48 protein-coding genes and 3 tRNA genes (2 of these 51 running past the window's edge) are annotated in these 56,199 nt (G+C 67.0%); 21 read left to right on the forward strand and 30 right to left on the reverse strand.

Going from position 1 to position 56,199, the window contains the following annotated elements:
• The 3 genes in view from CR156_RS04250 to CR156_RS04260 are tightly spaced (at most 7 nt apart) and all read right to left on the reverse strand, a layout consistent with a single transcriptional unit that may run on beyond the window.
• Positions 1–498 carry the beginning of a fimbria/pilus outer membrane usher protein gene (locus CR156_RS04250; protein WP_100552019.1) on the reverse strand. Its footprint begins 1,845 nt before the window's first position, so the window shows 498 of its 2,343 coding nt (coding positions 1–498); the start codon lies at positions 496–498; its stop codon lies beyond the left edge, outside the window.
• 7 nt (positions 499–505) lie between these two features.
• Positions 506–1,258 (reverse strand): fimbrial biogenesis chaperone, encoded by a 753-nt coding sequence (locus tag CR156_RS04255; RefSeq protein WP_100552020.1) that lies wholly within the window; start codon positions 1,256–1,258, stop codon positions 506–508.
• Positions 1,258–1,785, reverse strand: a complete 528-nt coding sequence (locus CR156_RS04260) for a Csu type fimbrial protein (protein WP_100552021.1) — start codon at positions 1,783–1,785, stop codon at positions 1,258–1,260. The genes CR156_RS04255 and CR156_RS04260 overlap by 1 nt, the downstream gene beginning before the upstream one ends.
• A gap of 173 nt (positions 1,786–1,958) precedes the next feature.
• Between CR156_RS04260 and map the strand changes: the two genes are divergently transcribed.
• The 5 genes from map to dapE are packed head-to-tail and all read left to right on the forward strand — an operon-like array spanning position 1,959 to position 7,980.
• On the forward strand, positions 1,959–2,801 hold the full coding sequence (gene map / locus CR156_RS04265) for a type I methionyl aminopeptidase (protein WP_089239865.1): 843 nt from the start codon (positions 1,959–1,961) through the stop codon (positions 2,799–2,801).
• Between the two features lie 20 nt (positions 2,802–2,821).
• Entirely contained in the window at positions 2,822–5,431 is a 2,610-nt protein-coding gene (locus CR156_RS04270; RefSeq protein WP_457852736.1) for a [protein-PII] uridylyltransferase, read from the forward strand.
• Positions 5,431–6,477, forward strand: a complete 1,047-nt coding sequence (gene dapD, locus CR156_RS04275) for a 2,3,4,5-tetrahydropyridine-2,6-dicarboxylate N-succinyltransferase (RefSeq protein WP_100552023.1) — start codon at positions 5,431–5,433, stop codon at positions 6,475–6,477. Before CR156_RS04270 ends, dapD begins: the two co-directional genes overlap by 1 nt.
• A 13-nt stretch (positions 6,478–6,490) precedes the next feature.
• Positions 6,491–6,856, forward strand: a complete 366-nt coding sequence (locus tag CR156_RS04280) for an arsenate reductase (RefSeq protein ID WP_025877641.1) — start codon at positions 6,491–6,493, stop codon at positions 6,854–6,856.
• Positions 6,853–7,980 (forward strand): succinyl-diaminopimelate desuccinylase, encoded by a 1,128-nt coding sequence (gene dapE / locus CR156_RS04285; protein ID WP_100552024.1) that lies wholly within the window; start codon positions 6,853–6,855, stop codon positions 7,978–7,980. Before CR156_RS04280 ends, dapE begins: the two co-directional genes overlap by 4 nt.
• Before the next feature lie 46 nt (positions 7,981–8,026).
• On the opposite strand, the gene CR156_RS04290 is transcribed toward dapE, so the two are convergent.
• Entirely contained in the window at positions 8,027–8,920 is an 894-nt protein-coding gene (locus tag CR156_RS04290; RefSeq protein ID WP_100552025.1) for a tetratricopeptide repeat protein, read from the reverse strand.
• A 358-nt stretch (positions 8,921–9,278) separates the two neighbouring features.
• On the opposite strand from CR156_RS04290, the gene asnB reads away from it, so the two are divergent.
• Together asnB and CR156_RS04300 are read left to right on the forward strand one after the other, a co-directional pair.
• On the forward strand, positions 9,279–10,970 hold the full coding sequence (gene asnB / locus CR156_RS04295; RefSeq protein ID WP_100552026.1) for an asparagine synthase B: 1,692 nt from the start codon (positions 9,279–9,281) through the stop codon (positions 10,968–10,970).
• A 106-nt stretch (positions 10,971–11,076) separates the two neighbouring features.
• Positions 11,077–12,465, forward strand: a complete 1,389-nt coding sequence (locus tag CR156_RS04300; RefSeq protein WP_100552027.1) for a cation:proton antiporter domain-containing protein — start codon at positions 11,077–11,079, stop codon at positions 12,463–12,465.
• 123 nt (positions 12,466–12,588) lie between these two features.
• On the opposite strand, the gene CR156_RS04305 is transcribed toward CR156_RS04300, so the two are convergent.
• Positions 12,589–14,919 carry a penicillin acylase family protein gene (locus CR156_RS04305; protein WP_100552028.1) on the reverse strand — a complete coding sequence of 777 codons (2,331 nt, stop codon included), beginning with the start codon at positions 14,917–14,919 and terminating at the stop codon, positions 12,589–12,591.
• A 125-nt stretch (positions 14,920–15,044) separates the two neighbouring features.
• On the opposite strand from CR156_RS04305, the gene bfr reads away from it, so the two are divergent.
• The gene (gene bfr / locus CR156_RS04310) at positions 15,045–15,533 is read left to right on the forward strand and encodes a bacterioferritin (RefSeq protein WP_025877631.1); all 489 of its coding nucleotides are present in this window, start codon (positions 15,045–15,047) and stop codon (positions 15,531–15,533) included.
• 379 nt (positions 15,534–15,912) lie between these two features.
• Here bfr and parC read toward each other — a convergent pair whose 3' ends face one another.
• Entirely contained in the window at positions 15,913–18,156 is a 2,244-nt protein-coding gene (gene parC / locus CR156_RS04315; RefSeq protein ID WP_100552029.1) for a DNA topoisomerase IV subunit A, read from the reverse strand.
• Positions 18,157–18,215: 59 nt separating this feature from the next.
• Complete coding sequence (locus CR156_RS04320; RefSeq protein ID WP_100552030.1) at positions 18,216–19,124, reverse strand: AraC family transcriptional regulator; 909 nt, start codon at positions 19,122–19,124, stop codon at positions 18,216–18,218.
• A gap of 145 nt (positions 19,125–19,269) precedes the next feature.
• Here CR156_RS04320 and emrR point away from each other — a divergent pair, with 145 nt between their 5' ends.
• From emrR to emrB, 4 genes are read left to right on the forward strand one after another with little or no spacing between them, the layout of a single operon-like run.
• The gene (gene emrR / locus CR156_RS04325; protein ID WP_089239884.1) at positions 19,270–19,713 is read left to right on the forward strand and encodes a multidrug efflux system transcriptional regulator EmrR; all 444 of its coding nucleotides are present in this window, start codon (positions 19,270–19,272) and stop codon (positions 19,711–19,713) included.
• Entirely contained in the window at positions 19,710–21,203 is a 1,494-nt protein-coding gene (emrC, locus tag CR156_RS04330; RefSeq protein ID WP_100552031.1) for a multidrug efflux transporter outer membrane subunit EmrC, read from the forward strand. The genes emrR and emrC overlap by 4 nt, the downstream gene beginning before the upstream one ends.
• An 11-nt stretch (positions 21,204–21,214) precedes the next feature.
• Complete coding sequence (emrA, locus tag CR156_RS04335) at positions 21,215–22,393, forward strand: multidrug efflux MFS transporter periplasmic adaptor subunit EmrA (RefSeq protein ID WP_089239888.1); 1,179 nt, start codon at positions 21,215–21,217, stop codon at positions 22,391–22,393.
• An 8-nt stretch (positions 22,394–22,401) separates the two neighbouring features.
• Positions 22,402–23,988, forward strand: a complete 1,587-nt coding sequence (gene emrB, locus CR156_RS04340) for a multidrug efflux MFS transporter permease subunit EmrB (RefSeq protein ID WP_100552032.1) — start codon at positions 22,402–22,404, stop codon at positions 23,986–23,988.
• A gap of 161 nt (positions 23,989–24,149) precedes the next feature.
• Here emrB and CR156_RS04345 read toward each other — a convergent pair.
• Positions 24,150–24,236: transfer RNA gene (locus CR156_RS04345), tRNA-Leu, on the reverse strand.
• Positions 24,237–24,286: 50 nt separating this feature from the next.
• The gene (locus tag CR156_RS04350) at positions 24,287–25,198 is read right to left on the reverse strand and encodes a LysR substrate-binding domain-containing protein (RefSeq protein ID WP_100552033.1); all 912 of its coding nucleotides are present in this window, start codon (positions 25,196–25,198) and stop codon (positions 24,287–24,289) included.
• Positions 25,199–25,297: 99 nt separating this feature from the next.
• On the opposite strand from CR156_RS04350, the gene CR156_RS04355 reads away from it, so the two are divergent.
• The gene (locus CR156_RS04355) at positions 25,298–26,044 is read left to right on the forward strand and encodes a sulfite exporter TauE/SafE family protein (RefSeq protein WP_100552034.1); all 747 of its coding nucleotides are present in this window, start codon (positions 25,298–25,300) and stop codon (positions 26,042–26,044) included.
• A gap of 60 nt (positions 26,045–26,104) precedes the next feature.
• On the opposite strand, the gene CR156_RS04360 is transcribed toward CR156_RS04355, so the two are convergent.
• Both CR156_RS04360 and CR156_RS04365 read right to left on the reverse strand, forming a co-directional pair.
• Positions 26,105–26,191, reverse strand: a tRNA-Leu gene (locus CR156_RS04360).
• Positions 26,192–26,350: 159 nt separating this feature from the next.
• Positions 26,351–26,435 (reverse strand) — tRNA-Leu (locus CR156_RS04365).
• 23 nt (positions 26,436–26,458) lie between these two features.
• Here CR156_RS04365 and rnr point away from each other — a divergent pair.
• The 3 genes from rnr to rlmB all read left to right on the forward strand — a co-directional run bounded on the left by rnr (position 26,459) and on the right by rlmB (position 30,513).
• Positions 26,459–29,023, forward strand: coding sequence for a ribonuclease R (gene rnr, locus CR156_RS04370; protein ID WP_409349540.1), 2,565 nt, complete (start codon positions 26,459–26,461; stop codon positions 29,021–29,023).
• Between the two features lie 159 nt (positions 29,024–29,182).
• On the forward strand, positions 29,183–29,677 hold the full coding sequence (locus tag CR156_RS04375; RefSeq protein ID WP_100552036.1) for a GFA family protein: 495 nt from the start codon (positions 29,183–29,185) through the stop codon (positions 29,675–29,677).
• Between the two features lie 92 nt (positions 29,678–29,769).
• The gene (rlmB, locus tag CR156_RS04380; RefSeq protein WP_089239900.1) at positions 29,770–30,513 is read left to right on the forward strand and encodes a 23S rRNA (guanosine(2251)-2'-O)-methyltransferase RlmB; all 744 of its coding nucleotides are present in this window, start codon (positions 29,770–29,772) and stop codon (positions 30,511–30,513) included.
• Between the two features lie 113 nt (positions 30,514–30,626).
• On the opposite strand, the gene CR156_RS04385 is transcribed toward rlmB, so the two are convergent.
• Genes CR156_RS04385 through CR156_RS04395 form a run of 3 tightly spaced genes read right to left on the reverse strand, consistent with a single transcriptional unit; the run spans position 30,627 to position 35,256 of the window.
• Positions 30,627–32,066 carry a TolC family protein gene (locus tag CR156_RS04385; RefSeq protein ID WP_100552037.1) on the reverse strand — a complete coding sequence of 480 codons (1,440 nt, stop codon included), beginning with the start codon at positions 32,064–32,066 and terminating at the stop codon, positions 30,627–30,629.
• A complete protein-coding gene (locus CR156_RS04390) occupies positions 32,063–34,021 on the reverse strand; it encodes a MacB family efflux pump subunit (protein ID WP_100552038.1) in 1,959 nt (652 codons plus the stop codon). Before CR156_RS04390 ends, CR156_RS04385 begins: the two co-directional genes overlap by 4 nt.
• Positions 34,018–35,256: an efflux RND transporter periplasmic adaptor subunit gene (locus CR156_RS04395; RefSeq protein ID WP_089239906.1), complete on the reverse strand. Its 1,239-nt coding sequence runs from the start codon at positions 35,254–35,256 to the stop codon at positions 34,018–34,020. Before CR156_RS04395 ends, CR156_RS04390 begins: the two co-directional genes overlap by 4 nt.
• A gap of 205 nt (positions 35,257–35,461) precedes the next feature.
• On the opposite strand from CR156_RS04395, the gene CR156_RS04400 reads away from it, so the two are divergent.
• The 3 genes from CR156_RS04400 (at position 35,462) to CR156_RS04410 (ending at position 40,818) form a co-directional block, all read left to right on the forward strand.
• Positions 35,462–36,190 (forward strand): response regulator, encoded by a 729-nt coding sequence (locus CR156_RS04400; protein ID WP_025875399.1) that lies wholly within the window; start codon positions 35,462–35,464, stop codon positions 36,188–36,190.
• A 6-nt stretch (positions 36,191–36,196) separates the two neighbouring features.
• On the forward strand, positions 36,197–37,588 hold the full coding sequence (locus CR156_RS04405; protein WP_100552039.1) for an ATP-binding protein: 1,392 nt from the start codon (positions 36,197–36,199) through the stop codon (positions 37,586–37,588).
• Positions 37,589–37,797: 209 nt separating this feature from the next.
• Positions 37,798–40,818 (forward strand): ligand-binding sensor domain-containing diguanylate cyclase, encoded by a 3,021-nt coding sequence (locus CR156_RS04410; protein ID WP_100552040.1) that lies wholly within the window; start codon positions 37,798–37,800, stop codon positions 40,816–40,818.
• A 288-nt stretch (positions 40,819–41,106) separates the two neighbouring features.
• Here CR156_RS04410 and rnt read toward each other — a convergent pair whose 3' ends face one another.
• The 16 genes from rnt to CR156_RS04490 all read right to left on the reverse strand — a co-directional run bounded on the left by rnt (position 41,107) and on the right by CR156_RS04490 (position 54,948).
• On the reverse strand, positions 41,107–41,691 hold the full coding sequence (gene rnt, locus CR156_RS04415) for a ribonuclease T (RefSeq protein ID WP_032951815.1): 585 nt from the start codon (positions 41,689–41,691) through the stop codon (positions 41,107–41,109).
• A gap of 157 nt (positions 41,692–41,848) precedes the next feature.
• Positions 41,849–42,370, reverse strand: a complete 522-nt coding sequence (locus tag CR156_RS04420; protein WP_100552041.1) for an HvfX family Cu-binding RiPP maturation protein — start codon at positions 42,368–42,370, stop codon at positions 41,849–41,851.
• 23 nt (positions 42,371–42,393) lie between these two features.
• Positions 42,394–43,149, reverse strand: coding sequence for an HvfC family RiPP maturation protein (locus CR156_RS04425; RefSeq protein ID WP_100554075.1), 756 nt, complete (start codon positions 43,147–43,149; stop codon positions 42,394–42,396).
• Positions 43,142–44,017, reverse strand: coding sequence for an HvfB family MNIO-type RiPP peptide maturase (locus tag CR156_RS04430; RefSeq protein WP_100552042.1), 876 nt, complete (start codon positions 44,015–44,017; stop codon positions 43,142–43,144). The genes CR156_RS04425 and CR156_RS04430 overlap by 8 nt, the downstream gene beginning before the upstream one ends.
• Complete coding sequence (locus tag CR156_RS04435; protein ID WP_100552043.1) at positions 44,004–44,354, reverse strand: HvfA family oxazolone/thioamide-modified RiPP metallophore; 351 nt, start codon at positions 44,352–44,354, stop codon at positions 44,004–44,006. The genes CR156_RS04430 and CR156_RS04435 overlap by 14 nt, the downstream gene beginning before the upstream one ends.
• A gap of 180 nt (positions 44,355–44,534) precedes the next feature.
• The gene (gene phoU / locus CR156_RS04440; protein WP_100552044.1) at positions 44,535–45,242 is read right to left on the reverse strand and encodes a phosphate signaling complex protein PhoU; all 708 of its coding nucleotides are present in this window, start codon (positions 45,240–45,242) and stop codon (positions 44,535–44,537) included.
• A gap of 65 nt (positions 45,243–45,307) precedes the next feature.
• On the reverse strand, positions 45,308–46,138 hold the full coding sequence (gene pstB / locus CR156_RS04445) for a phosphate ABC transporter ATP-binding protein PstB (protein ID WP_025875381.1): 831 nt from the start codon (positions 46,136–46,138) through the stop codon (positions 45,308–45,310).
• Between the two features lie 19 nt (positions 46,139–46,157).
• Complete coding sequence (gene pstA, locus CR156_RS04450) at positions 46,158–47,021, reverse strand: phosphate ABC transporter permease PstA (protein ID WP_089239920.1); 864 nt, start codon at positions 47,019–47,021, stop codon at positions 46,158–46,160.
• A complete protein-coding gene (pstC, locus tag CR156_RS04455) occupies positions 47,021–47,989 on the reverse strand; it encodes a phosphate ABC transporter permease subunit PstC (protein WP_033830733.1) in 969 nt (322 codons plus the stop codon). Before pstC ends, pstA begins: the two co-directional genes overlap by 1 nt.
• A gap of 82 nt (positions 47,990–48,071) precedes the next feature.
• A complete protein-coding gene (gene pstS / locus CR156_RS04460; protein ID WP_099819984.1) occupies positions 48,072–49,160 on the reverse strand; it encodes a phosphate ABC transporter substrate-binding protein PstS in 1,089 nt (362 codons plus the stop codon).
• 460 nt (positions 49,161–49,620) lie between these two features.
• A complete protein-coding gene (gene pstS / locus CR156_RS04465) occupies positions 49,621–50,640 on the reverse strand; it encodes a phosphate ABC transporter substrate-binding protein PstS (protein WP_025875374.1) in 1,020 nt (339 codons plus the stop codon).
• 136 nt (positions 50,641–50,776) lie between these two features.
• Entirely contained in the window at positions 50,777–51,556 is a 780-nt protein-coding gene (locus tag CR156_RS04470; RefSeq protein ID WP_100552045.1) for a PA3715 family protein, read from the reverse strand.
• A gap of 110 nt (positions 51,557–51,666) precedes the next feature.
• Complete coding sequence (locus tag CR156_RS04475; protein WP_100552046.1) at positions 51,667–52,878, reverse strand: OprO/OprP family phosphate-selective porin; 1,212 nt, start codon at positions 52,876–52,878, stop codon at positions 51,667–51,669.
• A gap of 228 nt (positions 52,879–53,106) precedes the next feature.
• The gene (gene nth / locus CR156_RS04480; protein WP_099819987.1) at positions 53,107–53,796 is read right to left on the reverse strand and encodes an endonuclease III; all 690 of its coding nucleotides are present in this window, start codon (positions 53,794–53,796) and stop codon (positions 53,107–53,109) included.
• The gene (locus CR156_RS04485; RefSeq protein ID WP_099819988.1) at positions 53,796–54,149 is read right to left on the reverse strand and encodes a hypothetical protein; all 354 of its coding nucleotides are present in this window, start codon (positions 54,147–54,149) and stop codon (positions 53,796–53,798) included. Before CR156_RS04485 ends, nth begins: the two co-directional genes overlap by 1 nt.
• A gap of 4 nt (positions 54,150–54,153) precedes the next feature.
• The gene (locus CR156_RS04490; RefSeq protein WP_100552047.1) at positions 54,154–54,948 is read right to left on the reverse strand and encodes an enoyl-CoA hydratase/isomerase family protein; all 795 of its coding nucleotides are present in this window, start codon (positions 54,946–54,948) and stop codon (positions 54,154–54,156) included.
• 166 nt (positions 54,949–55,114) lie between these two features.
• Here CR156_RS04490 and CR156_RS04495 point away from each other — a divergent pair, with 166 nt between their 5' ends.
• Together CR156_RS04495 and CR156_RS04500 are read left to right on the forward strand one after the other, a co-directional pair.
• On the forward strand, positions 55,115–55,816 hold the full coding sequence (locus CR156_RS04495) for an FKBP-type peptidyl-prolyl cis-trans isomerase N-terminal domain-containing protein (protein ID WP_089239934.1): 702 nt from the start codon (positions 55,115–55,117) through the stop codon (positions 55,814–55,816).
• Between the two features lie 128 nt (positions 55,817–55,944).
• Positions 55,945–56,199: the 5' end (the start) of a CoA pyrophosphatase gene (locus tag CR156_RS04500; RefSeq protein WP_100552048.1), read on the forward strand. Its footprint extends 549 nt past the window's final position; 255 of the gene's 804 nt are visible here — the first part of the coding sequence; the start codon lies at positions 55,945–55,947; its stop codon lies beyond the right edge, outside the window.

A 56,199-nucleotide genomic window follows, 5' to 3' on the forward strand; every position in this document is an offset into this window, starting at 1 on the left:
GAAGGTGCCGGCACCCACGCCGAACACCCGCAGTTCAGAGCTCAGGGTCAGATTGCCGAGGCGGTCGACGCGGCTGCCATACAGGTCGTAATTGAGCAGGACGCCGGGCGAGGCGCTGCTGCGCGGCGCGCGCGCCTGCGGGCGGCCGAGCACGGTCGTGGGCAGGGTCAACTGGTCCAGTGGCACGTCCAGCGCGAGGGTCTGCAGGTGGGCGTCATAACGCACCACCGCGCCGCTGATCTGGTCCAGATACACGGGAGCATCGCCACTGGCATTGAAACCGAGCTGGCGCAGGATCTCGGGGCTGGCCTGCAGGCGGCCGCGATTGTCGGTGAAGGGCAGCAGGCCGCGTGGCGTGCTGTTGAGGGTCACGTCCAGGTACAGCGTCTGGTTGGCCGTGAGTGGGGTCGGTGGCGGCAGCAGGGCATCGGCGGAGACCCCGGAGACATCGGCTGCATGGGCCGCCGGGGACAGGGCCGCACCGAGCGCTGCGCTCATCAGCGCCTCAGCGAGCCGGTGGTGGCGGCAGCGACGTCTGTTCCGACTCGCCATTGAGCTTGGCCGTGATCTGGTCGTTGTCGCGGTCGATCGCCGTGCGCTCCAGCGGCCAGCGCATGACCTGGCCGGGCAGCACGTAGCCCAGCAGGCCGGGATGGACGATACGCGGCCGCTCCGGGCTGCCCAGGGCGAGGTCGGCGATCTGCGCGTAGCTGTTGCCGGTATTGCCTACTTCCACGCCGTTGCGACCGTCGTCCAGCCGGACCAGGCGGGCGTGCAGCTGCGGTGCCAGCCGGGCGCTGGCGCCGGGTTGCACGAACACCGGGATGGAATAGCGCAGTACGAACTGCATGCCTTCGCTGCGCGTGGCCAGATCGGGCACCTCATCGACGATCAGCCGGTAGTACTGCTGCGCAGCCGGTGCGTCGGCAACGGCACGCATGACCCGCACCAGCTGCTGCTGGCCCGCTGCCAGTTCCTGCATCGGTGGCGTAGCCAGCAGATCCTCGGTGGGCAGCAGTTGCTCCTTCCCGTCCTGCTGTACCCACCGGAACACCCTTACCTGCAGCTTCACCGGCGAGGTGCCGCTGTTGGTCAACCACAGTTCGCCAGCGCGCTGGCGTGCTTCCAGCTGCAGGCTGGTGGGGGCGACCTGCAAGCTGGTCGCCGAGACCTCGTTGACCCCAAGCAGGCTGAAGACGAGCAGCGCCAAGCCGGTGGCGCGCCACGGGCGGGATCCGGCCATGCGGGCGTGCTCCATCAATAGGTGATCGTGGCGGTAACGGTATCCAGGTAGTTGCCGGTAGCAGCGTTGGCCGTGCTCAGGTTGAGGATCTGGCCGTAGACGATGTAGGGCACCGCCAGCCCGGTGCCGATGCCGGCCTGGGTGTTGGTGCCGGTAGTGGCGCCCCAGACCAGGGTGTGTGCGGCATCCTGGTAGAGCTGGTAGCCCACGTAGTTGTTCGCGGTCACTGCGGCGTTGGTGTTCTTCATCCGCCGCGTGGTGACGTCATTGGCCGTGCCGGCATTGGCACCGGCATTCAGCGCGATGGTGTACGGGGTCAGCGCCGAACACTGCGCGGTCACAGTGCCCTGGCCCAGGGTCGGGGTGGCGGTGGTGGAAGCGGCGGTGCCGAAGTCGACGTTGGTGGCTGCGGCCGCAGTAATGGTGCAGGCCTTGGTGACCACCAGGGTGACGTTGAACGTGGTGGTATCAGCGGCGGCGGCCGGGCCTGCCACCAGCAGGGCCAGGGCCCAGGCCAAAGGGGAACGAGCTGCGGATCGCATGGACAACCTCCCTGACCCGAAGGTCCGTTGAACAGGGCGAAAACGGCACATTCAGCGCCGTTTTGACGACAGTGACCCCAGCGTAGGCACCGTAAGTGTCTGTATTGCGTGAGAATCAGGGATTCGAAAGGGTGTGGGCCATCACGCTTTCACCTTCCTTGCCGGATCCGTGCATGGCCCGGATCGCCAGTTGGGTGGCGTTCGTTCAGATTGCGGCCGGATCGGCGATAATGGGAGCCATGAGCGTGAATATCAAAACCCCGCAGGAAATCGAGATGATGCGCATCGCCGGCCGCCTGGCCAGCGAAGTGCTCGACATCGTCACCCCCCACGTCAAGCCCGGTGTCACGACCGAGGAACTGGACCGCATCTGCCACGACCATGTCGTGAACGTGCAGGGCGCCATTCCGGCCAACGTCGGCTACCGCGGCTTCCCAAAGACCGTGTGCACCTCGGTCAACAATGTCATCTGCCACGGCATTCCCAGCGAAGGGAAGGTCCTCAAGGATGGCGACATCATCAATATCGACGTCACCGTCATCAAGGACGGCTGGCATGGCGACACCAGCCGCATGTACTTCGTCGGCACCCCGTCGGTGATGGCCAAGCGCCTGGTCGACGCCACCTATGAGGCCATGTGGCGCGGCATCCGCGCGGTGCGTCCGGGCGCAACCCTGGGCGACGTCGGCCATGCGATCCAGAGCTATGCCGAAGGCGAGCGTTTCAGCGTGGTGCGCGAGTACTGCGGTCACGGCATCGGCAAGGTCTACCACGATGAACCGCAGGTGGTGCACTACGGCCGTCCGGGCCAGGGCCTGGTGCTGCAGCCGGGCATGACCTTCACCATCGAGCCGATGATCAACGAGGGCACCCGCTACAACAAGGTGCTGCCCGATGGCTGGACCGTAGTGACCAAGGACCGCAAGCTGTCGGCGCAGTGGGAGCACATGATCGCGGTCACCGAGACCGGCGTGGACGTGCTGACCCTGTCGCCGGGCGAGTCGCAGGTCTCCTGACGATGCTGCCGGCGAGTTCGCTGCTGGACACGCCGGCCGCGTCGCTCAACGACCCGGATTGGGCTGCTGCCGCGCGCGATGCGCTGCAGCAGGCCGATACGCGCCTGTACCGCCGCTTCGACCAGGGCGACAACATCGAGCGCCTGCTGGCGTTGCGCGCGCGCGCGGCCGATCACCTGATCCGCCATGCATGGCAGCGCTGCCTGCCGGCCGACAGTGGCCTGTCGCTGTTCGCAGTAGGTGGCTATGGGCGTGGTGAACTGTTCCCGCGCTCGGACATCGACCTGCTGGTGTTCGGCGATCCGCTCGCGCAGCTGGCCCACGAGGACGCGCTCGCGCGGCTGTTCGCGCTGCTGTGGGATTGCGGCCTGGCGGTGAGTCACGCGGTGCGTTCGGCCGCGCAATGCAGCGAGGCCGCTGCTGACCAGACCGTGCTGACGGCATTGATCGAAGCGCGTCCGCTGATGGCTGATGAGGCAGCGCGGCGTGCGCTGCGTGCGGCGGTGGATGACCGCGAACTGTGGCCACCGCGTGCGTTTTTCCTGGCCAAGCTCGAGGAACTGCGCAACCGTCACCAGCGCTTCGGTGACACTGCCGACAACCTGGAGCCGGACCTGAAGGATGGCCCCGGCGGCCTGCGTGATCTCAATACGCTGGGCTGGATGGCGCTGCGTGCGTTTGGTGTGCGCGGTCTGGAAGCGCTGGTCGGCCTGGGCCATCTGGGCGCTGACGAGGCCGCTGCGCTGAAGCGCGAACGCGCGGTGCTGGCACGACTTCGCTTCGGCCTGCATCTGGTGGCGCGACGCCCGGAAGAGCGCCTGCGCTTCGATTACCAGAAGACCCTGGCCGCGCGCCTGGGCTTTGAAGACGACGCCGAAAGCCTGGGCGTCGAGAAGATGATGCAGGGCTTCTACCGCGCCGCGTCGGTGGTGCGGCGGATCAGCGATCGTCTGCTGCAGCGCTTCGAGGAACAGTTCGATGGCGAGGCGCAGCCCGAGCCGCTGACCGTGGGGTTCGCCCTGCGCCGTGGCTATCTGGCGGCCAACGATGCCGACTGGCCGAACGCGGACATCGGCCAGGTCTTCGCGCTGTTCGCCAGCTGGGCGAACAATCCGCAGATCCGCGGCCTGCATTCGTTGACCGCGCGCGCGCTGGCCGAATCGCTGCCGCTGCTGCCTGCCTATGACCAGGCAGACCCTGACGCGCGCGAACAGTTCATGGCCCTGCTGCGTGGCCAGCGCCCGGTCGACACGCTTTCGCGCATGGCGCGGCTGGGCGTGCTCGGGCAGTGGATTCCCGCGTTCGCCCAGGTCAGCGGGCGCATGCAGTTCGACCTGTTCCACGTCTACACCGTCGACCAGCACACGCTGATGGTCCTGCGCAACATGGGGCTGTTCGCCAGCAGTCGCGCCGACGAACGTTTCTCGATCGCCCATGAAGTCTGGCCGCGCCTGCGCAAGCCCGAACTGCTGCTGCTGGCCGGCCTGTTCCACGACATCGCCAAGGGGCGCGGCGGCGATCATTCCGAACTGGGCGCGGTCGATGCACGGGCCTTCTGCCACGCGCAGGGGCTGAGCGGTTCGGATACCGAGCTGGTGGCCTGGCTGGTCGAACAGCACCTGCGGATGTCGGTGACCGCGCAGAAGCAGGACATCGCCGATGCGGACGTGATCCATCGTTTCGCGACCCTGGTCGGCAGCCGCGACCGCCTCGATTACCTCTATCTGCTGACCTGCGCCGACATCGCCGGCACCAGCCCGAAACTGTGGAACGCGTGGAAGGACCGGCTGCTGGCCGATCTGTACTTCGCGACCCGGCGCGCGCTGCGCGAGGGCCTGGAGCATCCGGTGCCGGCCGCCGAGCGCGTGGCCGAAGCGCGCGACAGTGTGCGTGCGCTGGTGCGCGAGCAGGGCTACGACGATGCCACCATCGACCGCCAGTTCGCGGTGATGCCCGACGAAGGCTTCATCCGCCTGCGCCCGGAACAGCTGGCCTGGCAGGCCGCCGCGCTGGTACCGATCAAGCAGGGCCAGACGCTGGTGAAGGTACGTCGGATCAGCGTCGACGACCCAGCACTGGAAGTGTTCGTGCACTCGCCGGACCGTGACGGCCTGTTCGCCGCGATCGTGATGACGTTGGACCGCAAGGGCTACGGCATCCACCGCGCGCGCGTGCTGGATGGTCCTGCCGACACGATTTTCGATAATTTTGAAGTGAGCCCGGCCGATACGTTTGCCGATGGCAGCAGCGCCAATCTGGAAGCGGCCCTGCGCGAGGCGCTCAGTGGCGATTTGACGCGGCTGCGTCCCTCGCGCCGGGTGGTGCCACGCCAGCTTCGCCACTTCCGTTTTGCCCCGCGCATCGAGTTCCGCGATGAACCCGGCGCGACCCGTTTCGCCCTGGTCGCACCCGACCGCCCCGGCCTGCTGGCCGACGTGGCGTTCGTGCTGCGCAACCAGGGACTGCGCGTGCAGGACGCGCGCATTGCCACATTCGGCGAACGCGCCGAAGACACCTTCGTGATCAGTGACGAACACGACCTCCCCCTGACTGAATCCGCCCGGCAGCAGCTGCATGACGCAATGCTGGCCTGCCTGGACCCTGATCGAAACGCTGGAGACCCCGCCTGATGGCCACCAAGCCTGTAAAGAAGACTGTCGCGACCGCCAAGAGCGCAGCAGCCAAAAAGACCGCTGCCGCTGAGCCGGTTGCGAAGAAGACTGCCGCGCCGAAGAAGGCTGCGGTGAAGAAGGCACCAGCGAAGAAGGCCCCGGCCAAGACCGCCGAAGCCGCGCGCGCCGAGAACATCGCACGCAAGTCGCTGCGCAAGCCGGCCGGCCCGGGCGTGGAAGAACTGAAGTTCGGCATCGAAAGCGCTTTCGAGCGCCGCGCCACGCTGACCCTGCACGAACTGGAAGGCTCGACCCGTCCGCTGGTCAACCGCGTGATCGATGGCCTGGAAAGCGGCGAATTCCGCGTCGCCGAGCCGGACGGCCATGGTGGCTGGAAGGTCAACGAATGGCTGAAGAAGGCCGTGCTGCTGTATTTCCGCGTCAACGACATGGCCGTGGTCGATGCACGCCCGGCACCGTTCTGGGACAAGGTCGAATCGCGCTTTGCCGGCTATGACGAGGCGAAATTCCGCCGCGGCGGCGTGCGCGTGGTGCCGGGTGCGATCGCCCGTCGCGGCACGTACTTCGGCAAGGACGTGGTGCTGATGCCGAGCTTCACCAACATCGGTGCGTACGTCGGCGAAGGCACCATGGTCGACACCTGGGCCACCGTCGGTTCCTGCGCGCAGATCGGCCAGCACTGCCACCTGTCCGGTGGTGCCGGCATCGGCGGCGTGCTCGAACCGCTGCAGGCCAGCCCGACCATCATCGAAGACCATTGCTTCATCGGTGCGCGTTCGGAAGTGGTGGAAGGCGTGGTCGTCGGCCATCACAGCGTGATCGGCATGGGCGTGTTCCTCAGCCAGAGCACCCGCATCTACAACCGCGCCACCGGCGAAATCAGCTACGGCTACATCCCGCCGTACAGCGTGGTGGTGTCCGGCTCGCTGCCGAGCAAGGACGGTACCCACTCGCTGTACTGCGCGGTGATCGTCAAGCAGGTCGATGCCCGCACCCGCAGCAAGACCAGCGTCAACGACCTGCTGCGCGGCCTGGCCGACTGACGGAGCCGCACGCATGAGCACCACCGTCTACGGTCTGAAGAACTGCGATACCTGCAAGAAGGCGACCAAGTGGCTGGACCGCTTCGGCGTGCCGTACACCTTCGTCGACTACCGCGACAACAAGCCCAGCCCGGAAACGCTGCTGGAATGGGCCGCCCAGCTGGGTGGCCTGGCGGCGATGGTCAACAGGTCCTCCACCACCTGGCGGCAGTTGCCGGACAACCGCAAGGCCGCCGATTCGGAAGCGGAGTGGAAGCTGCTGCTGCGCGAATACCCGCAGCTGATCAAGCGCCCGCTGGTGGTGACTGCCGACGGCAAGGTCAGCCAGGGTTTCAGCGACAACGGCTTCAAGGCGCGCTTCGGCGTGGGCGGCGCGTGAGCGCCGTCCTCGACCTGGCCTGCGATCTGATTGCACGGCCGTCGGTGACCCCGGACGATGCCGGTTGCCAGCTGCTGATCGGTGAACGTCTGCAGGCGGCCGGTTTCACCTGCGAGCACCTGCGGCTGGGCGAGGTCGACAACCTGTGGGCCACTCACGGCAGCGGCGCACCGGTGCTGGTCCTGCTGGGCCACACCGACGTGGTGCCGCCGGGCCCGCGCGAGGCATGGCAGAGCGATCCGTTCGCACCGCAGATCCGCGATGGCGTGCTGTACGGTCGTGGTACCGCGGACATGAAGGGCAGCGTGGCTGCGTTCGTGGTCGCTGCCGAACAGTTCGTTGCGGCCCATCCGCAGCACACCGGCACGCTGGCGGTGCTGTTGACCAGTGACGAAGAAGGCGATGCCATCGACGGCGTGCGCCATGTCGCGCGGCTGTTCGCCGAGCGCGGCCAGCGCATCGACTGGTGCATCACCGGCGAGCCGTCGTCCACCGCCACGCTGGGTGACCTGCTGCGCGTGGGACGGCGTGGCAGCCTGTCGGCCAAGCTGCGCGTGCAGGGTGTGCAGGGCCACGTGGCCTACCCGGACAAGGCGCGCAACCCCATCCATCTTGCCGCGCCGATGCTGGCCGAACTGAGCGCACGGCGCTGGGACGAGGGCTATGAGAGCTTCCCGGCGACCAGCCTGCAGATCTCCAACATCCATGCCGGTACCGGCGCCAACAACGTGATTCCCGGTGAGCTGGAGGTGGATTTCAACATCCGCTACAACCCGCATTGGGATGCAGCGAAGCTGGAAGCGGAGATCACCACGCTGCTGGACCGTCATGGCCTGCAGTACACGCTGAAGTGGCACCGCAGCGGCGAACCGTTCTACACGCCCGAAGGGACGTTGCGCGCAGCGGCGCGCGCCGTGTTGGCTGAGCACACCGGTCGCGCGCCGGAAGAGAGCACCGGTGGTGGCACCTCCGATGCGCGCTTCATCGCACCCCTGGGTGCGCAGTGCATCGAAGTCGGCCCGGTCAACGCAAGCATCCACCAGGTGGATGAAAACGTGCGCGTGGACGAGCTGGAAGCGCTGCCGGGGCTGTACCAGCGACTGGTTGAACGCCTGCTGGTGTAGCGCTCGTCCAGCAGGTTGCTGTGGATACGCCGGGCATCGCCCGGCGCTATTCCGAGAACTGGAAGAACGGCGGTTTGATCGCTTCGCGCCAGTACGACTCGTCGGCCATGTAGAAGTCCTGCGCGTGTGCCTTGGCGAACCACGCCGCCGCGGCATCTACGTTCTTCTGCAGGCCATCGCCGCCGCGACCGAGAGCCAGTCCGGCCAGGTACTGGCCATACACGTTGCCCTGCGCAGCGGCACGCTCATACCAGCGCAGCGCTTCGGTTTTGTCCTGCACCACGCCGATGCCGGCCTCGTACAGCGTGCCCAGGTCCACCTGCGCTTCGGCATCGCCGCGCGCGGCGCGGCGCTGGATGCGCGCGATCACCGGGTTCGGTGAGGCATCAGCGCTGAGCGGAGTGCCGGGTTTCGCGGACCCGCTGGTGGCATCGCGCAACGGCTGCAGCTTGTACAACTGACGCAGGTAGACCGCGCGGCGCAGGCGCCAGCGCAGTGCGCCCTCCATGTCGCCACGTCGCTCATACCACGTCTCCAGATCGCTCATCGCATACGGCGAGCCGTGATAGGCAGCGCGGTGGTACCAGCGGTAGGCCTTGCGCGCGGAGGGTTTCAGCACCACCGCGTCGGGCTTCTGCGGGGTATCAGCACTGTCCAGCCGGCCGCGTTCCAGGATCGTGCCCAGCTGTTCCTCGGCGCTTGTGGTGCGATGGGTGCGCGGCGAGGTGGCAGCGGCGCGCGCGTACCAGTCCAGCGCGCGCACGTCGTTGCGGTACTGGTACAGCTTGGCCACGCGCAACGCCGAATCGAACTGGCCATCGGCAGCTGCGGCCAGGGCGTCGCGTTCGCTGTCATCGACCGGGCGGGTGGGCGTGGTCGCACAGCCGGCCAGGGCGATCAGGGCCAGGAGGGGCAGCAGGCGACGGCAGCAAGGGTTCATCCATGAATTCCGGAAAGCGGGCAGGGAATTATCGGGGTCGCTACCGGCGTGGCCGCTGAATCGGTTGCCATCGCAACTGTTGCGCCGCGCCGGAAACCCGGTTACGGTCGGATCCATGTCGCTCCGCCTGGCCACCGCCGTCAACAACAGCAACCGCAATAATCTGCGCGCGAATAATCGTGCGCGGCCGATGCGGGACTGCGCCCTGGGTAGATAGACAGCAACATACGCCCGGACACCAGAAAACCCGCATCGGCCGATGCGGGTTTTTTTGTGCCCGGGCGCAGCCCCACCCGGGCCTGGATGGCCGGTCGAACACCTTCCCCCCGTGTACTTCCCCACAACAGGAGTTCCACCCATGTGTTCGATCTTCGGTATTTTCGGCCTGCAGGCCGGTGACGATCTTCCTTCCCTGCGCCGCCATGCGCTGGAGCTGTCGCAGCGCCAGCGCCATCGCGGCCCGGACTGGAGCGGCGTGTACCTGGACGAAGGCGCGCTGCTGGTCCACGAGCGCCTGGCCATCGTCGATCCGGCCGGCGGCTCGCAGCCGCTGCTGTCCGAAGACGGGCAGCTGGCGCTGGCGGTCAACGGCGAGATCTACAACCACCAGCAGCTCAAGGCCGGCCTCGCCGAAGCCTATGCCTTCCAGACCGGCTCGGACTGCGAGGTGATCAACGCGCTGTACCGTCAGGGCGGATCGCCCGCGCAGTGGCTGGAACAGCTCAACGGCATCTTCGCCTTTGCCCTGTGGGACCGTGCAGCCGGCCGTGTGCTGGTGGCGCGCGATCCGGTCGGCGTGGTGCCGCTGTACTGGGGCCATGATGCGCAGGGGCGGCTGCGCGTAGCTTCTGAAATGAAGGCGCTGGTCGATACCTGCGCCGACGTTGCCCAGTTCCCGCCGGGCCATTACTACGACAGTGCCAGCGGCGAACTGGTGCGCTACTACCAGCAGCCGTGGCGCGAGTACGACGAGGTGCAGGGCCGCCAGGCCGATCTCGCCGAGCTGCGCCAGGCCTTTGAACATGCGGTGGAACGCCAGTTGATGAGTGACGTGCCGTATGGCGTGCTGCTGTCGGGCGGGCTGGATTCGTCGCTGGTTGCCGCCGTGGCAGCACGTTATGCGCGGCGTCGCATCGAAGATGGCGGCCAGAGCGAAGCCTGGTGGCCGCGCCTGCATTCGTTCGCCATCGGCCTGAAGGGTTCGCCGGATCTGGCGGCTGCTGCGGTCGCCGCCGAAGCGCTGGGCACCGTGCACCACGGCTTCGAATACACCTTCGAGGAAGGTCTGGATGTGTTGCCGGAGGTGATCCGCCACATTGAAACCTACGACGTCACCACCATCCGCGCCTCCACGCCGATGTTCCTGCTGGCGCGCCGGATCAAGGCGATGGGGGTGAAGATGGTGCTGTCCGGTGAGGGCAGCGACGAGATCTTCGGCGGCTATCTTTACTTCCACAAGGCACCGGACGCGCGCGAATTCCACCAGGAACTGGTGCGCAAGCTCGACGCCCTGCACAACTACGATTGCCTGCGCGCCAACAAGTCGATGATGGCCTGGGGCGTGGAGCCGCGCGTGCCGTTCCTGGACCGCGAGTTCCTCGACGTGGCCATGCGTTTCGATGCCGCGCACAAGATGGTCGGTGCCGGCTTCGGTGGTCGCCGCATCGAGAAGGCAGTGCTGCGCGAGGCCTTCGAGGGCTACCTGCCGGACAGCATCCTGTGGCGGCAGAAGGAGCAGTTCAGCGATGGTGTCGGCTACGGTTGGATCGACGGCCTGAAGGCGCACGCCGAAGCACAGGTCAGCGACCGCGTACTGGCCGCCGCCGACAAGCGCTTCCCGCACAACCCGCCGCAGACCAAGGAGGCGTACTACTACCGCCACCTGTTCGAGCAGTTCTTCCCCAGTCATGCGGCGGCTGAAACCGTGCCGGGCGGGAAGTCGATCGCCTGTTCCTCGCCGGCAGCCATTGCCTGGGACGCCAGCTTCGCCGCAGCCGCCGATCCGTCGGGCCGCGCCATCGCCGGCGTGCACGAGCAGGCTCTGGCCTGACCGGCAGTGCCCGGTCGCCTGACAACGGTAGCGCCGGGCCATGCCCGGCGAGCGCACAGCGCCGGAGCAGGCAAGGACGTATCATCGGCGCCCTGCACATTGGGGAATGTTCATGGACGTACAGACCGGAGGTCCCGTGCGGCCGACGAAGTGGGCGTGGCGTTACCTGGTCTGGGCCGGCGTGCCGCTGCTGGTCGGCCTGCTGCTGGCCCGCTATGCCGGGCCCGGGCTGCCGACGGTGGCCAGCAAGGCCGAAGCCGTGGTCGGCAGCGATTGGGCGCATCACCTGGCCTCGCCGCTGGGCCTGTTCCTGCTGCAGCTGCTGGTGCTGTTGCTGGTCGCCAAGGGCGCGGGCGCACTATTGAAGCGTTTCGGCCAGCCGGCCGTGATCGGCGAGATGGCCGCTGGCCTGATGATGGGGCCGCTGTTGCTGGGCAGTCTGCTGCCACAGGTGCACGGCGCGCTGTTCCCGGCCACTTCGCTGGGGCCGCTGGGCATGCTCAGCCAGCTGGGCGTGCTGATGTTCCTGCTGGTGGCCGGCGCCGAACTGGATCTGGGTGCGCTGCGTGGGCGTCGTCGATTCGCCTTCACCGTCAGCCACGCGGGCATCGCGGTGCCGTTCGTGCTCGGCGTGGCCCTGGCCATCTGGCTGTACCCGCAGCATGGGCCGCAAGGTGTGAGCTTTACCGCGTTCGCGCTGTTCGTCGGCATCTCGATGAGCATCACCGCCTTCCCGGTGCTGCTGCGCATCCTCGCTGATCGCGGCATCACCCACACATCGCTGGGGCAGACCGCCATTGCCTGCGCGGCGTTGGGCGATGCGACCGCGTGGTGTCTGCTGGCGCTGATCGTGGCGGCTGCGCAGGCCACTGGCTGGCTGCCGGCCAGCCTGAACCTGCTGTGCGTGGTGGCGTTCATCGCGCTGATGCTGGGGCTGGTGAAGCCGTGGTTTGCCCGCCAGACCATCGCGCCGGGTCGCGAAGGACGCTGGCTGCTGGGCATCCTGCTGCTGTCATTGGCCAGTGCGTTGGTTACCGAAGTGCTCGGCATCCACGCGCTGTTCGGCGCGTTCGCTGCGGGTGTGGCGGTGTCGTCCAATGCGCAGCTGCGGCAGCTGCTGGTGGCCAGGGTCGAACCGTTCGCGGTGACCCTGCTGCTGCCGCTGTTCTTCGCCATGACCGGCCTGCGCATGCGTGCCGACGCGCTGCGCAGCAGCGACATCCTGCTGTGCGTGGTGGTGATCGCAGTGGCCACGGTGGGCAAGCTGCTGGGCACCTGGAGTGCGGCGCGCAGCACCGGCATGGCCTCGCGCGAAGCGTGGCGACTGGGGGCGCTGATGAACACCCGCGGGTTGATGGAGCTGATCGTGCTCAACCTGGGCTACGAGCTGGGCCTGCTGGGCGACCGCCTGTTCTCGGTGCTGGTGATCATGGCGCTGGTGACCACCGCAATGACCGGGCCGCTGTTGAACCTGATCGAGCGCCGCAGGGCCTGACCCGGTCGCGCCGGGCGGGCATTTTGTAGAGCCGAGCCCATGCTCGGCTCCGCACCAGAAGCAGCCGAGCATGGGCTCGGCTCTACAGCGTGCAGCGCACCCTCGGGCATGTGGGTGCCGCCGTCAGTGCACCGGTACCAGCGTCATCGTGTGCTGTGCCTTGCCGGGCAGGAACGGGGTGGGGCGACCATGCACCCAATCCTCATGGCCCGCGCCCCAGTAAGGCGACAGCGGATGGCCGCTCTGCCCACCCGGCATGTGCACGATGCCGTCGGCCTCGTGGCCGGGCGAGACCACCATCCGCTGCGAGGCACCGAAGGTCGGCGTCTGTACACGCGGCATATCACGGTCGCCGGGCAGCGGATCGGCCGGCATGCACAACCAGCGGCTGGCGAAGGCGGGCAGGGCGCGCGCGACCGGATGGCAGATCGCTGCGGTATTGCGCTCGCCCCAGCTGCGGTGTGCCAGCGGCCCCTGCGTGGACAGCTCCGCTTCGGTGCGACGTGCAGCGTCGGCCAGCAGCGCATCCCAGCTGGTGTACGCGGGCGGCAGCAGGTTGGCGGGTCGCTGTTCCAGCATCGGCCAGGCGACACCTTCCAGCTGCGCCAGACGTGGTGCCAGGAAGTCCTCGCCCAGCTGCGCCCGGGCCGGTGCCAGCAGCGCATCGTTCAGCGTGTCGAGCACCTGTGTACGGAACTCGCGCACCACCCGGTAGCTGGTCGAATTGATCGCGGCGCGCCCGTCCCAATGGCGGCTGACCGTGCCCAACCGCTTCAGTGCCGGATCGTCGCTGTGCTCGATCACCTCCTGCAGCAGCACCCACCAGCGCTGCAGGAACACTGCGCGGTCGTCCAGCTGGATTGCCAGCAGGTCGTGTTCGTCGAAGCGCTCCTGTGTGGCCAGCAGATCACGGATCTGCCGTCCGCGTGCACCGAGGTCGTAGCCGCCGTTGCCGACGGTGGCCAAGGTCGCCTCGTCCACCACGCGGCTGTTGGCGGTCCACAGCCGATGCGCGGGTGGATCGATCAGGCTCGGCGCGGCGTCGCTGCGGATCGGCCAGGGTGCGCAGCCTGGGTTGGCCTGATTGTCATTGAAGCCCAGTGGCGCGCAGCTCGGGCCACGGTCAGGTCGCGCGCCGACCAGGCGCCACGCGATGCGCCCGCTGCGGTCGCCGATGAGCAGGTTCTGTGCGGGAATGCCGGCGTGGTCGGCAATCTGCAGGGCCTGGTCCAGATCGGCGGCGCGTGCCATGTCGGCGAAGTCCATGCGCACCGCGCCCGGCAACTGCGCGACCCAGCGCAGGGCGTCACCGCTGCCATCGGCGTGGGTGTGCAGGATCGGCCCCCACGCGGTTTCGCGTACCGGGAATTGCACGTCGGTGCCGCCGGCCACGACGATCCGTTCCTCATGCACGGTCACCGTGGCGTCGGCGGGCTCGCTGCGGAAGTCGGCGGTGTCGATGTAGCTGTTGGTGAAACCCCAGGCCACGTGGCCGTTGCTGCCGACAATCACCGCCGGCACGCCCGGCAGCGAGAACCCGCTGACGTCGACCTGGCCACCTGCGGCCTGCGGATCGGGGTAGCGCAGGCGCACACGGAACCACAGGCTGGGGGCGCGCAGGCCCAGGTGCATGTCGTCGGCGACGATCGCACGGCCATCGGTGGTCAGCGCGCCGGCAACGGCGAAATTGTTGCTGCCGACCGCGTCGGCATCTTCCGCAGCCTGGCCGGTCGAGGCCTTCAGCGTGCGCAGGTCCAGCTGGTTGGCATCGGGCAGGGGGGCGTTGCCGCGGGGAGCGCCGGCCAGCGGCGCGTCCCATTCGCTGCCGTCATGCGCCAGCAGGGCATACAGGGCCGGCGGCACCACCGCGCGGATGCGCTGCAGGGCCAGTTCGGACTGGTTGCTGGGATCCTGCAGGTCCGCGTACATGGCCAGGCCTGCCAGCACGCTGTCGCTGGCCTGCCACGGTTGCGGCGCCTGCCGCAGCAGCAGGTAGGCCCATGGCCGCACCGCCAGGCTGCCCAGGCCCTGGTTGACCCCGTCCACATAGGCGCGCACGGCCGCAGGGTCGCTGCCCAGCGCATCCTGCAGATGGGCCTCGGTGCGCGCACGCAGGCGGTGTACGCGCATGCGCTTGTCGGCCTCGATCGCCTTCGCCCCGAACAGCGCGGACAGTTCACCGGCGGCACTGCGCCGCATCAGGTCCATTTCGAAATAACGTTCCTGCGCGTGAATACGGCCGAGCGCCCGCAGCGCATCGGCCTTGTTGCCGGCGGTGATGGTGACCACCCCCAGCGCATCGCGCTCCACGGTGACCTTGCCGGCCAGCCCGGGCAAAGGGCGCTCGCCGTCCAGCTCGGCCAAGCTGCCGCGCAGCAGCAACCACAGGACCAGCACCGCGAGCAGCACGATCGCGACCAACGCACCCAGAATCCACCGCCACGTACGACGCATTGCAGGTCCTTCCCGAGCATGTCGGCCGATTGTAGCCGCAGGCGCAACTGCGACTGATTCCGATTAGATCACCGTATTTCCAGATGGGGCACCATGGGCGCCATCGATTCACAGGAGCTCCCCCCATGAAAGGCAACCCGGACGTCATCGCCTGCCTGAAGGAACTGCTGCGCGGCGAACTCGCCGCCCGCGACCAGTACTTCATCCACTCCCGCCGCTACGAGGACCAGGGCCTGTTCGCGCTGTACGAACGCCTGAACCACGAGATGGAAGAAGAGACCCAGCATGCCGACGCGCTGCTGCGCCGGATCCTGTTCCTGGGCGGCGACCCGGACATGCGCCCGCATGCCACCGAGCCGGGCAAGACCGTGGAGGAGATGCTGCGCAAGGACCTGGACACCGAATACGCCGTTCGCAACAACCTCGCCGCCGGCATGAAGCTGTGCGAGGAGAAGGGCGACTACGTGAGCCGCGACATGCTGCTGGCGCAGTTGAAGGACACCGAGGAAGACCACGCGTGGTGGCTGGAGCAGCAGTTGGGCCTGATCAAGCGCATCGGCCTGGAGCTGTACCAGCTGAGCAAGATCGACGGCAGCGGCGCCCCGGCGCACTGATCCAGTACCGCCTTTGTAGAGCCGAGCCATGCTCGATTGCTTTCCGGTAGAGCCGACCGCTGGTCGGCTGCTGTACCTGATGTAGAGCCAAGCCATGCTTGGCTGCATTCCGCGGAAGCACAACGTCCCGTCGCCCGCCAGCACCGGAGCACCGCCAGCCAGCCTTCGCCAGCCAGCTGCTCCACCGCCCGCCAGCCGACAAACAAAAAAGCCGGGGAATGCCCCGGCTTTTTTGTGTCTGGCGTCCGGGGTCGGATCCGTTTTCGAAGAAAACGGCTCTGACCCCATCGGGTGAGGCGTGCCAACCAAGGTTGGCATCTACCAGAGGCGTTGCCTGGGATCGGAGCCCTTTCCGTTGAAAGGAATCCGACCCCGCGCCTCATTCGACCGACAGCCCTTCGACCTTCTGCCAGCCACGCGGCAGCAGGTGGCCGCGGGTGGCGCGGGCGCCCAGATAGGCCTCGAGCTCGTTGAACTTCAGGCCCATCGTGCGCTGGCCACTGCGCACCTGCAGGGTCTGCCCCGGGCTGATCGCCACGATCGCAACCACGCGTTCGGTGGCGAGCTTGGCCTTGGGGATCTCGATGATCTTGTTGCCCTTGCCCTTGTCCAGTTCCGGCAGGTCGCTGGCGGCGATCGCCAGCAGGTTGCCCGAGCTGGTCACCGCGACGATGCGGTCGGTGGCGACGTTGGCCACCACCGACGGCGACAGCACCGACGAGCCCGCCGACAGGTTCAGCATCGCCTTGCCGGCCTTGTTGCGGCCGATCAGGTTCTCGAAGCGGGTGACGAAACCATAGCCGTGGGTCGAGGCCAGCACGAAGCGGGTATCCGGTTCGGCGCTGGCCAGGGTCACGAAGCTGGTGCCCGCGGCCGGCGAGAAGCGGCCGGTCAGCGGTTCACCGTTGCCGCGTGCCGAGGGCAGGGTATGCACCGGCGTGGAGTAGGCGCGGCCTTCGCTGTCGAGGAACGCGACCTGCTGGGTGCTGCGTGCACGCACCGCGCCCTGCAGGGCATCGCCATCGCGGTAGGACAGGGTCGAGGCGTCGATGTCGTGGCCCTTGGCGGCGCGGATCCAGCCCTTCTCGGACATCACCACCGTCATCGGCTCGCTCGGCACCAGCTCGGTCTCGTCGATGGCCTGCGCCGCCTGGCGCTGCACCAGCGGCGAACGGCGCTCGTCACCGAACTTCTTGGCATCGGCCTGCAGCTCGTCGCGGATCAGCTTCTTCAGCTTGGCCTTGCTGTCGAGGATGCTCAGGATCTTGTCGCGCTCCTTGGCCAGCTCGTCCTGCTCGCCACGGATCTTCATCTCTTCCAGGCGGGCCAGCTGCTTCAGCTTGGTTTCCAGGATGTACTCGGCCTGGTCTTCGGACAGGCCGAAGCGCGCGATCAGCGCCGCCTTCGGTTCGTCCTCGGTACGGATGATGTGGATCACCTCGTCCAGGTTGAGGAACGCCACCAGCAGGCCTTCCAACAGGTGCAGGCGGCGCTCGACCTTCTGCAGGCGGTGCTGCAGGCGGCGGGTGACGGTGCTGCTGCGGAATGCCAGCCATTCGCCCAGCAGCGTCTTCAGGTTCTTCACCTGCGGACGGCCGTCCAGCCCGATCACGTTGAGGTTGACGCGGTAGCTGCGCTCCATGTCCGTGGTCGCGAACAGGTGGCCCATCAGCTGCTCGGCGTCGACGCGGTTCGAGCGCGGCACCAGCACCACGCGCACCGGGTTGGCGTGGTCGGATTCATCACGGATGTCTTCCAGCCATGGCAGCTTCTTTGCGCGCATCTGTGCGGCGATCTGCTCGATCACCTTCGACGGCGACACCTGGAACGGCAACGCGGTGACCACCACGTTGTGGGTTTCCTTGATGTAGGTCGCACGCGCACGCACGCTGCCGTTGCCGGTCTCGTACATGTTCCGCAGGTCGTTGGCCGGGGTGATGATCTCGGCGTTGGACGGGTAGTCGGGGCCCTTCACGTGCTCGCACAGGTCGCGCACGCTGGCATCCGGGTCGTCCAGCAGGTGCAGCAGTGCGCTGACGATCTCGTTGAGGTTGTGCGGCGGCACATCGGTGGCCATGCCCACGGCGATGCCGGTGGTGCCGTTCAGCAGCAGATGCGGCAGGCGTGCCGGCATCCAGGTCGGTTCCTGCAGGGTGCCGTCGAAGTTCGGCGCCCAGTCGGTGGTGCCCTGGCCCAGTTCGCCCAGCAGCACTTCGGCGATCGGGGTCAGCTTGGATTCGGTGTAACGCATCGCCGCGAACGACTTCGGGTCATCGCTGGAACCGAAGTTGCCCTGGCCTTCGATCAGCGGATAGCGGTACGAGAACGGCTGCGCCATCAGCACCAGCGCTTCGTAGCACGCGCTGTCGCCATGCGGGTGGTACTTACCGATGACGTCACCGACGGTACGCGCGGACTTCTTCGGCTTGGACGCGGCATTCAGGCCCAGCTCGCTCATCGCATAGATGATGCGGCGCTGCACGGGCTTCAGGCCGTCGCCGAGGAACGGCAGGGCGCGATCCAGGACCACGTACATCGAGTAGTCGAGGTAGGCGCGTTCGGCGTACTCGCGCAGCGGCAGTTGTTCGAAACCGTGGAACACGGGACGGGCAAGATCGGTCATGCGGCGTTGTTACCTATGTCGGGAGGCGGTGACGGCGGTCGCCGCTCTCAATCCAGTGATTATCCGGATGCGGCGGGGGATGCCAAGCCGCGTGCAGGGTCAAGGCCCGGTTCCAGGCCGTGGCCGGCCCGTGCCAGGTAGCGTCCGGGCGGCAACCCGAAGTGTCGCCGGAACACAGTGACGAAGGCGCTGGCGCTGCTGAAGCCCAGTGCGTGGGCGATATCGGCCACGCTGCGGCCCTCGCTGAGCTGCCGCAGCGCTTCGGCCAGCCGCGCCTGCTGCCGCCACTGGGCGAAGCTCAGGGTGGTCTCGTCGCGGAAATGGCGGGTCAGGCTGCGCGGCGACAGGCCGGCCCAATGCGCCCACTGCGCCAGGCCGCGCTCGTCGGCCGGGTCGGCCAGCAGCTGCGAGGCGATCTTCAGCAGGCGTCGGTCGCGTGGCATCGGCAGATGCATGCGCTGGCGCGGCGCGGTGCGGATCTCGTCCAGCAGCACGTTGATGATGTGCTGCCGCTCGGTGGTGCTTTCGTAGTCCTGCGGCCAGTCGCAGATGCGTTCGGCCACCGCCTGCGCCAGCCGCGAGATGCCCAGCACGCAGGGGTCGGCCGGCAGTTCGGCGCACAGCGGTGCGGCCAGCACCATGCCCCAGCCGCGCAGGGGACCATCGATGTGGACCGTATGCGGTTCGGCTGGTGGCATCCAGCCCGCCGAGCCTGGCGCCAGCGACCAGGTGCCATGTGAGGTGCGGGTGGTCAGCAGGCCGCGTTCAACGCAGATCAGCTGCGCGCGGACGTGGTGATGCCAGTCCACTTCGCGGGCCAGCCCCTGCGGGCTGTCGAAGCGGAAGGCGATGACCGGCGGGCCGTCGTTGCGCTCGAACCAGTCCAACGCTTCTTCACGCAGCAGGGTGGCAGGTCCGGGTTCGCCCGCCTTCACGTGGACTGGGGGTGGCTTGAATGTGACATTCATTGGCTGGATTGTACTACCGGGCCAGTTGGGAGCGCCATTAAGGTGGCGCCTTCACCTGATCCAGCCAATTGCTGCAACACAGCATTCGATGCCAGATCGAATATTTCCATTGAGAAATATTTTTTTTGGAAGAGAATGCTCCCCCATGATCTGTCCTGCAACCACTCCCCCCAGCTTCGGTCTGCTGCTGCGCCAGGTGCGCGACGGCCTGGTCCGCCAGCTCGACGCGTCCATGGCCGAAGAAGACCTCGGCATCGGCTTCACCCACTACATCGGGCTGAAGGTGCTCTCGAACATGGCGCCGTGCACGGCCAACGAACTGGCCCAGGCCATCGACCAGGTGCCCAGCGCGGTCACCCGCCTGCTGGACAAGCTGGAAGCGCTCGGTTGCGTGCGCCGCGAGCCGCATGCCCAGGACCGGCGTGCGCTGCAGATCGTATTGACCGAAGAAGGCCGCGCGCTGTGGGCGCGGTTGAAGCTGCGCGGCGACGCGGTGATGGATTACGCCCTGCGCGATCTGTCCGCCGACGAACGCACGCAGCTGCTGTCCCTCCTGACCCGAATCCGCGATTCCCTGACGACCCCATGAACCCGATCCCGCATCCCACTCTCCGCCGGTCCGGGCGCGCGCTGCTGGTTTCAGCGCTGGCCCTGGCCCTGGCCGCCTGCGCCAGCAGCCGCGGCCTCACCCCGCAGGGCCACGTGCTCGACGTGGACAGCCTGCACAGCGAACGCACCTTGTCCGACAGCGACCTGAGCGCCGCCGGTTTTCCCGCCCAGGACTGGTGGAAGGCACTGGGCGATACGCAGCTGGATGCGCTGATCGCCGAAGGCTTGGCCGGCCATCCGAGCCTGGACGCCGCCGACGCCCGCCTGCGCCAGGCACAGTCACAGGTCGGCACCGCGCGCGCCGATCGCCTGCCCAGCCTGTCCGTGTCCGGTGGCTACACCGGTCTGCGCCTGCCCGAATCGATGGCCGGCGATGAAATCGGTGGCCACTACGCCGGCAGCAGCCAGGTTGCCTTCGATTTCAGCTACGGCATCGACCTGTGGGGCGGCAAGCGCGCCGCCTGGGAGGCCGCCGTGGACGGCGCTCATGCCGCTACCGTCGAGGCCCAGGCCGCACGCCTGAACCTGTCCACCGGCATCGCCCAGGCTTATACCGATCTGGCTTACGCCTGGCAGCTCAATGACGTAGCCGAAGAAGAACTGGCGCGCTCGCAGAAGTCGCTGGAACTGACCCGTCAGCGTCGCAGCGCCGGCATCGACAGCGACCTGCAGGTGCGCCAGGCCGAAGCCCGTGTGCCGGCCGCACAGCAGCAGTTGCTGGCGGCGCAGCAGCGCATCGATGCGGGCCGCACTGCGTTGGCCGCGCTGGTCGGCAAGGGCCCGGACCGTGGCCTGTCGATCGAACGCCCGCGCGCGATGAACCCGTTGGCGCTGCAGCTGCCGGGCGTGGTGCCCAGTGAGCTGCTCGGTCGCCGCCCCGACATCGTCGCCGCGCGCTGGCGGGTAGAAGCGGCCGACAAGCAGATCAAGGTCGCCAAGACCAAGTTCTACCCGAGCCTCAACCTGACCGCACTGGCCGGCGTGGTCGCACCCAACGTCGGCGACCTGCTGCAGAGCAGCTCCAGCTTCGCCTACATCGGTCCGGCGCTGAGCATGCCGATCTTCGAAGGCGGCAAGCTGCGCGCGAACCTGGCCAACACCGATGCGCAGTACGACCTGGCCGTAGCGAACTACAACCAGGCGGTGCTCGATGCACTGCGCGACGTCGCCGACCAGGTCAACGCAGTGCGCTCACTGGCGCAGCAGGCGCAGTCGCAGCAGCAGGCGGTGGATACCGCACGCGCCGCGTTCGACCTGGCCCAGCAGCGCTATCGCGCCGGCATCGGCAGCTACCTGGACGTGCTGACCGCGCAGTCCACCCTGCTGCAATCGCAGCAGCAGCTGGCCGGCCTGCAGTCGCAGCAGCTGCAGACCTCGGTGCGCCTGAGCAAGGCGCTCGGCGGTGGTTTCCAGCCCAGTGACGCCGACGCCGCACCGCTTGCTTCCCATTCCGATTCCTCGCATTCCTGAAGACGCCTGCCATGAGCCAGACCCAAGACACTGCGGCCCCCGCCGCCCCCAACCGTCGCGGCAAGCTGCTGCGCGGCCTGTTCGTGATCGTCGTGCTGCTGCTGGCGGCACTGGCGCTGTGGTACTTCATGTTCGGCCGTTGGTTCGAAGAGACCGACGACGCCTACGTGCAGGGCAACCAGGTGCAGATCACCCCGCTGGTGGCCGGCACCGTGGTCGCCATCAATGCCGATGACGGCATGCGCGTGGAGCGCGGCCAGCTGCTGGTGCAGCTGGACCCGGCCGATACTTCGGTGGCCCTGCAGCAGGCTGAAGCCAACCTGGCCAAGACCGTGCGCCAGACCCGCGGCCTGTACCGCAGCGTCGAGGGTGCACAGGCGGATCTGAACGCGCGTCAGGTGACCCTGAAGCGCGTGCGCGACGACTTCGCACGCCGCAAGGGCCTGGCCGCCACCGGCGCCATTTCCAACGAAGAACTGGCCCACGCCGGCGATGAGCTGGCGGCTGCCGAAGCGGCCGTGGCCGGTTCGCGCGAGACCGTCGAGCGCAACCGTGCACTGGTCGATGACACCGTGATCGCCACCCAGCCGGACGTGCAGGCCGCCGCCGCGCAGTTGCGCCAGGCCTTCCTCAACAATGCGCGTTCGGGCATCGTCGCGCCGGTCACCGGCTATGTCGCCCGTCGTTCGGTGCAGGTCGGTCAGCGCGTGCAGCCGGGCAATGCGCTGATGGCGGTGGTGCCGACCGAGCAGATGTGGGTCGAAGCCAACTTCAAGGAAACCCAGCTGCGCCACATGCGCCTGGGGCAGGAAGTGGAGCTGAAGTCGGACCTGTATGCCGGTGACGTGAAGTACAAGGGCCGTATCGACAGCCTCGGCCTGGGCACTGGTTCGGCGTTCTCGCTGCTGCCGGCGCAGAACGCCAGCGGCAACTGGATCAAGATCGTGCAGCGCGTGCCGGTGCGCATCGCCATCGATGCCAAGCAGCTGGCCGAACACCCGCTGCGCATCGGCCTGTCGATGAAGGCCGAAGTGAGCCTGCGCGACCAGAAGGGCGAAGTGCTGCCGAGCGCGGCCGCCAAGGGCACGGTGTTCGACACCGACGTGTACGCCAAGCAGTTGCACGATGCCGATGAGGTGATCCACACGATCATCCAGGGCAACCTGCCGCAGCAGGGCAAGGCGAGCTGAGGCCGGCCATGTCCGCACAAGCTCCAGCTGCGCCCGGCTCTCCGGGCGCACCGGCGGCGCCGGGTGCGGCCGCCGGCTTCCTGCCACCCAGTGTGGCCCTGTGCACCGTGGGCCTGGCGATGGCCTCGTTCATGCAGGTGCTCGACACCACCATCGCCAACGTCTCGTTGCCGACCATCGCCGGTAATCTTGGCGCCAGTTCGCAGCAGGCAACGTGGGTCATCACCTCGTTCGCGGTGAGCACCGCGATCGCGCTGCCGTTGACCGGCTGGCTCAGCCGTCGCTTCGGCGAGCGCAAGCTGTTCGTGTGGGCCACGCTGGCCTTCGTGATCACCTCGCTGCTGTGCGGGCTGGCCCAGAGCATGGGCATGCTGGTGCTGTCGCGCGCGCTGCAGGGCTTCGTCGCCGGCCCGATGTACCCCATCACCCAGTCGCTGCTGGTCTCGATCTATCCACGAGAGAAGCGCGGACAGGCGCTGGCGCTGCTGGCGATGATCACCGTGGTGGCACCAATCTGTGGGCCGATCCTCGGTGGCTGGATCACCGACAACTACAGTTGGGAATGGATCTTCCTGATCAACGTGCCGCTGGGCATCTTCGCAGCGCTGGTGGTGGGTAACCAGTTGAAGGGTCGCCCGGAGCAGGTCGAAAAGCCGAAGATGGACTACGTTGGCCTGGTCACCCTGGTGATCGGCGTGGGCGCCTTGCAGCTGGTGCTCGACCTGGGCAACGACGAGGACTGGTTCTCGTCGATGAAGATCGTGGTGCTGGCCTGCGTGGCCGTGGTGGCGCTGACCGTGTTCCTGATCTGGGAACTGACCGACAAGGATCCGATCGTCGACCTGAAGCTGTTCCGGCACCGCAACTTCCGCGCCGGTACGCTGGCGATGGTGGTGGCCTACGCGGCGTTCTTCAGCGTGGCACTGCTGATTCCGCAGTGGCTGCAGCGCGACATGGGTTACACCGCGATCTGGGCGGGCCTGGCGACGGCGCCGATCGGCATCCTGCCGGTGATCATGACCCCGTTCGTGGGCAAGTACGCATCGCGCTTCGACATGCGCATGCTGGCCACGATCGCGTTCGTGGTGCTGTCGATGACCAGCTTCCTGCGGTCGGGGTTCAACCTGCAGGTGGACTTCCAGCACGTGGCCGGCGTGCAGCTGATCATGGGCATTGGTGTCGCGCTGTTCTTCATGCCGGTGCTGCAGATCCTGCTGTCGGATCTGGATGGTCGTGAGATCGCGGCCGGCTCGGGCCTGGCAACGTTCCTGCGTACGCTGGGCGGCAGCTTCGCCGCGTCGCTGACCACCTGGCTGTGGGCGCGTCGTACGCAGGTGCATCACGCAGACCTGACCGAACACATCTCGGTGTATCAGCCGGGCATGCAGGACCAGGTCGCAGCGATGGGGCAGGGCGACCTGCAACATGGTGCGGCGGTGTTGAACAACATGATCAACCACCAGGCGTCGCAGATGGGCTTCAACGACATCTTCTTCCTGCTGGGCTGGATCTTCCTGGCGATCATCACCTTCCTGTGGCTGGCCAAGCCACCGTTCGGTGCAGGCGCAGGTGCCGCCGCCGGTGGCGGGCACTGATCGATCGTTGTTGTTGAAACGCAGAAACCCCGCCGGAAGGCGGGGTTTTTGTTTGCAGTAGATCCACGCCACGCGTGGATGAACCGCCGCGATAACGATCGCGTTTCAAATTCCGGACATGAAAAAACCCGCTTGCGCGGGTTTGATCATTGTCTGAGTCATGGTGCCCAGGAGAGGACTCGAACCTCCACGAAGTTGCCCCCGCTAGCACCTGAAGCTAGTGCGTCTACCAATTCCGCCACCTGGGCGACTCAGGAGGAGAATTTTGCAGGAAGCTTGGATATGTGTCAACACCATTTCACACATTTTTTTCTGCACCCATTTCCGCGTCCATATCCAGATGCAGCAGCAGGCTGCGCATCGGCGGCGAGAGCTTTTCCCAGTCTGCAAACGCGGCGCACAGTCGGCGCTGTGCCCATGCGTTGCCGAGTGCAACGGCGACGATGCCGGTGGCCCGTCGGTGCTGCCGTGCGATCGTGCGTGGCGCGATGCCCACGCCGATGCCATGGCCCACCATCGTGCACAGGCCTTCGAAGGTCTTCATGCGGATGCGCACGTCGAGCGTGCGTCCGGCCTCTGCCGCCAGTTCTTCGATATAGGTCTGCAGTGCGTTGCCGTCGGCCAGCGCGACGAAGGTCTCGCCCAGCACATCGCTGAAGTCGAGCGAGCGCCGCGCGGCGAAGCGATGGCCGGCCGGCAGCAGCATCATCAGCGGGTCTTCCGCAACCACATGGCGGCGCAGCCCATCGGCGGGGACGGCGTCACTGATGATGCCGGCCTCTGCCTGGCCGGCGCGGATCGCACGCACGACTTCATTGCTGGTGCGTTCGTGCAGTTCCACGCGCAGGCGAGGGCGTTCGGCCAGCCATGGGGCCAGTCGTGCGGGCAGGTAGCTGGTCAATGCCGCAGTGTTGGCATACAGGTGCAGCGTACCGCGCGCGCCGTGGGCGAAGGCCTGCAGTTCGCCGCGCAGCTGTGCCTGCTGCTGAAGGATCAGGCGCGCGTGATGGGCCAGTGCGGCGCCCGCTTCGGTGAGGCTGACGCCGCGCGGGTGACGGGTCAGCAGCGCGGTGCCGGCGTCGGTTTCGATCGCGCGCAGGCGTTCGCTGGCCGAGCCCAGTGCCAGATTCGCCTCTACGGCGCCGGCGGTGATGCTTCCGGCGTCGGCCACCGCCAGGAACAGGCGCAGATCGGCAATGTCCAGACGCATGTCATGACCTCGCATCGTAGTCGTTGCCTTCGGAGCAGCCGAAGGACAGGGCGGGAATGCCGCATTGTGCGCTGAAGTGCCGCCGGCTCCAATGAAGGCATGAACGAAACGATCTACTTCTATGGGTTGCTGGTGGGGGTGTTCCTGTTGGCCGGGCTGGTCAAGGGCGTGACCGGCATGGGCCTGCCGACCGTGGCGATGGGGCTGCTGGGCGGCGCGTTGTCGCCGGTTGCGGCGGCCTCGATGCTGTTCATTCCCACCTTTGTCACCAATGCCTGGCAGCTGCTGTCCGGTCCATCGGTGGGGCAGATCGTGCGGCGGCTGTGGCCGATGATGCTGGCGGTGGTGATCGCTACGCTCGGTGCCGCCGCGTTGCTGGTGCGGGTGGATCGTGATGTGTCGCGTGCCGCGTTGGGCGTGGCGCTGGTGGTCTACGCCGGGTACGCGTTGCTGGCGCCGGTGTTGCGGGTGCCGGCTCGGCGCGAGCGCTGGCTCGGACCACTGGTGGGCGCGATGTCCGGCGTGGTGACCGGCGCAACCGGCGTGTTCGTGATGCCGGCGGTGCCCTACCTGCAGTCGCTGGGGTTGCAGCGCGACGAGCTGGTGCAGGCGCTGGGGCTTGCATTCACGGTGTCCACCATTTCGCTGACCACAGGCTTGGTGCTGCATGGTGCGTTCGGCGTGCAGCAGCTCGGCCTGAGCGCGTTGGCGGTGGTGCCGTCGCTGGCCGGGATGTGGCTGGGGCAAGTGATCCGCCAGCGCATCAGTGCGCGGGTATTCCGTGCCTGCTTCCTCGGCTTCCTGTTGCTGCTTGGCCTGGAGCTGGTGCTGCGTTCGTGCTGGTGATGCCGGCTGGAGGCCAGACAAGAAAAAACCCGCTTTCGCGGGTGTTTTTCATTCTCGACATGGTGCCCAGGAGAGGACTCGAACCTCCACGAAGTTGCCCCCGCTAGCACCTGAAGCTAGTGCGTCTACCAATTCCGCCACCTGGGCGTCGAGGAGGAGAATTATGCGGTGCCGTGACGGAGGTGTCAACACCCTTGTGAAACTCCCGCGTCGGTCGCGCTCTGCATATCCACGCCATGCGTGGATGGGTGCCGAACCCGGATCGCAGGCAAAAAAAATCCCCGCCGAAGCGAGGAGTTTTTTCGTTGGTGCCCAGAAGAGGACTCGAACCTCCACGGTTTTACCCGCTAGTACCTGAAACTAGTGCGTCTACCAATTCCGCCATCTGGGCGTTCCAGAGGCGCAATTGTGAAGATGAACCGGGGGGCTGTCAACGATTTCCCGAAAATTCTTAATGGGGATGCTTCAACCGGTTTGCTGACCCGTTCTGCACGCCCGCAACGGCTACCATGGAGGGCGATGACTACCAAAAAACCAAGCAAGGGCGGGAGCAAGTCCCGCAGTGAAGCCCCCAACAAGGGTGCCAAGGCCGGCCCGGCCCGCAACAACAAGCCAGGCAAGCCGTTGCCGGGCTGGCTCCCCACACTGGCCGAAGGTGGCGCACCGCCGTCTGGTCGAAGCCGCCGCAACGCAGAGGCACCGGCCCCCGCGCCGGGCCGCAAGCTGCCGCCGACGGGCAAGGTGATCGACGATCCCTATGCGTCCCGCGAAGCAGAAAAGTACGAACAACCCATCGCCAGCCGCGAGGCCATCCTGGCCCTGCTGGAGCGCTGCGAAGGGCCGCAGACCGCTGAAGAACTCGGTGCGCGCCTGGGCCTGACCGCACCGGACCGTGCCGAAGCGCTGTCGCGCCGGCTCGGCGCGATGGTCCGCGATGGCCAGCTGGTGCAGAACCGCCGCGGCGGTTTCGCGCCCATCCAGACCTTGAATCTGGTCACCGGCGTGGTGATCGCCAATCCGGAAGGGTTCGGCTTCCTGCGCCCGGTTGAAGGCGGCGACGACCTGTTCCTGCCGCCGTACGAAATGCGCAAGGTGATGCACGGCGACAAGGTGTTGGCCCGTGTCACCGGCATCGATCACCGCGGCCGTCGCGAAGGCAGCATCGCCCGTGTGCTTGAGCGCGGCATGACGCGCCTGATCGGCCGCTTCAGCGTCGAGATGGGCATCAACTACGTGGTGCCCGATGACAAGCGCATCCAGCGCAACGTGCAGGTACCGCCGGACCAGACCGGCGGCGCGCGCGATGGCCAGCTGGTCGTCTGCGAACTGACCCAGGCACCGGACAGCCGCCGCCCGCCGATCGGCCGCATCATCGCCGTGCTCGGCGACAAGCTGACCGCATCGCTGGTGGTGGAGACTGCGATTCACGGCCATGAGCTGCCGTTCGAGTTCCCGCAGGAGGTGCTGGACGAAGCCGCCTCGGTGCCGCTGGTGGTCGAGCCGGCGATGATCGGTGACCGCGTCGACCTGCGCAGCACGCCGCTGGTCACCATCGATGGCGAGGACGCCAAGGACTTCGACGACGCGGTGTACTGCGAGCCGAACGCCGATGGCTTCCGCCTGGTGGTCGCCATTGCCGACGTCTCCAACTATGTCCGTCCCGGCACGCCGCTGGATGATGAAGCGCAGAAGCGCGCCACCTCGGTGTACTTCCCGGGCTTCGTGGTGCCGATGCTGCCGGAAACGCTGTCCAACGGCATCTGCTCGCTGATGCCGAAGGTCGATCGCATGTGCTTTGTCTGCGACATGCAGATCGACCGCGAAGGCGTCGTCACCCACTCGCGCTTCTACGAAGCGGTGATGAATTCGCACGCGCGCCTGACCTACACCCAGGTGTGGCAGGCGGTAGGCGAGGATGATGCCGGTGCGAAGGCGTTCATCGGCGACCTGCTGCCGCAGGTGCAGCGCTTGCACCAACTGTATAAGGTGCTGTCCAAGGCGCGCACCAAGCGTGGCGCGATCGAGTTTGAAAGCAGCGAAGTCCGCTTCGTGCTCGACAATCGCGGCGAAGTCACCCAGGCCGGCATGCTGGTGCGCAACGATGCGCACAAGCTGATCGAAGAATGCATGATCGCGGCCAACGTGGAGGCGGCGAAGTATCTGTTGTCGCGCCATGTGCCGGCGCCTTACCGCGTGCATGAGAAGCCGCCGGAGACCAAGTACGCCGATCTGCTGGAATTCCTCAAGGAGTTCAAGCTGAGCCTGCCGCCGTGGTCGAAGGTGCGCCCGGGCGATTACACCAAGCTGCTGAAGAAGATCCGCGACCGTCCCGATGCCACGCTGCTGGAATCGGTGCTGCTGCGCAGCCAGAGCCTGGCCGTGTACAGCCCCGACAACAATGGTCACTTCGGCCTGGCGCTGGAGGCGTACGCGCACTTCACCTCACCGATCCGTCGTTACCCGGATCTGCTGGTGCATCGTGCGATCAAGCATGCGCTGTCGGGCAAGCCGCTGGACAAGTTCACCTACAACGCCCGCGAGATGGCCGCATTGGCTCTGCAGTGCTCTGAGCGTGAGCGTCGTGCCGATGAAGCCGAGCGCGAGGTGGATGAGCGTTACCGCGCGGCGTGGATGGAAAAGCACGTGGGTGGCCAGTTCGACGGCGTGATCAGCGGCGTGACCAGCTTCGGCCTGTTCGTGGAGCTGGCCGACTCGAAGGTACAGGGCCTGGTGCACGTGACCCAGTTGCCGCAGGACTATTACAAGTTCGACGCGACCCGCAAGACGTTGACCGGCGAGCGCCGTGGCAGCAGTTACCGCCTGGGGGACCAGGTGCGCATCCTAGTGCTGAAGGCCAGCATGGAAGAGCGCAAGATCGACTTCCGTCTGGTCGAGCACAAGGGCGAGGAAGAGGTGGCAAGCCCGGCCCCGTTGCCCGAGCGCGGCAAGCCGGCCAAGCGCACGAAAAAGAAGTATTGAAAGGTGTGCCGACCAACGGTCGGCACCCACCTCGCCCGGTAGGTGCAAACCAACGGTCGGCACCCACCTCGCCCGGTAGGTGCCAGCCAACGGTCGGCACCCACCTCACCCGGTAGGTGCCAACCGTTGGTTGGCACGACGTTTCGGAGGAACGCAGCCATGCAGGGCCAACCCGAATACAGCGGCGGCTGCCAGTGCGGTGCAATCCGCTTCCAGGTGCGTGGCGAGCTGACCGACAGTTCGATCTGCCACTGCCGGATGTGCCAGAAGGCCTTCGGCGCGTACTACGCGCCGCTGGTCTCGGTGCGCGGCGTGCAGTTCAGCTGGACCCGCGGCCAACCGCGTTATTTCCAGTCGTCCAACGTCGTGCGGCGCGGGTTCTGCGCCGACTGCGGCACGCCGTTGACCTACGAAGCACCCGATGGCGTGGCGGTGGCCGCCGGTGCCTTCGATCAGCCTGAGCGCCTGCCGCCGACCATCCAGTATGGCGTCGAGCGCAAGCTGCCCTTCGTTGACGGGCTGGGCAGGCTGCCGGCACGCCGCACCGAGGAAGATGTCGCCGCGCTGGAGTTCCTGGCCACGATCGTGTCCCACCAGCACCCCGACCACGACACCCCGCACTGGCCCCCACGCAGCCGTTCGGCCGAAGGGTGAACGGCAGGTAGCGCCGGGCCATGCCCGGCGAGCGCGAAGCGCGGCCGCCCCTGATGCTCTACCATAGCCACCCCCTTTCCGGTCCTGCCCGCATGAGCAAGAACAGCCAGTGGATCGTCGGCGTCAACGCCGTCGCCTCCTCCATCGAGAACGACGCCGAGAACGTCCGCGAAGTGCTGGTCGAGGCCGGTGCGAAGAACCCGCGCCTGACCGAGATCGAGGAAAACGCCCGCCGCAAGGGCATCGACGTGCGCAAGGTCAACAGCCAGGCGCTGGACGGCGTGGGCGGTTCGGTGCGCCACCAGGGCGTGGCCGCGCGTTATGCCGCCGCCCGCACCTACAACGAGAACGAGCTGGAAGGCCTGGTCACCGCTGCGGAAGGCAAGGCGCTGCTGCTGGTGCTGGACGAGGTGCAGGACCCGCACAACCTCGGCGCCTGCCTGCGCTCGGCCGCTGCGGCCGGTGCCACCGCCGTGATCATCCCCAAGGACAAGTCGGCCACGGTCAACGCCACCGTGCGCAAGACTTCGGCCGGCGCCGCCGACCGCATCCCGGTGGTGGCGGTGACCAACCTGTCGCGCTGCCTGAAGGACCTGCAGAAGCAGGGCGTCTGGATCTACGGCCTGGCCGGTGAGGCCACCGCGTCGCTGTACCAGCTGGACCTGAAGGGCAACATCGCCCTGGTGCTGGGCGGCGAAGCCGATGGCCTGCGCCGCCTGACCCGCGAGAACTGCGACGGTCTGGTCAAGATTCCGATGCCGGGCGAGATCGAGAGCCTGAACGTTTCGGTCGCTGCCGGCGTCAGCCTGTTCGAGGTCGTGCGCCAGCGCGGTTGATCAGGCAACCGTCCCTGTAGAGCCGAGCCCACGCTCGGCTGCCGCGCACCGCGCGGCACCGGCATCGAGACGAAAAGCAGCCGAGCGTGGGCTCGGCTCTACAGAAGAAGAAGTCACCCTGCGCTGCCACCCAGTGCCTTGAACAGCGTCACGTCGTTGTTCAACTGGCTCTGCCGCACCCGCGCCAGTGACAGTTCCGCATCGCGCCGGGTCTGCTGTGCTTCCAGCCAGGTGCGCAGGTCGGTGGCGCCCACGCGATAGCGCACTTCCTGCGCGCGCTCCACTTCCACCGCTTCGTCGTAAGACGCCTGCGAGGCGGTCACCTGGCGCAGCAGCTGCTCACGGGCGGACAGGGCGTTGTCCACCTCCGACAGCGCGGTGTACAGCGTCTTGCGGAAGTTGGTGGCAGCGATCTGGTAGTTGGTACCGGCCACGTCCGTATCCAGCTGCGCGCGCTGCAGGTTGAGGAAAGGCAGCGACAGGCCAGCCCCGAGCGTCGCCACCGGATTGCGCAGTACATCGCCCAGCGAGGTCGCGCTGGAACCCAGGCTGCCGGTAAGACTCAATGCCGGGTAGTACTGGGTAGCGGTCACCCGGATCGTCTTCAGGCTGTTGCGCAGCCGCAGTCCGGCTGCGCGCAGGTCGGGCCGGCGGCCGAGCAGGTCGGCCGGCAGGCCTTCGGCAATGGTCGGGCTCTGCGCCTCCAGCAGGTTCTGCGGTTCGTCCTGCTGCGGCCACGGCGTGCCATCCAGCAGCACGGTCAGCGCATTGCGCACTTCCACCCGCTGTTGCTCCAGCGCGCTCTGCGCCGAACGCTGCGACTGCAGGTTCTGCAGTGCCTGGCGTACTTCCAGCCGCGATACCGCACCGGCATCGAAGCGTGCCTGCACCAGTTCATGCGTGCGTTGCAGCCGCTCGAGGTTGGCCTGGCCGGTGGCGATGGACTGGTTGAGGTAGGCCAGTGCCCAGTACTGGTTGATGACATCGCCGATCACCAGCAGGGCGGTGTTCTGCCGATCTTCTTCGCTGGCGTCTGCCTCCCAACGGGCGATGTCGCGCTGGGTGCGCAGGCGGCCCCACAGGTCTATTTCCCACCCCAGCGACACACCGGTGGAATAGCTGCGGCGCCAGTCGTCGGCCTGGTCGGTGGCGCGGCTGCCACTGCCGCTTACGCCGGACGACGAAGGCTGCGGCCACAGCGCGTTGCTGGCCAGCCCGGCCTGCAGGCGTGCACGCTGCACGGCCAGACCGGCAGCGCCGAGGTCGCTGTTGGCGGTCAATGCCTGCGCGACCAGGCGATCCAGGCGCTCATCGCCGAAGCCGGTCCACCAGCTGTCCTGGCGGATGTCGCGGGCCGGAGTGTCCAAGCCGCTGCGTGGGTCGTCGGCCGGCGCGTTGAGGGTCGCATCGCCACGACCATAGGTCGCGGCAACGCTGGGGTCTTCAACCGGATAGCGGCCTACCGAAGCGCAGGCGGAGAGTGCGAGCAGCACGGCGCCGGCCAGCAGCAGGCGCGAGGGAACGGGAAACGGCAGTCGGGTCATCATCTTCATTCGCGGGCCAGGGCCTCCACCGGGTCGAGCTGGGCGGCACTGCGTGCCGGCAGGAAGCCGAACGCCACACCGATCAGGGTTGAACAGGCGAAGGCGGCAATGATGGAAGCGGTGGAGAACAGCACCTGGAAATCGCTGGCGAAACGGCCGATCAACACACCCATCAGCAGTGCCAGGCCGATGCCGAGCAAGCCGCCGAGCAGGCACACCAGCACCGCTTCGATCAGGAACTGCTGGCGGATGTCGCTCTGCCGCGCCCCCACCGCCATGCGCACGCCGATCTCGCGGGTACGCTCGGTGACCGAGACCAGCATGATGTTCATCACGCCGATGCCACCGACCAGCAGCGCGATGGCGGCAATGGCGCCGATCAGCAGGGTCATCGTGCGCGTGGTCTGTTCGATGGTGTCGCGGATCTCGGCGCTGTTGCTGAGGAAGAAGTCCTCGGTGCCGTGGCGCATGGTCAGCAACCGGGTGATCGCTTCCTGCGCCGCATCCATCGGCGTTTCATCGTTCACCCGCACGGTGATGCTGGAAACGTGGCTCTGCCCGAGCATGCGCGACATCACCGTGGTGTAGGGCACGAACACGCTCAGGCTGGTGCTGCCGCCGAAACCGAAGCTCTGTTTCTTGGCCACGCCGACCACGCGCACCGGCACATTGCCAAGCAGGATCACCTGGCCGATCGGGTCGCTGTCGGGGAAGAACTGGGTCCTGGTGTTCTCATCGATCACCGCCACCTGGCCGAGTCCCTTCACCGCATCGGTGTCGAAGAAGCTGCCGCTGAGCAGGCTCACGCCCTTCACCCGGAAGTACTGCTCGCCGACGCCGCTGATCTGCGCGGTGGCTGACTGGTTGCGGTAGCGCGCGGTGACCGAACTGGACACGCTGGGGGTGGCGCTGTCGACGTAGCTCTGCCGCGACAGGGCATCGGCATCGCTGGCCTTGAGGGTCTGCACCCGCGCCGAGCGCATGTCGCCGAATCCGCGACCGGGGTAGACGTCGATGGTGTTGGTACCCAGTGCGCTGATGTTCTGCAGGATCTGCTGCTGCGAGCCGTTGCCCAGTGCCACCACCGATACCACCGAAGCGATGCCGATGATGATGCCGAGCATGGTCAGGAAGGTGCGCAGGCGGTGGGCGTTCATTGCCAGCAGGGCCATCCGGAACGCTTCGGTGAAGCGGTCGCGGGCAGCCTGCCAGCTGCTGCCGTGGGCGACGCCGGCGCTCGGTTCGCGTTGCGCACGGTAGCTGGGCGCGGCCGGATTGGCGCGGTCGGCGATGATCTCGCCGTCGCGGATCTCGATGATGCGTTGTGCGTGCTCGGCCACGCTCATGTCGTGGGTGACGATGATGATGGTATGGCCTTCGGCATGCAGCTCGCCGAGGATGGCCATCACCTCTTCGCCGGATTTCGTGTCCAGGGCGCCGGTCGGTTCGTCGGCCAGGATCACCTCGCCACCGTTCATCAGCGCACGCGCGATCGACACGCGTTGCTGCTGGCCACCGGACAGCTGCCCGGGCTTGTGGTGCATACGGTCGGCGAGGCCCAGACGCTGCAGCAGCTGCTCGGCACGCGCGGTGCGCACCGGGCCGGGGCTGCCGGCATAGACCGCCGGCACGGCCACATTGCCGCGCGCGTCGAGATCGCCCAGCAGGTGGTAGCGCTGGAAGATGAAACCGAAGTGCTCGCGGCGCAGCTCGGCCAGCTCGTCGGGTGCCATTTTCCCGGTCTCGCGGCCCGCTACCTGGTAGCTGCCACGGGTCGGGCGGTCCAGGCAGCCGAGGATGTTCATCAGCGTGGACTTGCCCGAACCGGACTGGCCGACAATGGCCACCATCTCACCGGCATGGATGTCCAGGTTGACGTCGCGCAACACGGCGATGACGTCTTCGCCGGCCGGGAATTCGCGTCGCAGGTCGCGCAGGCGCAGCAGCGGCGCCGTCGTGCTCATCGGCGCCCCATGCCCGGGCCGCCGACCCGCATCTGCATGCCGCCGCGGTTGCCGCCGCCAGCGGCTGCCGCAGCGCCGCCTTCGCCGACCACCACACGCTCGCCTTCCTTCAGGCCGGACAGGACCTCGACGTTGGCGCCGTTGTTGATGCCGACCTTGACCTTGCGTGGCTGCGGCTGGCCCTTGTCATCGACCACCCGCACGATGCGCTCGCCATCGCGCGACTTCGGACCCAGTGCAACGGCCGGCACCATCAGCACGCCCTTGGCCTGCTTGAGCAGCACCGATACCTGCGCGGTCATGTCGATGCGCAGGGTGCCATCGGGGTTTTCCACATCGAACAACGCGTTGTAGTAGACCGCGCTGCTGGAGCTGGAACTGGACGAGCTGCTGGAACTGGACGAGCTCTCGTTGGCGATCGACGCCGGCGCCGGATTGATCTGCCGCAGCGTGGCGTGGTACTTGCGGTCCGGGTCGCCCAGCGTGGTGAAGTACACCGGCATGCCGGCCTTGATCTTGACCACGTCGGCCTCGGAGACCTCTGCGTTGACGGTCACCACATCCAGCCGTGCCAGCATCACGATGGTCGGCGCAGTCTGGTTGGCGTTAACCGTGCGGCCTTCCTCGGCCACCACCGCCACCACGGTGCCATCCATCGGCGCGACGATGCGGGTGTAGGCCAGGTTGGCACGGGCGGTGCCTAGTTCGGTTTCGCGGCCCTTGATCTGCGCTTCGTAGGATTGCAGCTGCGCACGCGCGGTCTTCAGCTGGGCCTCGGCGGCATCGTATTCCTGGCGCGAGGTGGCTTCGGCCGCCAGCATCTGCTGCTGGCGTGCGAACTCCAGCTCGGCCTGGCGCAGGGTCGCCTGCTGCACCGCGCGCTGGGCGGTCACCTGGTCCAGCGAGGCCTGTGCATTGAGCACCTGGTTCTGCTGAGTGGTGGCGTCGATCTCGGCGATCAGGTCGCCTTCCTTCACCGTATCGCCCAGCTGCACCTTCAGCGATTTGATCTGGCCGGAGGCCTGCGCACCGACGCTGACCAGCTTGTAGGCGTCGATCACGCCGGTAGCCTCTACCGTCTGCTCGATGTCGCCGCGGCTGACCGGGGTGGTCGCCAGGGCCGGTGCGGCCGGCTTGCGCAGCAGCCACCAGGCGGAAACGGCGGCGATCAGGACAAGCAGGGCGATCAACATCAGGCGACCCTTGCGGGTCGCGGGCAACAGGCGGGAGATCACGTGGCGGCTTCACTCTGGGGGCCGCAGTGGCGGCGTTGGTGGGCATTGTGAAGATCGAGCGACGCTGTGCTCAATCCTCGGGGTGTGTCTCTATGTAACACTGTCGCCGAGACTGCGTATCAGCAGGTATCCCGCACTGCGGGGGATACAGTGGTACGTATTGGCCTGGATGCGGTTCAGCTGCCGACACGGGATGATTCGCGACATGGAGACTGAAAACCCGATGCACCGTTTGCTGATCGTCGATGACGACAACGATATCCGCACCCTGCTGGCCGAGCAGCTTGGCCGCGCTGGCTACCAGGTCAGCACCGCCGCCGATGGCACCAGCATGCGCCAGCTGCTGGAACGCGAACACGTGGACCTGATCGTGCTCGACCTCAACCTGCCACGCGAAGATGGCCTGACCCTGTGCCGCGACCTCCGCGCGCGCTCGAACACGCCGGTGATCATGCTCACCGCGCGCGCCGAGCCGATCGACCGCGTGCTCGGCCTGGAAATGGGTGCAGACGACTACCTGGCCAAGCCGTTCGAACCGCGCGAACTGCTGGCACGCATCCGCAACGTGCTGCGTCGTACCGAAGCGCTGCCGGCCAACCTGGAACCGCTGGCGGTGCGCCGTGCGCGTTTCTCGCGCTGGATTTTCGACCTGGAGCATCGCCACCTGGTCGACCCGGACGGGCGCGTGGTGGTGCTGTCCGGCGCCGAGTTCCGCCTGCTGCGGGTGTTCATCGCACATGCCAACAAGGTGCTCTCGCGCGAGCAGCTGGTGGCCCTCAGCAGCGGCCGCAACTATGAAGCGCAGGACCGCGCCATCGACCTGCAGGTCAGCCGGCTGCGCAACAAGCTGGCCGATGACGGTGGCCCCGATGGCCTGATCAAGACCGTGCGCAATGAAGGCTATGTGCTGGCCTCGGCCGTCAACCTGGAATAAGCCGCGATGAATCGCCTGCGCCACTTCCTGTCCTCGATGGTCGGACGGCTGTTCGTGATCCTGCTGCTGGGGATGAGCGTGGCCGCGATCGGCGCGACCATGCTGGCCAGTTCCAAGCGGCAGCAGGAATTCGAGCGGCAGAACCTGAACCGCATTGCCGACCGGCTGCAGGGCTACATCAACCTGCTGGACGGCAACCCGGAACTGCGCGAGCGGCTGTTGGAGATCGGTGGCCCCAGCGTGCGCGCACTGCAGCCCGGCGCGCGCATCGGGCGCGCCGACAAGGCGCTGATGGAAGTGCTGGAGGACCGCCCCGGCCCGGTGTCACGGGCACATGTGCACTTCGCCTCGTTCCGTTCGTGCATTCCCAAGCTGCAGGACCTGCTGCCACCGCCGCCGCCGGGCCACCGCAAGCCGCCACGCGAACGCGATCCCACCTTCATCCCACCCAAGTGCCGGGCGGTGGACGTGGTGCTCAACGACGGCACGCTGCTGAAGCTCGCCCTGGATTCACCGGCGATCGCGCACAACGGCATCCTCGCCGTGGACCCGCTGTTCCTGACCCTGCTGGTGCTGGCCATTGCCGTGCTGGCGTATGTGGTCGCACGCATGGCCAGTGCGCCGCTGCAGGAGCTGGCGGCCGCTGCCGAGGACCTGGGCGATGACCTGCAGCGGGCGCCATTGCCGCTGCGCGGGCCACGCGAGGTGCAGCGCGCCGCCGAGGCCTTCAATGCCATGCAGCATCGGCTGCAGCGTCACCTGGCCGAACGTACGCAGATGCTGGCCGCGATCACCCACGACCTGCAGACGCCGCTGACCCGGCTGCGCCTGCGCCTGGAAAACGTGACCGACGAGACCTTGCGCGAGCGCCTGATCGGCGATCTGGCAGCGATGCAGGCACTGGTACGCGAGGGCCTGGAACTGGCCCGCAGTGCGGAGAGTGCCGAACAGCGCGCCGCGCTGGACCTGGATTCGCTGCTGGAGAGCATCGTCGAGGACACTGCCGAGGACGGTGCCGACGTCGTCTTCGAAGGCCGCAGCGGCGCGGTGCTGATGCTGCGCCCGTTGGCGATGCATCGCTTGTTCTCCAACCTGGTGGACAACGCGGTGATGTACGCGCAACGCGCCCGGGTACGTGTCGAGCGCGGCGAGGGCACGATCACGGTGGTCATCGCCGATGATGGCCCGGGGCTGGCGGATGACCAGCTGGAAGCGGTGTTCGACCCGTTCGTGCGGGTGGAGACCTCACGTTCGCGCGAGACCGGCGGTGCCGGCCTGGGCCTGACCATCGCCCGCGCGCTGGCCGAAAAGGACGGCGGGCGGTTGTGGCTGCGCAACCGCCCCGAAGGCGGGCTGGAAGCAGTGGTGCAGTGGTCGACCAGCGCCGAGGCCCGGTAGCAGCGACGATCCCCGACCCGGTTGCGCCGGGCAGGCCCGGTCGCGGTGACGCCAATGGTGGGGTTTGCCCTATCATCTGCGTACTTCCCCATTCTTCGTCCGATGAGCCTGCCTGTTCCTGCCGGCATGCCGCCCTGCGCGGTGCGGCTGTCCCCGTTCGCGTCTGCTGCCGCCACCGGCATCCGCAGCTGGCCGCCGCCGCTGCGCTGATGGGCGGGCAGGGGGCGGGCAGGCGCCGGGCGGGGCGCCACGCGGAAAGGATCGGTCGCCTGCTGCGACTGGGCGTGCTGTGGCTGCTGCTGGCGATGGCCGCGCCGCTGGCTGCGCAGAGTGGCGCGCCGCCGCTGCGCGACTACGCCATCGACGTGTGGACCTCGCGCAATGGTCTGCCGCACAACTCGCTGCGCGACATCGCGCAGACCCCGGAAGGCCACCTGTGGTTCGCCACCTGGGAAGGCCTGGTGCGCTACAACGGCCTGGATTTCACCGTGTTCGACCGCAGCACGCGGCCGGGGCTGCGCGACAACGGCATCGGCGCGCTGCTGGTCGATCCGCAGGGCGGGCTGTGGATCAGCGACTCGCGGGGCAATGTCAGCCACCGCGGCAGCGATGGCCAGTGGCGGGTCTGGGAGCATCAACCGGATACGCCACAGGTACTGATCCAGTCCATGCAGATGGACAGCCAGGGACGCCTGTGGCTGCTGTATGAAGGCAAGGGCATCGCCTATCTGACCCCGGACAAGGGCATCGTCTACCAGCGTCCACCGCCGGACCTGCCGCTGGCGATGAGTTTCACCAAGATGGCGGTCGACGCACAGGACCGGGTCTGGATCGGCACCCTCGACGGCCTGGTGCTGCGTGACAACGACGGCGTGCTGCAGCGCGCGCCGGCGGCCTGGGGCGTGGACAAGGGGCTGTCGTGGCCCTACCGCGCACCCGATGGTGCGCTCTGGATCGTCGCGGGCGAGCGCCTGTACCGGGTGGAGGATGATCGCCTGGTGCTGGTGCACCGGCTGCCCGGCCAGCTGCACTTGACCGCGATGCTGCAGGACCGCCATGGCGACCTGTGGCTGGGTACCGAGAACCAGGGCCTGCTGCGCATTTCGGCGCATGGCCTGGAGCGCCTGCCGGCCGGTCTGAACCTGCCCGGCGGGCGTGTGGTCAGCCTGCGCGAGGATGCCGAGGGCAGCATCTGGGTGGGTGCCAACGGCGGCCTGTATCGCCTGCGCGAAACCCTGTTCAGCAGCTACACCGAACGCGACGGCCTCAGCGGCGACTACGTGCGCACGGTGCTCGAAGACCGTGATCGCCGCCTGTGGGTGGGCAGTGCCAGCGGCCTGGACCTGCAGACCGCCGACGGTCGATTCCGCGCGATGCCGCTGCACAACCGCGGTGGCAAGGCGCCCTCGGTACTGAGCCTGGCCCAGGATGCCGGCGGCGATCTGTGGGTGGGTACCTTCGGCGACGGCATCTACCGCTTGCACGCCGATGGACGCCTTCGCCACAACTACGCGGCGGCCGATGGCCTGCCCGGCGGCAACATCCGTGCGATCAGCATCGCGCCTGACGGCGTGGTCTGGGCGGGGACGCAGAAGGGCGTGGTCCGTATCGAGGGTGACAAGGTAACCGTGCCCACGATTGCGGGCATGCCGGCAGGCCTGACCACCGCGCTGGAACACGATCACCAGGGAAATCTGTGGATCGGCACCATCGAAGGCGTCCGCGTGCTGCGTGGTGATCGGGTGCAGTCGATCGACCTGGCGCCGCTGGGCGGTGGCCGCAGCGTGTTCGGGTTCCACCAGATCGGCGATGCGATGTGGATCAGCAGTGACCGTGGGCTGTATCGCTGGCAGCGCGGCACGCTGGCGCGCGTGGGCCTGGAGCAGGGCATGCCGGTGGATGCGGTGTTCCAGCTGGTGCCCGACCGACTGGGCAATGTGTGGATCAGCAGCAACCGCGGTGTGCTGCGTACCGATATGGCAACGCTCAACGCCGTGGCCGACGGACGCGCGCCGCGGGTAACCGTGGAGCGTTACAACGAAATCGACGGCATGGCCAATGCGCAGGCCAACGGCAGCTCCGGACCCTCGGCGATCCTGCGCCAGGACAGCACGTTCTGGGTAGTGACTGCCGGTGGCCTGAGCACGGTCGATCCGCAGCGGCTGCAGCGCTTCCGCGAGCGTCCGGCGCCGCCTGCGGCGATCGAGAACGTGCAGGTGGACGGTGCGCCGGTGCACTGGGAAGGCCGCGAGCGCAACCTGATTCCCGGTGGGCGACGGCTTGCGGTGAGCTACGTGGGCCTGAGCTATCTGATGTCCGACCGCATCCGCTACCGCACGCGGCTGGAGGGGCTGGACAACGGCTGGGTGGAGCGTGGCCCGCAGCGCAGCGTGGAGTTCGTCGGCCTGCCGCCGGGCGACTACACGCTGCACGTGGCCGCCTCGCACCCGGGTGGCAGCTGGGGCCATCAGGAAGCGGTGTGGAGCTTCACCGTCGAGCCGTTCTGGTGGCAGCGGCGCAGCGTGCAGGCGCTGACCGGGCTGGTGCTGCTGGCCGCGCTGGTAGCGCTGTACCGTTTCCTGCTGCAGCAGTACAAGGCCAGCAACCTGCGCCTGGCACGGCGCGTGGATGAGGCAACCTTCGACCTGCAGGCGCAGACCGTTCACCTGCAGGCGTTGAACCAGGAAAAGACCGAGCTGGCCGAGCGCCTGGCGCGGCAGGCCGAGGCATTCGAACGACAGGCCCGCGAGGACGCGCTGACCCGGTTGGCCAATCGTCGCGGTTTCGACGAGGCGCTGGCCCGCGACTTCGCCCGCGCCCAGCGCAGCGGCCACCCGCTGTGCCTGGTGGTGCTGGACATCGACCACTTCAAGGACGTCAACGACCAGCACAGCCACAGCATTGGTGATGCGGTACTGGTGGAAGTGGCCCAGGTGATCGCAGCGGCCAGCCGCGATTCGGACCTGCCGGCACGCACCGGCGGCGAAGAATTCGCGCTGCTGCTCAACGACACCCGGCTGGAGGAGGCAGCGCAACTGTGTGCGCGCCTGCGTGGCCTGTTCCATGACCACCCGGACTGGGCTGGCATACCCGGTCTGAGAGTGACCTTCAGTGCCGGCCTGGTGGAACTGGATGGCGACGACCGCACCCCGGCGCTGCTGTACCAGCGCGCCGACCGTGCGCTGTACCGCGCGAAGAGCGACGGCCGCGATCGTACGAGTATCGGTTGATCAAGTGCGAAGCATCCACGCATGGCGTGGATCTACTGGAGTGCCGTACCAACGGTCGGCACCCATCGAGCGCAGCGACCCGCTGTTGCTCCCGTTTTTCTGATCTTTCCGTGGCGCCCAGCAACGTGTCCGTGGCCGGGCGGGTGGGCTGCGCAGGGGCGTGAGCCGCATGGATGCGGCGACCGAGCTTACAGGGACGTACTTGCAGCGTCCCCTGCGCAGTCCACCCGCCCGGCCTTAACCGGAATCGCTGTCAGCCCGCCACGAGGGGCTCCGCCGTTGGTCGTCTTACCGCGGCCAGGCGTTGGCGATCGTGCAGAACAACCGCGCCGTCTGCTCGGTGTCGTACACCGCGCTGTGTGCCTCGTTGGCATCCCAGCCCAGCCCGGCCGCCGTGGCCGCGCGCGCCAGCACGGTCTGACCGTAGGCGATACCCGCCAGGGTGACCGTATCGAACACGCTGAACGGATGGAACGGATTGCGCTTGTGCCCGGTACGGGCGACGGCCGCGTTGACGAAGCCCAGGTCGAAATGGGCGTTGTGGCCGACCAGGATCGCGCGCTGGCAGCCGTACTTCTTCATCGCCGCGCGCACCGGAGTGAAGACGTGATCGAGCGCGGCCTTCTCTTCCTTGGCCAGCCGGAACGGATGGTCGAGGATGATGCCGGTTACTTCCAGCGACTTCGGGTCGATCTCCAGACCCTCGGCAGGCACCACATGGGCGCTGGCGGTCTGGCCGGGGTAGAGCAGGCCGTTCTCGTCCATCTCGATCGGCACGGCAGCGATTTCCAGCAGCGCGTTGCGCTGGCTGTCGAAGCCGCCGGTTTCAACATCCACCACCACCGGCAGGAAGCCGCGGAAGCGTTGTGACATCGCGCGCTGCGCCTGGGGTACGTCGGAAACAGGGGCGGCGGCAGGTGCGGAAGTGGGGTCAGTCATGTGCGGATTCTAGCAGAGCGACCCTGAGCGCCCGGGATCCCGGTAGGTGCCAACCTTGGTTGGCACACTGTGCGCCGAGCAAGGTCGGCGTCTACCGGACCGCGGGCTGCGCCGTGGGGGGCGACGGATACCAGCGTGCCAGCACGGCATCCACGCTCAGGCGCCCGGCGCCGGTGAACAGCAGCGGCAGCAGCATCGCCATGAACAGCAGTGGCAGTTTGAAGTTGCCAAAGCCCTGGTCGCTGATCGCATAGCCCATCGCCAGATCGCCCAGCGAGCTCCATTCGGCCGGCCAGTGCACCGCGTACGTTGCCACGACCGTCAGCACCAGCAGGCTGGCGGCGGCAAAGCGGGTGCCAAAGCCGAACAGCAGGCACGCTGCGCCCACCAGTTCGAACCAGGTGGCCAACTGCCAGTTCAGCGCGGCGGGCAACTGGTCGAAGGGGAACGGGAACGCGCCCTGCAGGTCGGCGAACCAGTTCTCGCCGTGCAGCTTCTCGCGCCCGGATTCGAAGAATTCCCAGGCAAGCAGCAGGCGCAGGCCAAGCGGGGCCAACCACGGGGCGAAACGGTCCAGCTGGCCGCGGGTTGCGGCCAGGATCGGGGTCTTCATCGGTGAATCTCCTGGAAGGGGCGTCAGGGTGAAGCGGAGAGCGGACCGATCACGCCGGCACGCAGGAACTGCTGCAGCAGTTGCGCACCCGGGGCGGCCAGGGTCTCGGGATCGAGGTGGTGCAGGACGGCCAGTTGCTGCAGCTGTTGTTGGCCGGTGGCCCCGGGCGCCTCGCCGATCAGGGTCAGCAGATGCACCGCCAGGCTGGTCAGGGTGGCAAAGCGCACTGCGCCATCGGCATCGCGCCGTACCAGCAGGCCGGTGGGCTCTGCTGGCGGTTGCGACGCTGCATCGTCGCTACCCAGTTGATGCACCGGCCAGCGATACAGCAGCGGCCAGGCCAGTGGCGAGCGCTGCAACGGTACCTGCAACGGATCGATGTCGCCCGGTTCCGGCAGCGGATCAGCCTGCAGCTGGTACAGCGCAGTCTCCACCCACTCGTAATGGGCCAGCTCGGCCAGCGCCGGATGCGGCAGTTCCGGTTGCACCTGCAGCCACTGCACGAACTCGGCAGCCAGCTCGGTGAACAACGGGGTGTGGCAACGGTGGCTGGCGAAATAGTGGCGCACCAGCGCACTCCAGGCCGGTTCGCCCAGCAGGCGCACGCAGACCGGGAAGCCGTTGCTCAACAATCCCAGCAGATTGTTGAACAGCAGGCGTTCGTACACCGCCACCCGGCGCGGGTCCATGCCGGGCGGCGCCGGTACCTGCGCCGGGTCGCGCAGGTGGGCGGTGAACGCGTGCTGCTGCGCGCGCAGTCGTTCGGGGGCATCAGCCATGGGCGGCTCCGGCATGCACGGCCTGCAGGCGGTGGATGGTCTGCAGTTCATCCCGCAGCTCGGCGTAAGGCGGGAAATTGAAGTCGCGCTCGAGCAGCGTAGGGCGCGGGCCGATGCGGGCGTAGGTACGCGCCAGCAGATCCCACACCGGGTCGATTACCGGGCTGCCGTGGGTGTCGATCTTCAGGTCCGGAGTGTCGTCCAGGTGCCCGGCGACGTGCAGGCAGACGATGCGCTGCGCGGGCAGGCCGGCAATGAAGGTATCCGCGTCGTAGCCGTGGTTGCAGGCATTGACGTACACGTTGTTGACGTCCAGCAGCAGATCGCAGTCGGCCTCGGCCAGCACCGCATTGGTGAAGGCCAGTTCGTCCATCATCGGTTCCGGCGCCAGGTAGTACGACACGTTTTCCACGGCGATGCGGCGGCCGAGAATGTCCTGCACGCGGGCGATGCGTGCAGCGGTGTGGCGTACCGCTTCATCGGTGAATGGAATCGGCAACAGGTCGTACAGATGGCCCTCGTCGCTGCAGTAGCTCAGGTGTTCGCTGTACAGCGGCACCCGGTGGCGTTCAAGAAACGTACCCACCTGCGCCAGCAGCTGGGTATCCAGCGCTGCGCTGCCGCCCAGTGACAACGACAGGCCATGGCAGCTCAATGGATGGCGCGCCGCCAGTTCGGCCAGCGCGTCACCGGCGGGGCCACCGACACCGATCCAGTTCTCCGGCGCGCACTCGAGGAAATCGAAATCGCCGGCCGGTGCATCGCGCAGGTCCTGAAGGAGGGCGCGGCGCAGGCCCAGGCCCACGGCCGCCGCGGGAAGCGGCGACCGCGGGTGGACGACGCCGGTGCGGACGTCAGTGCTTGGCACCGCACTTGCCTTCGCCGCACTTGCCTTCGGCCGACTTCTTGTCGCCGCCGGTCTTGGCCTTGGCGTCGGTACCGGCCGCTGCCTTGCCCTTGTCGCCGCCGCACTTGCCCTCAGCGCTCTTGCCGTCGGCGCCACACTTGCCTTCTGCATGCTTGGCCGCGTCGGCGGATTTCGCATCGGCCGCCTTCGCGTCGGTGGCCTTGGCTGCCTGGCCGGCAACCAGATAGCCCTGGGCGAGATCGCTCATGCTCAGGGCCGAGGCGGAGGCGGTCATGCCGAGGCCTGCGGCCAGGGCGGTGGCGGTCAGTAGGGACAGGGTCTTGTTGGAGGTGCTCATCGGTCGTGCTCCTGGGTGGTGGGCGGGTGCCCGTGGTGAAGCGATGGTGCAGCGATCCTACTCAACGAATCCTCGCCGGGAATTCAAATTTTCGTGAGAAGTATTACAACGCCAACAAAAAGGCCGCTGTCGCGAGGACAGCGGCCACCCTGGAGTCGAATCCGGTGTTGCAGTGCAGTATCAGATATCGCCGGCGCTGGACGTCTCATCGCGCTTCTGGCGCGGCGGCAGCGGCTGTTCGCCGTGCACCAGGAACCACACGTTCTCGGCGATGTTGGTGGCGTGGTCACCCACGCGTTCCAGGTTCTTGGCCATGAACAGCAGATGGGTGCACGGGGTGATGTTGCGCGGGTCTTCCATCATGTAGGTCAGCAGCTCGCGGAACAGCGCGGTGTACTGCGCATCCAGGCGAGCGTCGTCCTCGCGCAGTTCAAGCGCGGCATCGGCATCGTTGTCGCGGTACGCGGCGATGGCGCGGCGGACCTGCTGCGCTGCAAGGCGGCCGAGGGAACGCAGGCCCTGGATCTGCGGCAGCGGCGGCACCTTGCCCAGCGCGATGGAGCGCTTGGCGACGTTGGCCGCGTAGTCACCGATGCGTTCGATATCGGCCGGAATGCGCAGGCCGGCAAGAATTTCGCGCAGGTCGCGTGCCATCGGGCCACGCAGCGCCAGGCGCATCACGTCGTGGCTGATCTGCTGTTCCAGCGCGTCGATTGCTTCATCGTTGGCGATGATGCGATGGGCGGCGTTCTCGTCGCGCTTCTCGATGACGTCCATCGACGCCTCCAGCTGGGCGACGGCCATCTCGCCCATGCGCACGATTTCGGCCACCAGGCGCTGCTGCTCTTCGTCGTAGCTTTTGACGATGTGGTCGTTGGGAAGGTTCATGTTCTGCAATCCAGGTAGAGCCAGGCCGCGCCTGGCTGGGACATGTGGCGAAGCGTCAGCGCCGATCAGCCAAAGCGACCGGTGATGTAATCCTCGGTCTGCTGCTTGGACGGCTGCGAGAAGATCACTTCGGTGCGGTCGTGCTCGATCAGGTCGCCCAGGTACATGAAGGCGGTGTAATCGGACACGCGTGCAGCCTGCTGCATGTTGTGGGTGACGATCACGATGGTGTACTCGTGCTTCAGTTCTTCCACCAGCTGTTCGATGCGGCTGGTGGAGATCGGATCCAGCGCCGAGGTCGGCTCGTCCAGCAGCAGCACCGACGGCCGCAGGGCCACGGCACGGGCGATGCACAGACGCTGCTGCTGGCCACCGGACAGGCCCAGCGCGCTCTGGTTGAGCTTGTCCTTCACTTCGTCCCACAGTGCGCCCTGGCGCAGTGCGTGCTCGACACGGTCGGCCATGTCCGCCTTGGACAGCTTCTCGTGGTGGCGGATGCCGTAGGCCACGTTCTCGAAGATGGTCATCGGGAACGGCACCGGCTTCTGGAACACCATGCCGACCTTGCTGCGCAGGCGGTTCATCGGATACTTCGGCGACAGGATGTTCTCGCCGTCGAGGATCACCTCACCGCGCGCTTCCAGCTTCGGGTACAGCGCGTAGATGCGGTTGAAGATGCGTAGCAGGGTCGACTTGCCACAACCGGAGGGACCGATCAGCGCGGTCACGCGCTTTTCCGGGATCTCCAGGTTGATGCCCTTCAGGGCATGGAACTTGTCGTAGTAGAAGTCCAGTCCACGCGCGGCGAGCTTGACCGGTGCCGGAGCGTGCAGGTTCTCGTGCGAGGCCGGCACCACGATGCGCTGCATCGGCACGGCGTTGGAAAGGTCGTTCATGGCGGTATCCACGGAAAGGTCAGTCATGGGAGATACGGTTGCGCAGCAGGAAGCCGCGAGCGGCGAGGCTGACCAGCAACACGAAGACAGTCAGCACCAGGGCACCTGCCCAGGCCAGCACCTGCCAGGATTCGTACGGGCTGCCGGCGAACTGGTTCATCACCACCGGCACCGAGGCCATCGGCTGGAACACGTTGCTGTTCCAGTACTGGTTGCCGAACGCGGTGAACAGCAGCGGTGCGGTCTCGCCGGAAATGCGGGCCAGCGCCAGCAGGATGCCGGTGATGATGCCGGCCGAGGCACTGCGGTACAGCACCTGCACGATCACCTTCCACTGCGGGATGCCCAGCGACAGGGCGGCTTCGCGCATCTGCGAAGGCACCAGGCGCAGCATCTCGTCGGTGGTACGCACCACCACCGGCAGCACGATGAAGGCCAGCGACAGCGCACCTGCGAACGCGGAGAAGCTGCCGCCGGTCTGCATCACGTACAGGGTGTAGACGAACAGGCCCAGCACGATGGACGGCGCCGACAGCAGGATGTCGTTGACGAAGCGGACCACGGTGCCGGCCTTGCGGGCGTTGCCGTACTCGGCCAGCCAGGTGCCGGCCAGCACGCCCAGCGGGGTGCCGATGCCGATCGCCAGTGCACACATCACCGCACTGCCGAAGAAGGCATTGGCAAGACCGCCTTCCTGCATCGGCGGCGGTGTCATCTTGGTGAACAGGTCCAGGTTGATGCCGGCCAGGCCCTTGGAGGCCAGGGTGAACAGGATCCAGCCGAGGAAGAACAGGCCGAACAGCGCAGTGGCGCAGGACATCGCGATGGCGATGACATTGCCGATGCGGCGGCGCAGGTACAGGGAGTCAGCGGTGCTGGACATCAGTTGCCCTCCTTGCGGGACAGGCGCATCAGCATCAGGCGGGCGATGGCGAGCACCACGAAGGTGACGATGAAGAGGACGAAGCCGAGCAGCAGCAGCGCCGAGCGGTAGGTTTCAGTGGCCTCGCCGAAGTCGTTGGCGATCAGCGCGGCGATGGTAGTGCCCGGTTCCAGCAGCGACGGCGACAGGCGCACGCTGTTGCCGATCACGAAGGCCACCGCCATCGTCTCGCCCAGTGCGCGGCCGAGGCCGAGGAACACGCCACCGATCACCGCCGAGCGGGTGTAGGGCAGCACGATGTCCCAGCTCACTTCCCACTTGGTGGAACCCAGCGCGTAGGCCGATTCCTTCAGGCGCGTCGGCACGGTCAGGAACACTTCGCGCATCACCGAGGAGATGAAGGGGATGACCATGATCGCCAGCACGAAGCCGGCGGTGAGCATCCCGATGCCCAGCGGCGGGCCCTGGAAAACCGGACCGATGATCGGCCATTCGCCCAGGGTTTCGTTGAGGAACGGGGTGACGTACTCGGTCATCACCGGCACCAGCACGAACAGGCCCCACATGCCGTAGATGATCGAGGGAATGCCCGCCAGCAGTTCGATGGCGGTACCGACCGGACCCCGCAGCCAGCGCGGTGCCACTTCGGTGAGGAAGAAGGCGATGCCGAAGCTCACCGGCACGGCGATGACCATCGCGATCAGCGCGGTGACCAGGGTGCCGTAGATCGGGGCGAGGGCGCCGAACTTGTTTTCGACCGGATTCCAGTCGGAAGAGAAGAAGAAGCTCAGGCCCTGCACCTGCAGGGCGTGGCGACCACCCCACAGCATCGACAGTGCGGCGCAGGCCAGTGCGATCAGGACGAAGATGACGGTGCCGACCAGCACCCATCGGAACAGTTTGTCGTTGCGGGCATCACGCGTATCACGCGTGGACGGGGCGGCTACAGGCTGGGCGATGGCATTCATGGGGACGGCAGGGCCAGGAAGGGGCGGGGCAGCACGATGTTCAGGAGACGGTGCCCGCACGTGGCGGGCACCGTCGGTTCCATCACTTCAGTTCGGTCGCCCAGTAGGCTTCGATCTGCTTGACCAGCTCGGCCGGCAGCGGCACGTAGTGCAGTTCGTTGGCCTGGGTCTGGCCGCTTTCGAAGGCCCACTTGAAGAAGGCCAGCGCATCCTGGTTGCGCTTGGCATCCTTCGGCTTCTTCTGCATCAGCATGAAGTTGGTGGCAGTGATCGGCCACGCCTGCTCGCCCGGTGCGTTGGTGATGACCAGGTTGAAGTCCTTGGCGCTGGCCCAGTCGGCGCTGGCAGCAGCGGCGGCGAAGGTTTCAGCGTTCGGCTGCACCCAGGTGCCGGCGGCGTTCTGCAGCGAGGCGTACGGCATCGCGTTCTGCAGGGCGTAGGCCAGTTCGACGTAGCCGATGGAACCCTTGATCTGCTTCACGTACGAAGCGACGCCTTCATTGCCCTTGCCACCCACGCCGTCCGGCCACTGCACCGAGGTACCTTCGCCGACCTTGCTCTTCCACTCCGGGTTGACCTTGGACAGGTAGTTGGAGAAGTTGAAGGTGGTGCCGGAACCGTCCGAACGGTGGACGATGGTGATCTTGCCGTCCGGCAGGGTCACGCCCGGGTTGGCGGCGACGATGGCCGGGTCGTTCCAGGTCTTGACCTTGCCCAGGAAGATGTCGGCGAGCAGGGCGCCACTGAGGCGCAGCTTGCCGGCTTCCAGGCCGTCGATGTTGACCACCGGCACCACGCCACCGATGGCCGACGGGAACTGGGCCAGGCCGGCCTGGGCCAGCTCGTCGCTGCTCAGCGGCTTGTCGGACGAACCGAAATCAACGGTGCCGGCCTTGATCTGGGCGATGCCACCACCGGAACCGATCGACTGGTAGTTGATCTTGGCGCCGGTGGCGGTGTTGTAGTCGGCCGACCACTTGGACACCAGCGGGAAGATGAAGGAGGCGCCAGCACCGGAGACCTCAGCGGTCACCTTGTCGCCGGCAGCGGCCGGAGCAGCGGCGCCGTCAGCGGCCGGCTGCTGTGCGGCCTGCTTGTCGCCACCGCAGGCAGACAGGCCCAGGGCGATGGCCAGGGAAAGGGCGGCAAGGCTGGCCGAGTGCAGTTTCATGGTCACTCCATAGCGGGGTAGAGCCGACGGTGTCGGCGGATGCGGCTATGAAATGATGTTTTTGTTACAGCCGTATGACGTCCATGACAGAGGTGTCCTGGATCACGTTCTGGCAAGGGTTTCACAGCGTTGGCCGGCCCCAGGCGGGGTCCCGGAGACCACGGATCTGCGCACCGATATGGCAATGGAGGCAGGGTAGAGCCGAGCCCATGCTCGGCTGCCCGCGAGGCCAGACCAGATGCAGCCGAGCATGGGCTCGGCTCTACAGATGCTCCTGCATGACCCCATCGCCGCAACAACACATCAACGGAAGCGCAGCGCTCTTCACGACCAACCCAACAAACCAACCGCACAAAAAAGAAGAGCGCCGGACCCCGAAGGATCCAGCGCCCGGTGGGGCCGGCGGGGGAGAGAGGACCCGCCGACCCCGTTCCTGCGGGGGAACGCCTTGCAACGAAACTCAGTACTTCAGGTTCTGCGTCCAGTAGGTCTCGATCTGGCGCACCAGTGCGTCCGGCAGCGGCACGTAGTCCAGCTGCTTGGCCTGCGCATCGCCATTCTTGTAGACCCAGCGGAAGAACTCCTGGGTGGCCTTGGCGCCAGCCACGTTCTTCGGCTGCTTGCGCACCAGGATGAAGTTGGTGGCGGTGATCGGCCATGCGTCAGCGCCCGGGGCGTTGGTCATCACCAGGTAGAAGTCACGGGCGTTGGCCCAGTCGGCGCTGGCCGCGGCCGCCGAGAACGAGGCGTCCGACGGCTGCACGATCTTGCCGGCTGCGTTCTTCATCGCCGCGTAGGACATCTTGTTCTGCAGCGCGTAGGACAGTTCGACGTAGCCGATGCCGCCCTTGATCTGCTTCACGTAGGCAGCAACGCCTTCGTTGCCCTTGCCGCCGATGCCGGCCGGCCACTGCACCGAGGTGCCTTCACCGACCTTGCTCTTCCACTCCGGGCTGACCTTGGACAGGTAGTTGACGAAGTTGAAGGTGGTGCCCGAGCCGTCCGAACGATGGACGATGGTGATCTTGCCGCTGGGCAGGGTCAGGCCGCTGTTCAGGGCTGCAATGGCCGGGTCGTTCCAGGTGGTGATCTTGCCCAGGAAGATGTTGGCCAGGGTCGGACCGTCCAGCTTCAGCGCGCCCGGGGCGACGCCCGCGACGTTGATCACCGGCACCACGCCGCCGATCACCGACGGGAACTGGGCCAGGCCGGCGGCAGCCAGCTCTTCCGGCTTCAGCGGCGCATCGGACGATCCGAAGTCCACGGTCGCAGCCTTGATCTGGGCGATACCACCGCCGGAACCGATCGACTGGTAGTTGACCTTCTTGCCGGTGGCGGTGCTGTAGTCGGCGGACCACTTGGACATCACCGGATAGATGAACGAAGCGCCCGCGCCGGTGACATCGGCGGCGTTGGCGGCGAACACGGACGACGCGGCCAGAATGGCGACGGCGGCGCGCGACTTGAAGGCGTGGATCACGGGAGAGACTCCTGGGGTGGTCGAGGGGCGGCTGCCCGACGTTTCGGTGCACATTCCATAACGGTTCCATGACACGCCCGCGTCTGTCATATGACGCGGACATGACAGCCGTCATGGCGCTGCCGACGCCTCCCTTTCAGAGCCCGCGCAACGCCTCCGGAACGGCATAGCGGCCGTCGCTGGGCAGCAGTGTCCAGTGCTGCGCAGGAGCCGTCGTGTCGGTTGCATGGCAGTCATCACCCGCAGCGACGCTGATCGTATCGGTGCGCTTTTCGCGTACCAGGATCGGTGCCAGGCCAGGGCGAGTGCTGCTGCCCATTTCCAGCGTGCGCTCGAAGCGGCTGAACTCGCCGGCGCAGCGCGTATCCCATTCGCCGCGACTGCCGCTGACGGCCAGCGGGGCAAGCACCCGGCGCAGCTGTCGGCCATTGCGCACGAACAACTGCAGTTCGGTCTGTGCGAACGGGTTGGGGCCTGAGCTGCCGCTGTAGTCCATGCGCACGCCAAACGCGCGGGTGGCCGGATCCAGTTGCCAGCGTGCGGTGTCCAGGCGGAGTCCGGTGAAGCGCAGCGCATCACTGCTGACCGCATCGGCCACGCGGGTCCAGGCCAGCGGCTGGCCACTGGCGGTGTCGATCAGCAGCAGGTCCAGGTCGCCACCGCGCACGTCTTCCGAGGCGGGCTCGGTCCATTGCGCGACGGCCAGCAGGGTCGTGCCGGGTTGTGCGGGCCACGCACGGCAGGCGGTGCTGTCGGCATCGGTGAAGCGTGCCGTCACTGGCAACGTGCCAGCCGGCAACTGCCGATACGCGGCCTCGCGCACGGCCTCTGCATCGTCACAGGCGAGCGCGGTGGCGGGCAGCGCGGCGAGCAGGGCAGCGCACAGCAGGCGGCGCAGGCGGAGGGGAGTGGGCATCCCGAAGGTCCATGTCGACAGGGCAGGGCATCATCGCGCGGCCGCCGCCTGCCCACAACGACGAAGGCACGGCCGGAGCCGTGCCTTCGTTCGAACGCGTGCTTCCGGTCTTACCAGAAGAACTGCGCGCGGGCTTCCAGGATGTTCGGATCGTCGTTGACGAAACCACGGGCGGTCGAGCTGTACTTCTTGCTGTCGACCATCACGTAGTTGAGCATCAGCTTGAAGTTCGAGCGCCAGTACCAGTTGGCGCCAACGGTCCAGATGTCCATCTTGCCGCCGAGCACGCCATCGACGATCGGCGGACGGCCGGCCACCGGGTTGGCAGCGAGGTTGCCATCGTTCAGATCCATGTGGTCGTAACGCAGGCCCAGCTGCCACTGGCCGCCGGCCGGGTTGTTCGGCAGGCCGGTGCCCGGGGTGCCGCCCTTGTAGCTCCAGCTTTCGCCGGTGACATTCCACACGCCGCTGACGTAGTAGCCGTCGGTGGTGTAGTTGTCATGGGCATAACGCTTGGCCTTGCTGGTGTAGTACTCGGCCTGGGCCTTGAACGGACCCTGGAAGTACATCGCTTCGGCGCCGATGGTGCTGACGCGGTCGGTGTCGGTCATGTTGCCGCCATCGATCAGGCGCGCGGTGGCCAGGTCAGCGTTCGGGCGGGCACGCACGCGCAGGGTGTCTGCGTCGGTGTCGTAGTCCACGTAGCTCAGGCCGAAGTGCAGGACCTGGCCCTTCTCGTTGATCGGGGCCCAGGTGCCACGCGCGCCGTAGCCGCTGCCGTGGGCCAGGTTGCGGGTCAGTTCGCGGCCGAAGGCGCTGGCGGTGACCGACCAGTTGTCCTGGCCGTAGCTGTACGCGCCGCCGAGGCGACGGGCGATGGCATAGGTGTTGGTGACCGCAGCCTTGGAGATGAAGTCGTTGTTCTTGGTGCTGGACAGCTCTTCCAGGCTGTTGGGCTGCTTGAACTGGCCGACCTGGATGAAGTGGTTGGCGTTGCCCAGCAGCTTGTACTTCACGTTGGTGTCGAGGAACTTGTCGGCCTTGGCGTCATAGCCGACCACCCACTCCACGTTGCCCGGGCCCTTGCCCTTCAGCACCAGCTCGGCGCGACGCAGTTCGAACTCGCTGTTCTTGCCGTTGCCGGCGTCACCGCCGTTGAGGTCCACGACGTCATTGTCGTACCAGTTGCCGTCGGCCTGGACCAGGCCTTCGAAGGTGATTTCCGAACCGCCGATCACATCGATGGCGACTTCGGCGTGGGCGGCCGGCACATACAGCGCAGCAGCCACGGCGACCGTCAGGAGTTGGTGATGCAGTTTCATGGAGAGGAGCCTTGCAGGCAGGTGGGAAGATGCGCGCAGGCTAAAACGTGAAGATTGCGTAAATGTGACAGTTCGCGCACGGCCGCGATCCGCCGCAGGCCCCGTCGCGGCTGGGCCTGCCATTGGAACCGGTTACGTATGACGCCCGGATTGCGCCCCGGTTGCAGTAGATCCACGCCATGCAAGGCTGGTGTTTCCGTGCATCCACGTCATGCGCGGATACCGCCATCACTCGGCGAGGGTCTTGTCCTTGAACCGGCAAAGATCGGCAATCACGCACCCCGGGCAATCCGGTTTGCGTGCTTTGCACACGTACCGTCCGTGCAGGATCAGCCAGTGGTGCGCATCCAGCAGGAACTCGGCGGGTATCGCTTTGACCAATCGATCTTCGACCTCGCGCACGTTCTTTCCTGGCGCAAGTCCAGTGCGGTTGGCGACACGGAAGATATGCGTGTCCACCGCCATCACCGGTTCGCCGAAGGCGGTGTTGAGTACCACGTTGGCGGTCTTGCGACCGACACCGGGCAGGGCCTCCAGTGCATCGCGATCGCGTGGCACTTCGCCGCCGTGCTTCTCCAGCAGCAGCGCGCAGGTGGCGATCACGTTCTTCGCCTTTGCGTTGAACAGGCCGATGGTGGCGATGTACTTCTTCAGTCCCTCTTCGCCCAGGGCGAGGATCTTCGCCGGCGTGTTGGCAACCGGGAACAGGCGACGGGTGGCCTTGTTGACGCCGACGTCGGTGGCCTGCGCCGACAGTGCGACCGCCACCAGCAGTTCGAACGGCGAACTGTATTCCAGCTCGGTCTTCGGATGCGGGTTGAGTTCGCGCAGGCGGGTGAACATTTCCACCACGTCGGCACGCGGCATCGTACCGCCGCGGCGCGCAGGTGCGCGCGCGGTCTTCTTCGCGGTCGCCATTACTGCTCCTTGCCGGCGGCGCGGGCCTTGGCCCGGGCGAGGATGGCGGCCGCTGCGGCAGGCAGGGCGGGTTTTGCGTCCGGCGCCGGGGCGGGCGTGCGACGCGCATCACGCTCGGCCTCGCGTCGGGCCAGGCGCACCGCGCGTGCGCGGAAACGTTCGCGCGCGGCCCAGGCACGCTGCAGTTGCAGCTGCATCTGGCAGAGGCGGTCGGGCAGGTCTGGATGGTCGGGCAGCAGCCGGTCATCGCCAGCGCGCACGACGTAGTCCATCAGTCCAGCCTGCAGCGCGCCATCAGGATCGTCTGCCTGGACCCGGGCGAACAGCAGCACGGGGTTGGGTCGGGATGCCATGGCGTCAGCGGTTCTGGAAAGCGGGGGGACGGCGCTGCAGGAAGGCGTTGGTGCCTTCGCGCATGTCTTCAGTGGCGAACAGCAGGCCGAACTGCGCACTTTCATATTCCAGGCCGGCGTCCAGGCTGCATTCGCCACCCACGTGCACCGCATCGAGCAGGCCACGCAGCGCCAGCGGCGCCGACTGTGCCAGCTGCCGGGCCAGGGCCTGCACGCGGGCGTCGAGCTCGGCGGCAGGCACCACTTCGTTGACGATGCCCAGGGCCAGCGCGCGTGCGGCATCGATCGGGGTGCCCAGCAGGCACAGCTCCAGCGTGGCCGCGCGTCCACACAGGCGCAGCAGGCGCTGGCTGCCGCCGAAGCCGGGAATCAGGCCGAGATTGATCTCCGGCTGGCCGACCTTGGCGGAATCGGCCGCAATGCGCAGGTGGCAGGCCATGGCCAGCTCCAGCCCGCCGCCCAGCGCAAAACCGTTCACGCGGGCGATCACCGGCTTGGGCATGCGTTCGATGCGGCGCATCAGCGCCTGGCCGAGCAGGGAGAAGTCACGTCCCTGAACCGCGCTCAATGTGTTCATTTCCGCGATGTCGGCCCCCGCCACGAAGGCCTTGGGGCCGGCGCCGGTCAGCACCACCACCCGTACCGCCGTATCGGCGGCGGCGTCGCTGAACGCCTCGGCCAGAGCCTGCAGGGTCGCGGCATTGAGGGCGTTGAGCTTGTCCGGTCGCTGCACGGTAATGGTGCGGATGGCGCCGTCGTCGCTGATGGCGACCGGGTGGGGAGCGGGGGCCTCGGCCACGGGAAACTCCTGGAACGTTAAAAAAAAGTGAGATTGAACTCTGTAAACGCAGACAGGTCATAGCCTGCGTGGTGAGTAGCGGTTACACGTTGTGGCCGTTATCCTAACCCGTCGCCTCAGGGCGGCGCAGAACGTCCCTGAGTTACCACCCCTGGAGAACTGTTTGATGAAGTTGCGTTCTATCGCGGTCGCCGTCGCGGCCCTGGCCCTGACGGGCAATGCCTTCGCCCAGGACATCGCGTCCGAGAAGGGCAAGCTGAGCTACTACTTCGGTTACGACTACGGCAACAACCTGGCGGAGCTGACTGGTCGCGGTGAGCAGCTGGACATCAACTCGGTGGTGAAGGGTCTGCAGGACGCCTACGCCAAGAAGCAGCCGGCGATCACCGCCGAGCAGCTGAAGCCGGCCGTTGAAGCGTTCCAGAAGCGCGAGCAGGGCCGTGCCCAGGCCGCCAAGGCCGAGTACGAAAAGGCTGCTGCCGACAACAAGACCAAGAGCGATCAGTTCATGGCGCAGAACAAGGCCAAGGCGGGCGTGCAGACCCTGCCGAGCGGCGTTCAGTACCGTGTGATCGAAGCCGGCAAGGGTGCCAAGCCGACCCAGGCCAGCACCGTGCAGCTGGAAGTGGCCGGTCCGTTCCCGTACGGCCAGCGTCCGACCGAGGCTCGCCCGGCCCAGCAGATTCCGTCGATCAAGGTCAGCGAAGTCGAAATGAAGGCCATGCGCGAGACCCTGCTGCAGATGCCGGCTGGCTCGAAGTGGGAAGTGTCCCTGCCGCCGGATCAGGCCTATGGTGCCGACCCGCGCACCCCGTTCCCGCCGAACGTGGCTGTGCAGTTCGAGATCAAGCTGATCAGCGTCAAGTAAGAAGAAACAGCGTCAACATCCACGCGCCGGTGATTCCACCGGCGCGTTTTTGTTTCTGCGGTACGCAGCAGCCGTGTGGGCCCATCCCAAATCCAGCTCATTCGCGCTACTGTTGACCGGTGCAAATAATGGAAGAAACGGCGCGTGCTGTCGCAAGCCCCTGCATCAACGTGTGCAAGCTGGATCGCAACCGGCTGTGCGCCGGCTGCGGGCGGCATATCGACGAAATCGCACGGTGGTCGTCGATGAGCGACAGCGAGCGCACCCACATCCTGCAGCGGGTGTTGCCACTGCGCCAACAGCTGCAGCAGTCGCTGCGAGGCTCGCTGGCCGATCACGAGCGCCTGCTGCGCGCGCTGCATCCGCTGGCCGAACCGCCGGCA

Origin of the sequence: Stenotrophomonas lactitubi, assembly GCF_002803515.1 — a bacterium.
Lineage (GTDB): Bacteria > Pseudomonadota > Gammaproteobacteria > Xanthomonadales > Xanthomonadaceae > Stenotrophomonas > Stenotrophomonas lactitubi.

What these genes read in the sequence shown, in the direction of transcription:
- CR156_RS04420 (WP_100552041.1), bottom strand. Translation starts at nt 42,370, where the DNA reads ATGAAGACCCCGATCCTGGCCGCAACCCGCGGCCAGCTGGACCGTTTC.
- rnr (WP_409349540.1), top strand. Translation starts at nt 26,459, where the DNA reads ATGAACCGGGGGGCTGTCAACGATTTCCCGAAAATTCTTAATGGGGAT.
- pstB (WP_025875381.1), bottom strand. Translation starts at nt 46,138, where the DNA reads ATGAACGACCTTTCCAACGCCGTGCCGATGCAGCGCATCGTGGTGCCG.
- CR156_RS04280 (WP_025877641.1), top strand. Translation starts at nt 6,491, where the DNA reads ATGAGCACCACCGTCTACGGTCTGAAGAACTGCGATACCTGCAAGAAG.
- asnB (WP_100552026.1), top strand. Translation starts at nt 9,279, where the DNA reads ATGTGTTCGATCTTCGGTATTTTCGGCCTGCAGGCCGGTGACGATCTT.
- CR156_RS04305 (WP_100552028.1), bottom strand. Translation starts at nt 14,919, where the DNA reads ATGCGTCGTACGTGGCGGTGGATTCTGGGTGCGTTGGTCGCGATCGTG.
- CR156_RS04425 (WP_100554075.1), bottom strand. Translation starts at nt 43,149, where the DNA reads ATGGCTGATGCCCCCGAACGACTGCGCGCGCAGCAGCACGCGTTCACC.
- CR156_RS04320 (WP_100552030.1), bottom strand. Translation starts at nt 19,124, where the DNA reads ATGAATGTCACATTCAAGCCACCCCCAGTCCACGTGAAGGCGGGCGAA.
- CR156_RS04405 (WP_100552039.1), top strand. Translation starts at nt 36,197, where the DNA reads ATGAATCGCCTGCGCCACTTCCTGTCCTCGATGGTCGGACGGCTGTTC.
- emrR (WP_089239884.1), top strand. Translation starts at nt 19,270, where the DNA reads ATGATCTGTCCTGCAACCACTCCCCCCAGCTTCGGTCTGCTGCTGCGC.
- CR156_RS04495 (WP_089239934.1), top strand. Translation starts at nt 55,115, where the DNA reads ATGAAGTTGCGTTCTATCGCGGTCGCCGTCGCGGCCCTGGCCCTGACG.
- CR156_RS04355 (WP_100552034.1), top strand. Translation starts at nt 25,298, where the DNA reads ATGAACGAAACGATCTACTTCTATGGGTTGCTGGTGGGGGTGTTCCTG.
- CR156_RS04475 (WP_100552046.1), bottom strand. Translation starts at nt 52,878, where the DNA reads ATGAAACTGCATCACCAACTCCTGACGGTCGCCGTGGCTGCTGCGCTG.
- CR156_RS04485 (WP_099819988.1), bottom strand. Translation starts at nt 54,149, where the DNA reads ATGGCATCCCGACCCAACCCCGTGCTGCTGTTCGCCCGGGTCCAGGCA.
- CR156_RS04435 (WP_100552043.1), bottom strand. Translation starts at nt 44,354, where the DNA reads ATGAGCACCTCCAACAAGACCCTGTCCCTACTGACCGCCACCGCCCTG.
- map (WP_089239865.1), top strand. Translation starts at nt 1,959, where the DNA reads ATGGCCCGGATCGCCAGTTGGGTGGCGTTCGTTCAGATTGCGGCCGGA.
- CR156_RS04385 (WP_100552037.1), bottom strand. Translation starts at nt 32,066, where the DNA reads ATGAAGATGATGACCCGACTGCCGTTTCCCGTTCCCTCGCGCCTGCTG.
- CR156_RS04290 (WP_100552025.1), bottom strand. Translation starts at nt 8,920, where the DNA reads ATGAACCCTTGCTGCCGTCGCCTGCTGCCCCTCCTGGCCCTGATCGCC.
- parC (WP_100552029.1), bottom strand. Translation starts at nt 18,156, where the DNA reads ATGACCGATCTTGCCCGTCCCGTGTTCCACGGTTTCGAACAACTGCCG.
- pstC (WP_033830733.1), bottom strand. Translation starts at nt 47,989, where the DNA reads ATGAATGCCATCGCCCAGCCTGTAGCCGCCCCGTCCACGCGTGATACG.
- CR156_RS04255 (WP_100552020.1), bottom strand. Translation starts at nt 1,258, where the DNA reads ATGGAGCACGCCCGCATGGCCGGATCCCGCCCGTGGCGCGCCACCGGC.
- CR156_RS04350 (WP_100552033.1), bottom strand. Translation starts at nt 25,198, where the DNA reads ATGCGTCTGGACATTGCCGATCTGCGCCTGTTCCTGGCGGTGGCCGAC.
- emrB (WP_100552032.1), top strand. Translation starts at nt 22,402, where the DNA reads ATGTCCGCACAAGCTCCAGCTGCGCCCGGCTCTCCGGGCGCACCGGCG.
- rnt (WP_032951815.1), bottom strand. Translation starts at nt 41,691, where the DNA reads ATGTCACAACGCTTCCGCGGCTTCCTGCCGGTGGTGGTGGATGTTGAA.
- rlmB (WP_089239900.1), top strand. Translation starts at nt 29,770, where the DNA reads ATGAGCAAGAACAGCCAGTGGATCGTCGGCGTCAACGCCGTCGCCTCC.
- pstS (WP_099819984.1), bottom strand. Translation starts at nt 49,160, where the DNA reads ATGAAACTGCACTCGGCCAGCCTTGCCGCCCTTTCCCTGGCCATCGCC.
- CR156_RS04390 (WP_100552038.1), bottom strand. Translation starts at nt 34,021, where the DNA reads ATGAGCACGACGGCGCCGCTGCTGCGCCTGCGCGACCTGCGACGCGAA.
- CR156_RS04400 (WP_025875399.1), top strand. Translation starts at nt 35,462, where the DNA reads ATGGAGACTGAAAACCCGATGCACCGTTTGCTGATCGTCGATGACGAC.
- CR156_RS04300 (WP_100552027.1), top strand. Translation starts at nt 11,077, where the DNA reads ATGTTCATGGACGTACAGACCGGAGGTCCCGTGCGGCCGACGAAGTGG.
- phoU (WP_100552044.1), bottom strand. Translation starts at nt 45,242, where the DNA reads ATGAACCTTCCCAACGACCACATCGTCAAAAGCTACGACGAAGAGCAG.
- emrA (WP_089239888.1), top strand. Translation starts at nt 21,215, where the DNA reads ATGAGCCAGACCCAAGACACTGCGGCCCCCGCCGCCCCCAACCGTCGC.
- emrC (WP_100552031.1), top strand. Translation starts at nt 19,710, where the DNA reads ATGAACCCGATCCCGCATCCCACTCTCCGCCGGTCCGGGCGCGCGCTG.
- CR156_RS04375 (WP_100552036.1), top strand. Translation starts at nt 29,183, where the DNA reads ATGCAGGGCCAACCCGAATACAGCGGCGGCTGCCAGTGCGGTGCAATC.
- CR156_RS04470 (WP_100552045.1), bottom strand. Translation starts at nt 51,556, where the DNA reads ATGCCCACTCCCCTCCGCCTGCGCCGCCTGCTGTGCGCTGCCCTGCTC.
- nth (WP_099819987.1), bottom strand. Translation starts at nt 53,796, where the DNA reads ATGGCGACCGCGAAGAAGACCGCGCGCGCACCTGCGCGCCGCGGCGGT.
- CR156_RS04410 (WP_100552040.1), top strand. Translation starts at nt 37,798, where the DNA reads ATGGGCGGGCAGGGGGCGGGCAGGCGCCGGGCGGGGCGCCACGCGGAA.
- CR156_RS04260 (WP_100552021.1), bottom strand. Translation starts at nt 1,785, where the DNA reads ATGCGATCCGCAGCTCGTTCCCCTTTGGCCTGGGCCCTGGCCCTGCTG.
- dapD (WP_100552023.1), top strand. Translation starts at nt 5,431, where the DNA reads ATGGCCACCAAGCCTGTAAAGAAGACTGTCGCGACCGCCAAGAGCGCA.
- bfr (WP_025877631.1), top strand. Translation starts at nt 15,045, where the DNA reads ATGAAAGGCAACCCGGACGTCATCGCCTGCCTGAAGGAACTGCTGCGC.
- pstA (WP_089239920.1), bottom strand. Translation starts at nt 47,021, where the DNA reads ATGTCCAGCACCGCTGACTCCCTGTACCTGCGCCGCCGCATCGGCAAT.